This is a genomic window from Pseudomonas anguilliseptica, from assembly GCF_021375795.1.
GTDB lineage: Bacteria > Pseudomonadota > Gammaproteobacteria > Pseudomonadales > Pseudomonadaceae > Aquipseudomonas > Aquipseudomonas anguilliseptica_A.
Window position 1 is genome coordinate 678777 of the sequence record NZ_JAEIOI010000002.1, and the last position, 57671, is coordinate 736447.

General features: G+C 58.7%; 47 protein-coding genes and 1 pseudogene (2 of these 48 cut by a window edge). 18 read left to right on the forward strand and 30 right to left on the reverse strand.

Going from position 1 to position 57671, the window contains the following annotated elements; all coding sequences use genetic code 11:
• Positions 1–718, forward strand: partial view of a nitrate reductase gene (locus IOD17_RS10935; protein WP_233685120.1) — the 3' end only. Its footprint begins 2000 nt before the window's first position; the window shows 718 of its 2718 coding nt (coding positions 2001–2718); its start codon lies off the left edge, out of view; it ends in the stop codon at positions 716–718.
• Positions 719–728: 10 nt separating this feature from the next.
• Positions 729–1466 carry a uroporphyrinogen-III C-methyltransferase gene (gene cobA / locus IOD17_RS10940; protein WP_233685121.1) on the forward strand — a complete coding sequence of 246 codons (738 nt, stop codon included), beginning with the start codon at positions 729–731 and terminating at the stop codon, positions 1464–1466.
• Positions 1467–1606: 140 nt separating this feature from the next.
• Here the strand turns inward: cobA and IOD17_RS10945 are convergent, their stop codons facing one another.
• From IOD17_RS10945 to ppsA, 8 genes are all read right to left on the reverse strand, one after another.
• Positions 1607–2575 carry an OmpA family protein gene (locus IOD17_RS10945; protein WP_233685122.1) on the reverse strand — a complete coding sequence of 323 codons (969 nt, stop codon included), beginning with the start codon at positions 2573–2575 and terminating at the stop codon, positions 1607–1609.
• Positions 2576–2682: 107 nt separating this feature from the next.
• Positions 2683–3273: an RNA polymerase sigma factor SigX gene (gene sigX / locus IOD17_RS10950; RefSeq protein ID WP_233685123.1), complete on the reverse strand. Its 591-nt coding sequence runs from the start codon at positions 3271–3273 to the stop codon at positions 2683–2685.
• An 87-nt stretch (positions 3274–3360) separates the two neighbouring features.
• Positions 3361–4176 (reverse strand): mechanosensitive ion channel family protein, encoded by an 816-nt coding sequence (locus IOD17_RS10955; protein WP_233685124.1) that lies wholly within the window; start codon positions 4174–4176, stop codon positions 3361–3363.
• Positions 4177–4178: 2 nt separating this feature from the next.
• Positions 4179–4424, reverse strand: coding sequence for a CrfX protein (locus IOD17_RS10960; RefSeq protein WP_233685125.1), 246 nt, complete (start codon positions 4422–4424; stop codon positions 4179–4181).
• A gap of 54 nt (positions 4425–4478) precedes the next feature.
• Positions 4479–5474, reverse strand: coding sequence for a zinc transporter ZntB (locus IOD17_RS10965; protein ID WP_233685126.1), 996 nt, complete (start codon positions 5472–5474; stop codon positions 4479–4481).
• Between the two features lie 20 nt (positions 5475–5494).
• Entirely contained in the window at positions 5495–5983 is a 489-nt protein-coding gene (gene rraA / locus IOD17_RS10970) for a ribonuclease E activity regulator RraA (protein ID WP_233685127.1), read from the reverse strand.
• A gap of 135 nt (positions 5984–6118) precedes the next feature.
• Positions 6119–7126, reverse strand: coding sequence for an alpha/beta fold hydrolase (locus tag IOD17_RS10975; protein WP_233685128.1), 1008 nt, complete (start codon positions 7124–7126; stop codon positions 6119–6121).
• Positions 7127–7189: 63 nt separating this feature from the next.
• The gene (ppsA, locus tag IOD17_RS10980) at positions 7190–9565 is read right to left on the reverse strand and encodes a phosphoenolpyruvate synthase (protein ID WP_233685129.1); all 2376 of its coding nucleotides are present in this window, start codon (positions 9563–9565) and stop codon (positions 7190–7192) included.
• A gap of 180 nt (positions 9566–9745) precedes the next feature.
• Between ppsA and IOD17_RS10985 the strand changes: the two genes are divergently transcribed.
• Entirely contained in the window at positions 9746–10564 is an 819-nt protein-coding gene (locus IOD17_RS10985; RefSeq protein WP_233685130.1) for a pyruvate, water dikinase regulatory protein, read from the forward strand.
• Between the two features lie 67 nt (positions 10565–10631).
• Here the strand turns inward: IOD17_RS10985 and prpF are convergent, their stop codons facing one another.
• From prpF to IOD17_RS11010, 5 genes are all read right to left on the reverse strand, one after another.
• A complete protein-coding gene (prpF, locus tag IOD17_RS10990) occupies positions 10632–11819 on the reverse strand; it encodes a 2-methylaconitate cis-trans isomerase PrpF (RefSeq protein ID WP_233685131.1) in 1188 nt (395 codons plus the stop codon).
• Between the two features lie 53 nt (positions 11820–11872).
• Entirely contained in the window at positions 11873–14482 is a 2610-nt protein-coding gene (gene acnD, locus IOD17_RS10995; protein ID WP_233685223.1) for a Fe/S-dependent 2-methylisocitrate dehydratase AcnD, read from the reverse strand.
• 11 nt (positions 14483–14493) lie between these two features.
• On the reverse strand, positions 14494–15657 hold the full coding sequence (gene prpC, locus IOD17_RS11000; protein WP_233685132.1) for a bifunctional 2-methylcitrate synthase/citrate synthase: 1164 nt from the start codon (positions 15655–15657) through the stop codon (positions 14494–14496).
• A 72-nt stretch (positions 15658–15729) separates the two neighbouring features.
• Entirely contained in the window at positions 15730–16617 is an 888-nt protein-coding gene (gene prpB, locus IOD17_RS11005; protein WP_233685133.1) for a methylisocitrate lyase, read from the reverse strand.
• Positions 16614–17345, reverse strand: coding sequence for a GntR family transcriptional regulator (locus IOD17_RS11010; protein WP_233685134.1), 732 nt, complete (start codon positions 17343–17345; stop codon positions 16614–16616). The genes prpB and IOD17_RS11010 overlap by 4 nt, the downstream gene beginning before the upstream one ends.
• Positions 17346–17646: 301 nt before the next feature.
• Between IOD17_RS11010 and IOD17_RS11015 the strand changes: the two genes are divergently transcribed.
• Genes IOD17_RS11015 through IOD17_RS11025 form a run of 3 tightly spaced genes read left to right on the forward strand, consistent with a single transcriptional unit; the run spans position 17647 to position 20706 of the window.
• Positions 17647–18183 carry an ATP-dependent zinc protease gene (locus IOD17_RS11015; protein ID WP_233685224.1) on the forward strand — a complete coding sequence of 179 codons (537 nt, stop codon included), beginning with the start codon at positions 17647–17649 and terminating at the stop codon, positions 18181–18183.
• 5 nt (positions 18184–18188) lie between these two features.
• Complete coding sequence (locus tag IOD17_RS11020; RefSeq protein WP_233685135.1) at positions 18189–19715, forward strand: inactive transglutaminase family protein; 1527 nt, start codon at positions 18189–18191, stop codon at positions 19713–19715.
• Positions 19716–19719: 4 nt separating this feature from the next.
• Positions 19720–20706, forward strand: a complete 987-nt coding sequence (locus IOD17_RS11025) for an alpha-L-glutamate ligase-like protein (protein ID WP_233685136.1) — start codon at positions 19720–19722, stop codon at positions 20704–20706.
• A gap of 64 nt (positions 20707–20770) precedes the next feature.
• Here the strand turns inward: IOD17_RS11025 and IOD17_RS11030 are convergent, their stop codons facing one another.
• From IOD17_RS11030 to IOD17_RS11060, 7 genes are all read right to left on the reverse strand, one after another.
• Positions 20771–21922, reverse strand: coding sequence for a MalM family protein (locus tag IOD17_RS11030; RefSeq protein WP_233685137.1), 1152 nt, complete (start codon positions 21920–21922; stop codon positions 20771–20773).
• 9 nt (positions 21923–21931) lie between these two features.
• Positions 21932–23524, reverse strand: coding sequence for an outer membrane protein transport protein (locus IOD17_RS11035; RefSeq protein ID WP_233685138.1), 1593 nt, complete (start codon positions 23522–23524; stop codon positions 21932–21934).
• A gap of 17 nt (positions 23525–23541) precedes the next feature.
• The gene (locus IOD17_RS11040) at positions 23542–24546 is read right to left on the reverse strand and encodes a transporter (RefSeq protein ID WP_233685139.1); all 1005 of its coding nucleotides are present in this window, start codon (positions 24544–24546) and stop codon (positions 23542–23544) included.
• 38 nt (positions 24547–24584) lie between these two features.
• Positions 24585–25346: a C39 family peptidase gene (locus tag IOD17_RS11045; RefSeq protein ID WP_233685140.1), complete on the reverse strand. Its 762-nt coding sequence runs from the start codon at positions 25344–25346 to the stop codon at positions 24585–24587.
• An 88-nt stretch (positions 25347–25434) separates the two neighbouring features.
• A complete protein-coding gene (locus IOD17_RS11050; protein WP_233685141.1) occupies positions 25435–25869 on the reverse strand; it encodes a DUF6160 family protein in 435 nt (144 codons plus the stop codon).
• Positions 25870–26114: 245 nt separating this feature from the next.
• Complete coding sequence (locus tag IOD17_RS11055) at positions 26115–28838, reverse strand: LuxR C-terminal-related transcriptional regulator (RefSeq protein ID WP_233685142.1); 2724 nt, start codon at positions 28836–28838, stop codon at positions 26115–26117.
• Positions 28835–31549 carry a LuxR C-terminal-related transcriptional regulator gene (locus tag IOD17_RS11060; protein WP_233685143.1) on the reverse strand — a complete coding sequence of 905 codons (2715 nt, stop codon included), beginning with the start codon at positions 31547–31549 and terminating at the stop codon, positions 28835–28837. The genes IOD17_RS11055 and IOD17_RS11060 overlap by 4 nt, the downstream gene beginning before the upstream one ends.
• A 163-nt stretch (positions 31550–31712) precedes the next feature.
• Between IOD17_RS11060 and pabB the strand changes: the two genes are divergently transcribed.
• A complete protein-coding gene (gene pabB, locus IOD17_RS11065; RefSeq protein WP_233685144.1) occupies positions 31713–33062 on the forward strand; it encodes an aminodeoxychorismate synthase component I in 1350 nt (449 codons plus the stop codon).
• A gap of 51 nt (positions 33063–33113) precedes the next feature.
• Here pabB and thrH read toward each other — a convergent pair whose 3' ends face one another.
• The gene (gene thrH / locus IOD17_RS11070) at positions 33114–33731 is read right to left on the reverse strand and encodes a bifunctional phosphoserine phosphatase/homoserine phosphotransferase ThrH (RefSeq protein WP_233685145.1); all 618 of its coding nucleotides are present in this window, start codon (positions 33729–33731) and stop codon (positions 33114–33116) included.
• A 189-nt stretch (positions 33732–33920) separates the two neighbouring features.
• Here thrH and IOD17_RS11075 point away from each other — a divergent pair, with 189 nt between their 5' ends.
• Entirely contained in the window at positions 33921–34655 is a 735-nt protein-coding gene (locus IOD17_RS11075; protein ID WP_233685146.1) for a phosphoadenylyl-sulfate reductase, read from the forward strand.
• 72 nt (positions 34656–34727) lie between these two features.
• Here the strand turns inward: IOD17_RS11075 and IOD17_RS11080 are convergent, their stop codons facing one another.
• The gene (locus IOD17_RS11080) at positions 34728–35009 is read right to left on the reverse strand and encodes a GNAT family N-acetyltransferase (protein WP_233685147.1); all 282 of its coding nucleotides are present in this window, start codon (positions 35007–35009) and stop codon (positions 34728–34730) included.
• Between the two features lie 507 nt (positions 35010–35516).
• Here IOD17_RS11080 and oprI point away from each other — a divergent pair.
• Entirely contained in the window at positions 35517–35768 is a 252-nt protein-coding gene (oprI, locus tag IOD17_RS11085; protein ID WP_108488222.1) for an outer membrane lipoprotei OprI, read from the forward strand.
• Between the two features lie 127 nt (positions 35769–35895).
• On the opposite strand, the gene IOD17_RS11090 is transcribed toward oprI, so the two are convergent.
• The 3 genes from IOD17_RS11090 to IOD17_RS11100 form a co-directional block, all read right to left on the reverse strand.
• The gene (locus IOD17_RS11090; RefSeq protein WP_233685148.1) at positions 35896–36852 is read right to left on the reverse strand and encodes a L,D-transpeptidase family protein; all 957 of its coding nucleotides are present in this window, start codon (positions 36850–36852) and stop codon (positions 35896–35898) included.
• A 75-nt stretch (positions 36853–36927) separates the two neighbouring features.
• Complete coding sequence (locus IOD17_RS11095; protein ID WP_233685149.1) at positions 36928–37209, reverse strand: hypothetical protein; 282 nt, start codon at positions 37207–37209, stop codon at positions 36928–36930.
• A 58-nt stretch (positions 37210–37267) separates the two neighbouring features.
• A complete protein-coding gene (locus IOD17_RS11100; RefSeq protein WP_233685150.1) occupies positions 37268–37873 on the reverse strand; it encodes an arylesterase in 606 nt (201 codons plus the stop codon).
• A gap of 10 nt (positions 37874–37883) precedes the next feature.
• Here IOD17_RS11100 and IOD17_RS11105 point away from each other — a divergent pair, with 10 nt between their 5' ends.
• From IOD17_RS11105 to mnmC, 4 genes are read left to right on the forward strand one after another with little or no spacing between them, the layout of a single operon-like run.
• A complete protein-coding gene (locus IOD17_RS11105) occupies positions 37884–38567 on the forward strand; it encodes an ABC transporter ATP-binding protein (protein ID WP_233685151.1) in 684 nt (227 codons plus the stop codon).
• Complete coding sequence (locus IOD17_RS11110) at positions 38567–41071, forward strand: ABC transporter permease (protein ID WP_233685152.1); 2505 nt, start codon at positions 38567–38569, stop codon at positions 41069–41071. The genes IOD17_RS11105 and IOD17_RS11110 overlap by 1 nt, the downstream gene beginning before the upstream one ends.
• A 33-nt stretch (positions 41072–41104) precedes the next feature.
• The gene (greB, locus tag IOD17_RS11115) at positions 41105–41602 is read left to right on the forward strand and encodes a transcription elongation factor GreB (RefSeq protein WP_160015412.1); all 498 of its coding nucleotides are present in this window, start codon (positions 41105–41107) and stop codon (positions 41600–41602) included.
• Between the two features lie 11 nt (positions 41603–41613).
• Positions 41614–43590 carry a bifunctional tRNA (5-methylaminomethyl-2-thiouridine)(34)-methyltransferase MnmD/FAD-dependent 5-carboxymethylaminomethyl-2-thiouridine(34) oxidoreductase MnmC gene (gene mnmC / locus IOD17_RS11120; RefSeq protein ID WP_233685153.1) on the forward strand — a complete coding sequence of 659 codons (1977 nt, stop codon included), beginning with the start codon at positions 41614–41616 and terminating at the stop codon, positions 43588–43590.
• 33 nt (positions 43591–43623) lie between these two features.
• Here the strand turns inward: mnmC and rlmKL are convergent, their stop codons facing one another.
• Positions 43624–45891: a bifunctional 23S rRNA (guanine(2069)-N(7))-methyltransferase RlmK/23S rRNA (guanine(2445)-N(2))-methyltransferase RlmL gene (rlmKL, locus tag IOD17_RS11125; protein ID WP_233685154.1), complete on the reverse strand. Its 2268-nt coding sequence runs from the start codon at positions 45889–45891 to the stop codon at positions 43624–43626.
• Positions 45892–46317: 426 nt separating this feature from the next.
• Here rlmKL and rmf point away from each other — a divergent pair, with 426 nt between their 5' ends.
• Positions 46318–46533, forward strand: a complete 216-nt coding sequence (gene rmf, locus IOD17_RS11130; protein ID WP_233685155.1) for a ribosome modulation factor — start codon at positions 46318–46320, stop codon at positions 46531–46533.
• An 86-nt stretch (positions 46534–46619) separates the two neighbouring features.
• Here rmf and IOD17_RS11135 read toward each other — a convergent pair whose 3' ends face one another.
• Together IOD17_RS11135 and IOD17_RS11140 are read right to left on the reverse strand one after the other, a co-directional pair.
• Positions 46620–47648, reverse strand: a complete 1029-nt coding sequence (locus IOD17_RS11135) for a quinone-dependent dihydroorotate dehydrogenase (RefSeq protein ID WP_233685156.1) — start codon at positions 47646–47648, stop codon at positions 46620–46622.
• An 80-nt stretch (positions 47649–47728) separates the two neighbouring features.
• Positions 47729–47950 (reverse strand): DUF2835 domain-containing protein, encoded by a 222-nt coding sequence (locus tag IOD17_RS11140; protein ID WP_233685157.1) that lies wholly within the window; start codon positions 47948–47950, stop codon positions 47729–47731.
• Positions 47951–47960: 10 nt separating this feature from the next.
• Here IOD17_RS11140 and IOD17_RS11145 point away from each other — a divergent pair, with 10 nt between their 5' ends.
• Together IOD17_RS11145 and IOD17_RS11150 are read left to right on the forward strand one after the other, a co-directional pair.
• The gene (locus IOD17_RS11145; RefSeq protein ID WP_233685158.1) at positions 47961–48179 is read left to right on the forward strand and encodes a hypothetical protein; all 219 of its coding nucleotides are present in this window, start codon (positions 47961–47963) and stop codon (positions 48177–48179) included.
• Entirely contained in the window at positions 48176–49060 is an 885-nt protein-coding gene (locus IOD17_RS11150) for a DUF6685 family protein (RefSeq protein WP_233685159.1), read from the forward strand. The genes IOD17_RS11145 and IOD17_RS11150 overlap by 4 nt, the downstream gene beginning before the upstream one ends.
• 139 nt (positions 49061–49199) lie before the next feature.
• Here IOD17_RS11150 and IOD17_RS11155 read toward each other — a convergent pair whose 3' ends face one another.
• Positions 49200–53300, reverse strand: a complete 4101-nt coding sequence (locus IOD17_RS11155) for a VWA domain-containing protein (protein ID WP_233685160.1) — start codon at positions 53298–53300, stop codon at positions 49200–49202.
• Between the two features lie 26 nt (positions 53301–53326).
• Positions 53327–54455: pseudogene (locus IOD17_RS19525) on the reverse strand (retention module-containing protein); the annotation flags it as partial.
• Positions 54456–54892: 437 nt separating this feature from the next.
• On the opposite strand from IOD17_RS19525, the gene IOD17_RS11160 reads away from it, so the two are divergent.
• Together IOD17_RS11160 and IOD17_RS11165 are read left to right on the forward strand one after the other, a co-directional pair.
• Positions 54893–56248 carry a TolC family outer membrane protein gene (locus IOD17_RS11160; protein ID WP_233685161.1) on the forward strand — a complete coding sequence of 452 codons (1356 nt, stop codon included), beginning with the start codon at positions 54893–54895 and terminating at the stop codon, positions 56246–56248.
• Positions 56249–56281: 33 nt separating this feature from the next.
• On the forward strand, positions 56282–57671 hold the 5' portion of the coding sequence (locus IOD17_RS11165; protein WP_418904268.1) for a type I secretion system permease/ATPase. The gene runs 761 nt beyond the window's last position; 1390 of the gene's 2151 nt are visible here — the first part of the coding sequence; the start codon lies at positions 56282–56284; its stop codon lies off the right edge, out of view.

The following is a 57671-nucleotide window of genomic DNA, read 5'->3' on the forward strand; positions in this document are numbered from 1 at the left end:
GGGCAATCGCTTTCTCAAGGGCCTGGGCACCAACGTGCTGACCCAGCCGGCGTTCGATCCGCTGTCCAAGCAGCCGGAGCTGAAACATGCCGGCATCGAAGTGGAAAAGGTCGAGCTGCCCTGGAGCTTTTTTGCCCTGGTCGAAGGTGATGTGCAGTCGCGCTTCGAGGCATTGCGCCCGTTGTTCGAAGCGTTTGCCTACGCCAACCTGGCACTCACCGGCCGCGAGCGCCCCGCTCTGCTGATCCGCGCGGCGTGTGCGGTGGCACCCGAGGCCGAGCTGCTGGCACAGATCGACCGCCTGCTCGGCCTGAACAAGGGCCCGGTGCTGGCCTATGACGACCCGCGCAAAGCCGTCGGCAAGCGCGTACGCATCGAGGACGGACGCATCACGGCGATCCGCCTGGCTGGTGAAACCGCAGCTCGCGACTGGCTGAAAACCCTGTGGAACGACGGCCAGGCCGATGCCGATCTGCGCCGCTGGCTGCTCGCCCCGCTGTCAACACCGCCAGGCAGTGCCAACGCTAAAACCGCCAGCAAGACCCTGTGCAACTGCCTGAACGTCAGTGAAGCCTCGGTGTGCGCCGGTATCAAACGCGGCCTCGACCTGAACGGCCTCAAGCAGGAGCTGAAATGCGGCACCAGCTGCGGCTCCTGCGTACCAGAAATCAAACGACTGCTGGCAACACAAGCCGTGCCAGCGGTAGCAAATGCCTGAGGAGATCAACATGAGCGCAAAAGTCTGGCTGGTAGGCGCAGGCCCCGGTGATCCGGAGTTGCTGACCCTCAAAGCAGTAAAGGCCCTGAATCAGGCCGAGATCGTGATGATCGATGATCTGGTCAACCCGGCCGTGCTCGAGCACTGCCCCACCGCGCGGATCATGCCGGTGGGCAAGCGCGGCGGTTGCCGCTCCACGCCACAGGCATTTATCCATCGTCTGATGCTGCGCTACGCGCGCCAAGACAAATGCGTGGTACGCCTGAAAGGTGGTGATCCGTGCATCTTCGGCCGTGGCAGCGAGGAAGCCGACTGGCTGAGCGAGCACGGTATCGAAGTGGAAATGGTCAACGGCATTACCGCAGGTTTAGCTGGGGCGACCAATTGCGGCATCCCCCTGACCCTGCGCGGCGTCGCCCGTGGCGTAACCCTGATCACCGCCCACACTCAGGACGACAGCAGCCTGAACTGGAGTGCTTTGGCGCAGAGCGGCACCACCCTGGTGGTGTATATGGGCGTGGCCAAGTTGCCGGAAATCCGCGAAAGCCTGCTGGCAGCGGGCATGCGCAATGACATGCCGGTGGCCATGATTGAGAACGCCTCATTGCCTGAACAGCGCGAATGCCGCAGCAGCCTGGCAAACATGCAACAAGCCGCACACGACTTCCGCCTGAAAAGCCCCGCCATTCTTGTGATTGGCGACGTGGCCGCACAACCTGACATGCAGCTCGCTGCGATCAGTGCCTGACCACTTCGCGCTCCTGCGAAGTTCCCCTCGCCCGCTACCCGCGGGCTTTTTTATTGCCCACATTTAGATTTGGAGCAGAGCATTTATCGCAGGCATAAAAAAACCCGGCCGAAGCCGGGTTTTCTATGCAGCCAGATCGATTACTGCTTGATCTGAGCTTCTACTTCAGCTTCTACGCGGCGGTTAACAGCACGGCCTGCGTCGGTAGCGTTGTCAGCAACCGGACGGGACTCACCGTAGCCAGCAGCGTTAACGCGGGAAGGTTCTACACCGTACTGGTTGACCAGCACGTCACGAACAGCGCTGGCGCGACGCTCGGACAGTTTCTGGTTGTAGGCGTCGCTGCCTTTGGAGTCAGTGTGACCTTCAACCACGGTGGTGGTCTGCGGGTACTGCTTCATGAAGTCAGCCAGGTTTTTGATGTCGCCATAGCTTTCTGGCTTGACCTGAGCCTTGTCGAAGTCGAACTTCACGTCCAGCTCAACACGAACCAGTTCCAGCGGCTCTTCAGCAGCAGCAACTGGCTCTGGGATCGGCTCAGGAGCCGGTGCCACAACTGGAGCCGGCTTGCTGCCGCCACCGAAGTTCATGCCGATACCGACGCTTGGAGCCCACTCGGTGTCGCCTTGGTCGATGTTGTACTGAGCTTCAACGCCAGCACGGGCATAGAAGTTGTCAGTGAAGTAATACTTGGCGCCGCCGCCAACGTTGGCGAAGGTCGAACCGTTGCGACCGTTACGACCGGACTGACCGATGCTCTGATCGGAGAAGCCAGCGGAAACGTAAGGACGCAGTGCGTCGCCAGCGTAGTTGAAGTGGTACAGCGCATCCAGAGCGGTGTTGGAGCCCTTGATGTTGCGGCCATCTTCACCACGTGCGTTGTGCACTTCGTCGTAGCTCAGGCGCAGTTCAACGTCGTCAGTCAGGTAGTAGCCGATGCTACCGCCGAACAGGTTGCCGTTGTTTTTGAAGTCACGGGCGCTGTCGAAGATTTCCTTCTTGGCGAAACCCTCCACTTCTACAGCGCCTTGGCCTTGAGCGAGAGCGCTCAGGGAAGAGGTGGCCAACAGCGAGCCAATAACAGCGCCTAGAGTGTTTTTCAATTTCATTACGAGAATCCCTATCTTGGTGGTCAGTAAGTTGTCTGACAGACACAAGACAACTCAGCCGGCAATTCTACCAGAATTAACCGCTTACTATGACGTCTTTATTCCAACTAAGTTTCGGGATTGTCAGAAAATTTATCACGCAGCCGATCGAGTGCCCGCTTATAACGCATTTTCGTCGCGCTCAAGCCCATGTGCATGATGTCGGCAATCTCCTGAAACTCCAGCTCTGCGACAAAACGTAGCACCAGAATTTCCCGGTCAATCGGATTGACGTGCACCAGCCAACGGTCAAGACCGCCTTTGTCTTCGGGCTTTGGCGTCTTTTCTTCGGAGGCTTCTTCAAGCGGATCCAAACTTAAGGCGTCAATAAGACGGCGTTTACGCCGTTCTTTGCGATATTGGGTAATACATTCGTTATAGGTAATGCTGTACAGCCAGGTTTTGAACTTCGACTTACCTTCAAAGTTCTTCAGGCCATATAAGACCTTGAGCATTACTTCCTGGCAGACATCATCGGCGTCACGCTCGTTGCCCAAGTAACGCGCGCACACATTGAACAAGGTGCGCTGATAACGACGCATCAGTTCTTCATAGGCACGGGTTATGTGGAATAACTCGTCATGCGCACGCGCCACCAACTCTTCATCCGAGAGCTCGCGGGGGTCGTAGCGTAGAGACGCAGAATGGGCTTTATTCAAAACGAGTCGGGCCGACAGTCAGGACAAAAGCCAGCGCAGCCCTGAATCAGGCTGCGGATTGGCCGCATACAATAACAGGGATTGGCCTTAGCGGCTGCTTACCTGCTGCTCGAGCAAAGTACGGTTGGCCACTGAAACCAGCTCGCCCGCTTCCGTCAGCAGGGTGGTCTTGACCGTTCCGATCTCCTCGATCTGCCCTTCGACCGCACCGATCTGCACTTGTTGCCCAACTTCATACAACTCACGCACATAAATACCCGCCAGAATCTGGCTGGCGATATCGCGGCTCCCCAGCCCCAGGGCCAGCGCCACTGCGAGGCCCACGGAAATCAGCACGATGGCGATCACGTTGTTGAGCAGGTCAGTCTTGACCTCCAACTGGCCGATGGCCACCGAGATGCTGATGATGATCACCAGGCCTTGGGCAATACGCCCCAAACCGTTGGCGTAATCCAGGCCGACACCTTCCGCGGCACCGCGCACCAGGCCACTGACCAGTTGCGCCAGTAATACACCAGCCAGCAGCACCAGAGCCGCACCAAAAACTTTCGGCAGGTACAAGGCCAGCACATCGAGGGTTGCGGAAACCCGCTCCAGGCCCAGGGACTCAGCGGCGGTAACCAGGAAGATCAACAACACGAACCAGTAGACGATCTTGCCGATCAGGGTCGATACCGGTACCTGAATGCCAGCGCGGCTCAGCAACTTGGTCAGGCCAGTGCCCGCCATCAAGCGATCAAGGCCGATCTTGCCGAGCAATTTCGACAACAGGGTGTCGAGGAACTTGGCCACCACGAAACCCAGTAGCACCACCACCATGGCACCGAACAGGCGCGGGATAAAGGCGGCAATCGGGGTCCACACGCTGGCCATCGCATCAACCAGAACTTGAGTAAATTCCATGCTCAGTCAGCCTTATCAGTCGAACGAATTGAGGGTTTGCGGCGTGAAACAGGGGCAACATGCGCTGAGCCGTTATTCAGGGCAATCATCAGCGCACTCAGCCAGTGGCCCATCAGGGCAAACAGGTCACCCGCGCCGACCTGGCGATTGGCGGTCTTCAGCACGCGATGCAGGCAGGCATCATCGTCGTGGCTCGAGGTGGGTGACTTGAGCAAATCGCGCAGTGATTCTTCAAACGGATCGTGCATGGCGCACCTCACAGGATGTGACGGCTAGACGAGGCATAAACAGAGCAAGTCACATCAGATCCAGCGCAAGCGGCGAAACAACAGCCACTGTCCCAGTGCTACAACGGCCATCAGCGAGCAGGCCAACAGAAAACCGTGAGGGCTTTCCGAACCGGGAATACCACCGACGTTGATCCCCAGCAGCCCGGTGAGAAAGCTCATCGGCAGGAATATCCCGGTGATGATGCCGAAGCGGTACATGGTGCGGTTCATCCGCTCATCCATGCGCCGGTTTTCGGCTTCCAGCAGCAGGCTGACGCGCTCGCGGCTGAGCTCCAGCTCTTCCAGATAACGGGTCAGGCGGTTATTTAGCTCATTCCAGTAGCTGCTGTCGCCGCCGACAAACCAGGCCTGGGCACTGGCCGTCAGTTGTCCGTATATATCACGCTGCGGTGCCAGAAAACGCCGCAGGCTGGCTGCACGTCGGCGCATCTGCAGCAACTCGGTGTGATCCAGCGTGCTGGTCTGCTCGTCATCGGCGAGTTCTTCCTGCTCATCGATCTGCTCGGAGAGCTCGCCAATCAACAGTTCGATCTTGTCCGTCAGGTAATGCGCCAGGCGCAGAATCAGCTCTGCCGAGGTTTTCGGCCCACGCCCGGCCAGCAGGTCTTCGATCAGGGCTTCGGTGGCCATCAATGGCCGCAGACGCAGAGAAATTGCACGCTGCGCATCGGCAAAGATACGCACCGACACCATGTCTTCCGGTTCGGCGCCGGGATTGAGGTTCAACCCCCGCAGAAATAGCAGCAACTGCTGCTCGGGCAGCGCCAGCAGCCGTGGCCGGGTGTTTTCCTCCAATAGCAGATTGCAGGCGAACTCGTTCAGCCCGCTTTCAGCCCGCAGCCAGCTGTGCGTATGCGGATGCCCCCGGTCCCAGTGCAGCCACAGGCTTTCCTGCTCACGCAGTTCAAGCCCCTGCAGCTCTTGGCGGGTGATGCTGCGTGCCCCGCCCTGACCATTGAGGACGAAGGCATGCACCAGGCCCCACTGCGCGTTGTCTTCCTCACGCATGACGGTTTCCTGCAAACCCCTTACTCCGGCATTTGCAGAGCAGATGGCGAAATAATCACGCCATTGTTGTCGGCGTAGATGAATTCACCCGGACGGAAGGTCACGCCACCAAACGTCACTGCAACATTCAGATCACCGATGCCACGCTTATCGGTTTTCATCGGGTGACTGGCCAGGGCCTGAATGCCCAGATCAGTCTGCGCCAACACATCAACGTCTCGCACACAGCCGTACACCACAATGCCTTCCCAGCCGTTCTTCGCGGCCTTTTCGGCGAGCATGTCGCCCAGCAGTGCGCGGCGCATGGAGGCACCACCATCCACCACCAGCACCTTGCCCTTGCCAGGCTGATCGACCTGCTCCTTAACCAGCGAGTTGTCCTCGAAACACTTGATGGTGACAATCTCGCCACCAAAGGAATCGCGACCACCAAAATTGCTGAACATCGGCTCAACCACCTGAACCAGCTCAGGGTAGGCGTCACACAGATCCGGGGTGATGTAGTGCATGGCAAAACTCCTTGGATGGAAAAGCGCTGCTGCCGATCACTGACAGCGATACAGAACTGACACCTGCTGCCGTCAGCCCGTTCAGATTCATGTTTACGCCGCAACCGGCACAATGCCGCGATACTAGCCGCAAGCTCACTCTGCGCAAACGCCTTTATCGCCCTCTAGCGCCGCACGTTCAAGCTCGGCAGCCACCTGCGGGCTCTTGCGCAGCCACTGTTCGATCAGGGGCCAGACCTCGCGTTGCGCCTCTTTGCTGACGAGCATTTCAACATGGCCAAAATCGCCACTGAAACCATGCTTCTTGCCCAGACAGAGAAATTCGCTCAGCGGTGAACCGAACTGCTTCAGCAGTTTCTCGCAGGCCCAGGCTGGGTCCTGATGATCACCCAGCGCCGCTACCGCCATGACCGGCACACGCACATCGGCCAGACCCGCCCACCAGTCACGCTCAGCATCACCGAAACGGCCAAACAAACCATGCCAACGCAGGCTCTCGACAGCCAGGCCAATCGGCTCATCCTCGGGGCCTCGCTTGAGACGGGAGCCGGAAATGGCCGAAAACCGCTTGAGCAGAAAACGCCCGCCCCACTCCACTGGCGGAATCTTTAGCGGCCAGTAGATACGGCTGATCTGGCTGCCAAATAACACGCTGGACGCAATTTTCGCCTGATCCAGATAGTGCCCACCCAAACCGCCCGCAAGCGTGATGCCACCCAGGGAATGGCCCAGCCAATGGGCCTTTTGCGGGTTCTGCTCATAGACGAAATCGGCAATCGCCGGCAGGTCATAGCGTACGTAGTCACTAACAGTGTTGCGCTGATAGTCACGGTTGCGCGGCGACAAGCCATGGCCGCGCATCTCGGCAATCCACACATCAAAACCGGCGCGCGCCAGATACGGTCCCAGGCCAATGCACTTGGGCGAATACCAGAAGCGGCGATTGGAAAAACTACCTGGAATCAGGATCACCGGAGCGCCGCGCTCCTGCTCATGCCCAGCCCGTCCGAGACGCGTGAGTGCCAACTCGACACTGCTATCCGGGCTGTTGCCGGGTTTGAGGCGATAGACATCCTCGCTCAGGTCACCGCGGAACTCCGCGCTGATCAAGGCGACGGGGAAAAGCTCACTGCTGCTTTGCATTTTTTCTCTGGCGTAAAAAAGGGCAGGATCAACCCGCCCTTGAATAGAGATTTTAAAGCGCTATCAGGCCGATGTTTGACCTTCGGCCAGGAAGAACCAGGTATCGAGAACCGAATCCGGGTTCAACGACACGCTTTCGATGCCCTGTTCCATCAGCCAGCGCGCCAGATCCGGGTGATCCGAAGGACCCTGACCACAGATGCCGATGTACTTGCCCGCCTTGTTACAGGCCTGGATGGCGTTGCTCAGTAGCTTCTTCACCGCCGGGTTACGCTCATCAAACAGGTGCGCGACGATACCGGAGTCACGATCCAGCCCCAGGGTCAGTTGAGTCAGGTCGTTGGAACCGATGGAGAAACCGTCGAAGAACTCCAGGAATTCCTCAGCCAGAATGGCGTTGGACGGCAGTTCGCACATCATGATGACCTTGAGGCCATCCTGACCGCGCGCCAGGCCATTCTTCGCCAGCAGCTCAACCACTTGCGAGGCTTCGCCGAGGGTACGTACGAACGGCACCATGATCTCGACGTTGGTCAGGCCCATCTCGTTGCGCACTTTTTTCAGTGCGCGGCACTCCAGTTCGAAGCAATCACGGAACGATTCGCTGATGTAACGCGAAGCGCCACGGAAGCCGAGCATCGGGTTCTCTTCTTCCGGCTCGTAGAGCTTGCCGCCGATCAGGTTGGCGTATTCGTTGGACTTGAAGTCCGACAGACGCACGATGACCTTCTTCGGCCAGAACGCGGCGGCCAGGGTGCTGATGCCCTCAACCAGCTTCTCAACGTAGAAATTGACCGGATCGTCGTAACCGGCAATCCGCTTCTCAACGCTGTCCTTGATCTCTGGCGGCAGGCCGGCAAAGTTCAGCAGCGCTTTGGGATGCACACCGATCATACGGTTGATGATGAATTCCAGACGCGCCAGGCCCACGCCTTCGTTCGGCAGTTGCGCGAAGTCGAAGGCACGATCCGGGTTGCCGACGTTCATCATGATCTTGAACGGCAGATCGGGCATGGCGTCGACCGAGTTCTTGCGAATATCGAAACCCAACTCGCCTTCAAAGATAAAACCGGTGTCGCCTTCGGCGCAGGAAACCGTCACACCCATGCCGTCTTTCAGCACCTGGGTGGCGTTGCCGCAACCGACGACGGCAGGAATGCCCAGTTCGCGAGCGATGATCGCGGCGTGACAGGTACGGCCACCACGGTTGGTGACGATAGCGCTGGCGCGCTTCATCACCGGCTCCCAATCCGGATCAGTCATGTCGGAAACCAGTACGTCGCCTGGCTGGACCTTGTCCATCTCGGATACGTCGTGAATCACCCGCACCTTACCGGCGCCGATCTTCTGCCCAATGGCGCGGCCTTCTACCAGCACGGTGCCGGTTTCCTTGAGCAGGTAGCGCTCCATGACATTGACGCTGGCGCGGCTTTTCACGGTTTCCGGGCGGGCCTGGACGATGTAGAGCTTATTGTCATCGCCGTCTTTGGCCCACTCGATGTCCATCGGCCGACCGTAGTGTTTCTCGATGATCATGGCTTGCTTGGCCAGCTCGCTGACTTCGGCATCACTGAGGCAGAAGCGCGCACGTTCGGCACGCTCCACATCCACCACCTTGACCGATTTACCAGCCTTGGCTTCGTCGCCATAGATCATCTTGATGGCTTTGCTGCCCAGGTTGCGGCGCAGGATGGCTGGACGACCAGCTTCCAGCGTCTGCTTGTGTACGTAGAATTCGTCAGGGTTGACTGCGCCCTGCACCACAGTTTCACCGAGACCGTAAGCGCCGGTGATAAACACCACGTCACGGAAGCCCGATTCGGTATCCAGAGTGAACATCACGCCGGCCGTGCCGGTTTCCGAACGCACCATGCGCTGCACGCCAGCAGACAGGGCGACCAGTTTGTGGTCAAAGCCCTGGTGCACGCGGTAGGCAATGGCGCGGTCGTTGAACAGCGAGGCAAATACCTCTTTGGCGGCGCGGATCACGTTGTCCACGCCACGGATATTCAGGAAGGTTTCCTGCTGACCTGCAAACGAGGCGTCCGGCAGGTCTTCGGCGGTAGCGGAGGAACGCACGGCCACAGCCATGTTGTCGTTACTGCCGGCCATTTCGGCAAAGGCGATACGGATCTGCTTGTCCAGCTCAGCCGGGAATGGCGCATCCATCACCCACTGGCGAATCTGCGCGCCGGTCTTGGCCAGAGCATTGACGTCGTCTACATCAAGGGCGTCGAGGGCAGCGTGAATCTGTGCGTTAAGGCCGCTTTGCTCGAGAAAGTCGCGGTAGGCCTGAGCCGTAGTGGCGAAACCACCGGGCACCGATACACCAGCACCAGCCAGGTTGCTGATCATCTCGCCCAGGGAGGCGTTCTTGCCCCCTACGTGCTCAACATCGTGATTGCCGAGCTTATCGAGGGAAACTACGTACTCTACCAAGGTGATCTCTCCACTAAGGTGTTGGAAAAGCTCAAGGGGCTGGGAAAGCTCGGCGGCATACATGCCCGCTCGATTGTGGCCTGGCCCTGGAAAATAAGTAACAATGCCGGCCAGATCGGCCCTGCAAAGGCGGGCCTATGATAGCCAAGATTCGTCCTCAGCTTAAGGCCCACGGCGCAAATGAAACGAACCGCTTTCTTCATCTCCGATGGTACCGGCATTACCGCCGAAACCCTGGGCCAAAGTCTGCTGGCACAGTTTGAAACCATCAACTTCACCAAACTCACACGACCGTACATCGACAGTGTGGAAAAAGCGCGCGCAATGGTACAACAAATCAACAGCGCCGCCGAGAAAGACGGCTCTCGCCCGATCATCTTCGACACCATCGTTAACCAGGACATCCGCGACATCCTGGCCGAGTCCGAAGGTTTCATGATCGATATCTTCTCGACCTTTCTCGCCCCGCTCGAACAAGAGCTGACCTCACACTCTTCCTACTCGGTCGGCAAGTCGCACTCAATCGGCCACAACTCCAACTACATGGAGCGCATCGAGGCGGTCAACTTCGCCCTGGACAACGACGATGGCGCGCGTACTCATTACTACGATAAGGCCGACCTGATCCTCGTCGGCGTATCGCGCTGCGGCAAAACCCCAACTTGCCTGTACATGGCCATGCAGTACGGCATTCGCGCAGCCAATTACCCGCTGACCGAAGACGACATGGAGCGCCTGCAATTGCCAGCCGCGCTGAAGACCTACAAGGACAAGCTGTTCGGCCTGACCATCGACCCCGATCGACTCACCGCCATTCGCAACGAGCGCAAGCCCAACAGCCGTTACGCCAGCTATGCCCAGTGCGAGTTTGAAGTGCGCGAAGTGGAAAACCTGTTCCGCCGCGAGAACATCAACTTCATCAACTCCACACACTTCTCGGTGGAAGAAATCTCCGCGAAGATCCTGGTGGAAAAAGGTGTTGAGCGCCGTCTCAAGTAACCTGTACAACCCATTGAAGCGAAAAGAAAAGGCTCGAACTCTTCGAGCCTTTTCTCATTTATAAAGACTACAAAGCATCGCCCGGCACACGTACCCAGCCTTCCATCAGAATGCGCGCCGAACGCGACATGATCGCCTTGGTGACTGTCCATTGGCCATCGACCAGCTCAGCCTGCGCACCGACGCGCAACGTGCCAGACGGGTGACCGAAACGCACCGCCTCACGCTCGCCGCCACCGGCCGCCAGATTGACCAGGGTGCCGGGAATCGCCGCTGCCGTGCCAATAGCCACCGCACAGGTACCCATCATCGCGTGGTGCAGCTTACCCATGGACAGCGCACGCACCAGCAGATCCACTTCGCCGGCCGCGATGGTCTTGCCGCTGGAGGCCTGGTAGTCCTTAGGCGGGCTGACAAAGGCGATTTTCGGCGTGTGCTGGCGGGTTTGCGCTTCTTCGGCACTCTTGATCAGGCCCATGCGCAGCGCGCCGGCCACGCGAATCTTCTCGAAACGCATCAGTTGCTCAGGGTCACCGTTGATCTGCTCACGCAACTCAGTGCCGCTGTAGCCAATGTCTTCTGCATTAACAAATATGGTCGGGATACCGGCAGTGATCATGGTCGCCTTAAAGGTGCCGACACCCGGCACTTCCAGGTCATCGACCAGATTGCCGGTTGGGAACATAGAGCCACCCTCATCACCGTCATCGGACGGATCGAGGAACTCCAGCACGATCTCCGCCGCCGGGAAGGTTACCCCGTCCAGTTCGAAATCGCCGGTTTCCTGCACCTGACCATTGCTGACTGGCACATGGGCGATGATGGTTTTCTGGATATTCGCCTGCCAGATGCGCACCACACACACGCCGTTTTGCGGGACGCGCGCTGGGTCAAGCAGACCGGCATGAATGGCAAAGGCCCCGGCACCAGTAGACAGGTTGCCGCAGTTGCCGCTCCAGTCGACAAAAGCCTTGTCGATGGACACCTGGCCATAGAGGTAATCCACATCGTGATCCGGTTGGCTGCTTTTCGACAGGATCACGCACTTGGAGGTCGAGGACGTCGCGCCGCCCATGCCGTCGATCTGCGCGGCATAAGGATCGGGACTGCCGATCACCCGCATAAACAGCTTGTCGCGCGCAGCGCCCGGCACCTGACAGCTTGGCGGCAGGTCCTGCAGGCGGAAGAACACGCCCTTGCTGGTGCCGCCACGCATATAGGTGGCGGGAATCTTGATCTGGGCTGCATAAGCCATGAAAAGCTTCTCCTGAAATGAACCGGGGCGACCTGCGTCGCCCCGGTGATGCATCAACCCTTTGACGACTCGAGAAAGTCCTGGGCAAAGCGCTGCAGCACGCCGCCCGCCTTGTACACATGGACTTCAGCGGCAGTGTCCAGACGGCAGGTCACCGGCACTTTGACAACTTCACCATTACGGCGATTGACCACCAGAGTCAGATCGCAGCGCGGCGATACATCGCCCTCGATGTCGTAAGTCTCAGTGCCATCGAGACCAAGGGTCAGACGGGTGGTGCCCGGCTTGAACTCGACCGGCAGCACGCCCATGCCCACCAGGTTGGTGCGGTGGATGCGCTCGAAGCCTTCGGCGGCAATCACTTCCACACCCGCCAGGCGCACGCCTTTGGCCGCCCAGTCACGGGACGAGCCCTGACCATAGTCGGCGCCAGCCACGATGATCAGGTTCTGCTTGCGATTCATGTAGGTTTCGATGGCTTCCCACATGCGCATGACCTGGCCTTCCGGCTCTACACGGGCCAGCGAACCCTTTTTCACCGCACCATCAACCACGGCCATTTCGTTGACCAGCTGCGGGTTGGCGAAGGTGGCGCGTTGCGCGGTCAGATGGTCACCGCGGTGGGTGGCGTAGGAGTTGAAGTCCTCCTCCGGCAGACCCATCTTCGCCAGGTACTCGCCAGCAGCGGAGTCCAGCAGGATGGCGTTGGACGGCGACAGGTGGTCAGTGGTGATGTTGTCCGGCAGGATCGCCAGCGGCAGCATGCCCTTGAGCGTGCGTTCGCCGGCCAACGCGCCTTCCCAGTATGGCGGGCGACGGATGTAGGTGCTCATCGGGCGCCAGTCGTACAGCGGGCTTTCCGCCTCAGTGACCGTGCCCAAATCGAACATCGGGATGTAGATCTGCTTGAACTGTTCAGGCTTCACCGAGGCCGCAACGATGGCGTCGATCTCCTCGTCGCTCGGCCACAGATCCTTCAGGGTGATCGGCTTGCCGTTCGCATCAACGCCCAGTACGTCCTGCTCGATATCGAAGCGCACAGTACCGGCAATGGCGTAAGCCACCACCAGCGGCGGCGAAGCCAGGAACGCCTGCTTGGCATAGGGATGAATGCGCCCGTCGAAGTTGCGGTTACCGGAGAGTACGGCGGTGGCGTACAGGTCGCGGTCGATGATTTCCTGCTGGATCACCGGGTCCAGCGCACCGGACATGCCGTTACAGGTGGTGCAGGCGTAGGCGACGATGCCGAAGCCGAGCTGTTCCAGCTCTCTCAGCAGGCCAGCTTCTTCCAGATACAGCTTGGCGACTTTCGAACCCGGCGCGAAGGAGGTCTTAACCCACGGCTTACGCACCAGGCCCAATGCGTTGGCTTTTTTCGCCAGCAGGCCGGCCGCCACCACGTTGCGCGGGTTGGAGGTGTTGGTACAGCTGGTGATGGCGGCGATGATCACCGCACCATCCGGCATCAGGCCCTCACCCTCTTCCAGCTTGCCGGCGGCCAACTTGGCCTCGTCAGCAATACCACGCTCGTGCAGAGCCGAGGTCGGCAGACGCTTGTGCGGGTTGCTCGGGCCGGCCATGTTGCGTACCACGGTCGACAGATCGAAACTCAGCACGCGCTCGTATTCGGCAGTGGCCAAGGCATCGGCCCACAGACCTGTGGTCTTGGCGTACTGCTCGACCAGCGCCACCTGCTCCGGCTCGCGACCAGTGAGCTTGAGGTAGTCGATGGTCTGCTGATCGATATAGAACATCGCCGCCGTTGCGCCGTATTCCGGGCACATATTGGAAATGGTGGCACGGTCACCAATGGACAGGCTATCCGCGCCCTCGCCAAAGAATTCAACCCAGGCACCGACCACCCGCTCCTTGCGCAGAAACTCGGTCAGGGCCAGGACGATATCGGTGGCGGTAATGCCAGGCTGGCGTTTGCCAGTCAGCTTGACCCCGACGATATCGGGCAGGCGCATCATCGACGGCAAACCGAGCATCACGGTTTCCGCTTCCAGCCCGCCCACGCCGATGGCGATTACGCCCAGGGCATCGACGTGCGGGGTGTGCGAGTCAGTGCCGACACAGGTATCCGGAAAAGCCACGCCGCCGCGCGCCTGGATCACCGGGCTCATTTTCTCCAGGTTGATCTGGTGCATGATGCCGTTACCGGCCGGAATCACGTCGACGTTCTTGAATGCGGTCTTGGTCCACTCGATAAAGTGGAAGCGATCCTCGTTGCGGCGCTCTTCCACCGCACGGTTCTTGTCGAACGCATCCGGATCGAAACCACCGAATTCGACGGCCAGGGAGTGGTCGACGATCAGCTGAGTCGGCACTACCGGGTTGACCTTGGCCGGATCACCGCCCTGTTCAGCGATGGCATCGCGCAGACCAGCCAGATCGACCAGCGCGGTCTGGCCAAGAATGTCGTGGCAGACCACGCGCGCCGGATACCAGGGGAAATCCAGCTCCTGCTTGCGCTCGATCAGCTGCTTGAGGGCATCGGTCAGCAACTCCGGCTCGCAGCGGCGTACCAGCTGCTCGGCCAGCACACGCGAGGTGTACGGCAGCTTGGCGTAAGCGCCCGACGCGATGGCATCGACCGCCTCACGGGTGTCGAAGTAGTCCAGCGCGGTGCCGGCCAGCGGCTTGCGGTATTGGCTGTTCATCGCGCTGCTCATTATTTGCGGTCCTTCAGCGGCACGAACTTAAGGTCCTCAGGGCCGGTATAGTTGGCGCTCGGGCGGATGATCTTGCCGTCGATGCGTTGCTCGATAACGTGGCTGGACCAACCGGAAGTGCGCGCAATCACGAACAGTGGAGTGAACATGGCGGTGGGCACGCCCATCATGTGGTAGCTGACGGCGCTGAACCAATCGAGGTTGGGGAACATCTTTTTGATGTCCCACATGATGGTTTCCAGGCGCTCGGCGATGTCGTACATCTTGGTGTTGGACTGCTCGAGCGACAGCTCGCGCGCCACCTCCTTGATCACCTTGTTGCGCGGGTCCGCCACGGTGTAGACCGGGTGACCGAAGCCGATGACCACTTCCTTGCGCTCGACACGGGCGCGGATGTCGGCCTCGGCCTCGTCCGGGTTGTCGTAGCGTTTCTGGATCTCGAAGGCCACTTCGTTGGCGCCACCATGTTTCGGGCCACGTAATGCGCCGATGCCACCGGCGATGCAGCTGTACATATCCGAGCCGGTACCGGCGATCACCCGCGAGGTGAAAGTCGACGCATTGAACTCGTGCTCAGCGTACAGGTTGAGCGAGGTGTGCATGGCGCGCACCCAGGACTCGCGCGGCTTCTCGCCGTGCAGCAGATGGAGGAAATGCCCGCCGATGGAATCGTCATCGGTTTCCACCTCGATGCGCTTGCCGTTGTGGCTGAAGTGGTACCAGTACAGCAACGCGGAACCCAGCGAAGCCATCAGCTTGTCGGCGATATCACGAGCACCGGGGTGGTTGTGGTCGTCCTTTTCCGGCGACACGCAACCGAGCACCGACACAGCCGTGCGCATCACATCCATCGGATGGGCAGATGGCGGCAGCTGTTCAAGGGATACCTTCAATGCCGCAGGCAAGCCGCGCAGGGCCTTGAGTTTGGCCTTGTAGCCGGCCAGTTCGGCCACATTGGGCAGTTTACCGTGCACCAGCAGGTGAGCGATTTCTTCGAACTCGCAGCGGTTGGCGAAGTCGAGCACGTCATAACCACGGTAGTGCAAGTCGTTGCCGGTGCGCCCCACGGTGCACAGGGCGGTGTTGCCGGCGGCGGTGCCGCTCAAGGCAACGGACTTCTTCGGCTTGAAGCCGGGCGTGGTGGTGTCTACGGAAGCGCTCATCGCGGTCTCCTCAGTCTGAATCCGGTGGTACGGCTTGTTGTTGTGGCAGGCCGCGTGCGACCTGCATCCCGGTCACTTCTTGCCGGCGGCGAACAGGGCGTCGAGCTTCTGCTCGAAGGCGTGGTAGCCGATGCGGTCATACAGCTCGGCACGAGTCTGCATCAGCTCGATGACGTCTTTCTGATGGCCGTTCTGGCGGATCGAGGTGTAGACGGCTTCCGCTGCCTTATTGGCGGCGCGGAAGGCCGACAGCGGGTAGAGCTGAATGGCCACGCCAACCGAGGCCAGTTCGTCACGGCTGAACAACGGCGTGGCACCGAATTCAGTGATATTGGCCAGCACCGGCACATTCAGCGCATCGACGAAGCGCTTGTAGGTCGGCAGGTCATAGGCGGCCTCGGCGAAAATACCGTCGGCACCGGCTTCCACGTAACGCTGGCAGCGCTCGATGGCGGCATCTACGCCCTCAGCTTGAATCGCATCAGTGCGGGCAATCAGGAAGAAGTCAGGATCGGTCTTGGCATCGGCGGCAGCGCGCACGCGATCGACCATTTCCTCGCAGGAGACGATCTCCTTACCCGGACGGTGACCACAACGCTTGGCACCGACCTGATCTTCGATATGCGCGGCGGCTGCGCCGGCCTTGATCAGGTTCTTGATGGTGCGCTCGATATTAAAAGCCGAAGGGCCAAAGCCGGTATCGATGTCGACCAGGAGCGGCAGGTCGCACACGTCGGTGATGCGGCGCACATCAGTGAGCACGTCATCCAGGGTGTTGATGCCCAGATCGGGCAAACCGAGGGAGCCGGCAGCGACCCCGCCACCAGACAGGTAAATGGCCTTAAAGCCCGCGCGCTTGGCCAGCAAGGCGTGGTTGGCGTTGATCGCACCGATTACCTGCAAGGGCGACTCAATGGCAAGCGCCTGACGGAAACGCTGGCCGGGGGAAAGCTGACTCATGACTCACCTCGTGGTTTGGCTGTCTTGGTGTGTGCGCCCGTACTGCTGGAGAAGTGGCGCTCGATATTACGTTTGGACGCACCGATATGGCGGCGCATCAACAACTCGGCCAGTTCGCCGTCTCGGTCGGCGATGGCGTCGAGAATACGGTGGTGTTCGGCAAAGGCCTGGCGAGGACGATTGGGCGTCGCAGAAAACTGCAGGCGGTACATGCGCACCAGTTGATAGAGCTCGCCACAGAGCATCTGGGTCAGGGTCTTGTTACCACTGCCCTGGATGATGCGGTAATGAAAGTCGAAATCGCCTTCCTGCTGGTAGTAGCCAACGCCTGCCTTGAAGGCCGCGTCCTGCTCATGCAGGTTCAGCACCTGGCGTAACTCGTCGATCTCCGCCTGGGTCATACGCTCGGCGGCTAAACGGCAGGCCATGCCTTCAAGCGACTCGCGAATTTCATAGAGTTCGATCAACTCGGCATGATTGAGCGACACCACCCGCGCACCGATATGCGGCACCCGTACCAGCAACTTCTGCCCTTCCAGGCGATGGATCGCCTCACGCAGCGGACCGCGGCTGATGCCATAGGTGCGCGCCAACTCCGGCTCGGAAATCTTGCTGCCAGGAGCAATCTCGCCCTTGACGATAGCCGCCTGGATGCGCCGAAAAACTTGCTCGGAAAGCGTTTCAGAATCTTCCTGAAGCGTTTCAAGTGACTCAGAGACATCCAACATATTGTCGACACTAGACTGATTCAATGCCGAAAAATTACGCCTCAAGCACAGCCATGTCAAACAAACCCACACAACTGTCGACAATATTCGCAATGACTTTAGTCGAGCAACAACGCGACCTTACTTGCACAAACGCCCATAAGCGCCTGTCCGGACTGAAAAACCCCATGTTAGAATGCCGCCCGTTTGGCGCTCGCGGAGGAATTGCAGAGTGCCTGCTAGACTCCAGAAGCAGACCTGCCGGCCACCAGGCAGGCACATGGATGCTTTCTTCTTTATAAACACCATGCCGCCAGGACTTATGACACTAAAGCCCGCCCTCCTGCTGCTATGCCTGCTACTTGCCCCCGGCCTGAGCCTTGCCGCGGAGAAGACAGTCTATGGGCTTAATGAATACGTCCGCCTGTTCGACCTCGACCTGAAGCTGGCCGCCAAACTCGACACCGGCGCCAAGACCGCCTCGCTCAGCGCCCGTGACATCAAACGCTTCAAACGCGACGGGGAAACCTGGGTGCGTTTCTACCTGGCCATCGACGAAGCCCACACCAGCCCGATCGAGCGCCCCCTGGCGCGGATCAGCAAGATCAAACGGCGTGCAGGCGACTATGATCCAGAGGAAGAAAAAACCTACACGGCGCGCCCGGTGATCGAGATGGATGTCTGCATGGGTCACAGCCTGCGCACAATTGAAGTGAACTTGACCGACCGCAGTGCATTCCAATACCCGTTGTTGATAGGCTCAGAAGCACTCAAGCGCTTTTCGGCCCTGGTCGACCCGAGTCTTAAATACGCAGCAGGCAAGCCTGCTTGCACCCCTGACGCAAACCCTGGCGAGTAATTCCCATGCGCTCTCTTACCCTCCATCTGAAAGTCCTGGTCATACTCCTTGTGAGCCTGGGCGTTCTGATTACGGCTTATCAGATCTTTATCCTCGGCATCCCGATGACTGAAGATGAGACTGACGACCTGTGGAACATCGACGCCAAGGTCGAGTTCCAGGCCAACCCACGTGAGCCGGTCAAACTGCAGATGTTTGTACCGCCGCTGGCCCAGGATTACGTCAGCCTCAACGAGAGCTTTATCTCGAACAACTACGGTGTGAGCATCAATCGCGCCGATGGCAACCGCAAAGTCACCTGGTCCGCCCGCCGTGCCAGCGGCAAGCAAACCCTGTACTACCGCCTGGTGCTGACCAAGCGCTACAGCGGTGAGCAGGCCAAGGCCAAGGGCCCGATCTTCCGTGACAGCATCCCGGTCGAGGGGGTTGAGAAAATTGCTGCCGAAGCGCTTCTGGCACCGATCCGCCAGCACTCGGCAGACGTCGAAACCTTCATCAGCGAAACCATCAAACGCGTCAACAACAGCAATGACGACAACGTCAAACTGCTGCTGAGCGGTGATGCCTCGACCCCGAACAAAGCCAAGGTCATCGAACTGTTGCTGTCTATCGCCCACGTGCCGATGGAGCGTGTGCACACCATTCGCCTGGCTTCCGAAATCCAACAGAGCCCAGAATTGTGGCTGCGCAGCTTCAACGGCGAGAAATGGCTGTACTTCAACCCGGAAAGCGGCGAGCAAGGTCTGCCAGTTGATCGCCTGGTGTGGTGGATCGGTGATGACAACCTGGTCAGCCTGGAAGGTGGCAAGCAGGCACAGGTCAGCTTCAGCCTGAACAACAGCGAGATGAACGCCATTCGCCTGGCCAAGCTGACGGATGAAAACACCGACGCCGACTTCCTCGAGTACACCCTGTACGGCCTGCCACTGCAGACCCAACAAACCTTCATGATCATGGTGATGATCCCGATCGGCGTGCTGGTGATCCTGATCCTGCGCAACCTCGGCGGCCTGCAAACCCTAGGTACCTTCACCCCAGTACTGATCGCCCTGGCCTTCCGCGAAACCCAGCTGGGCTTCGGTATCGTGCTGTTTACCGTGATTACCGCACTGGGCCTGTCGCTGCGCTCCTACCTCGAACACCTGAAGCTACAGATGCTGCCGCGATTGTCGGTGGTACTGACGTTCGTGGTGGTGCTGATTGCCGTGATCAGCCTGTTCAGCCATAAACTCGGCCTGGAGCGCGGCCTGTCGGTAGCCCTGTTCCCGATGGTAATTCTGACCATGACCATCGAGCGCCTGTCGATCACCTGGGAAGAGCGCGGCGGTGGCCATGCCTTCAAGGTCGCCATCGGCACCCTGTTCGCCGCTACCTTGGCGCACCTGCTGATGAGCGTGCCGGAGTTGAACTACTTCGTGTTCACCTTCCCGGCCGTACTGATGATTCTGGTGGGCTTTATGTTGGCGATGGGTCGCTACCGTGGCTACCGCCTGACCGAACTGTTCCGCTTCAAAGCCTTCCTCAAGGACTAATGCCATGTTCGGTCTGATCAAGACGTGGAAAGCCCTCGAGGCCAAAGGCATCATGGGCATCAACCGGCGCAATGCGGACTACGTGCTGAAGTACAACAAACGGCACCTGTACCCGATTGTGGATGACAAGATCATCACCAAGATGCGCGCCATCGAAGCAGGTATCGATGTGCCGGAAATGTACGGCATCATCGACACCGAAAAAGGCATCGATAACCTGCGCACGATCATTGGCGATCGCCCGGACTTCGTGGTCAAGCCGGCGCAGGGCGCTGGCGGTGACGGCATCCTAGTGATCGCCGACCGTTTTGAGGACAAGTACAAGACCGTTTCGGGCAAGATCATCAGCCACGAGGAGATCGAGCATCAGATTTCCAGCATCCTCACCGGCCTCTACTCCCTCGGCGGCCACCGGGATCGTGCACTGATCGAATACCGCGTCACTCCGGACCAGATCTTCAAAAGCATCAGCTATGAAGGCGTGCCGGATATTCGCATCATCGTGCTGATGGGCTATCCAGTCATGGCCATGCTGCGTTTGCCGACCCGTCAGTCCGGCGGCAAGGCCAACCTGCACCAGGGCGCTATCGGCGTGGGTGTGGACCTGGCCACTGGCGTGACCCTGCGCGGCACCTGGCTGAACAACAAGATCAGCAAACACCCGGACACCACCAACGCGGTGGACGGTGTGCAACTGCCTAACTGGGACGGCTTTATGAAGCTCGCCGCTGGCTGCTATGAGCTGTGTGGCTTGGGCTATATCGGTGTGGACATGGTGCTGGACCAGGACAAAGGCCCGTTGATTCTCGAGCTCAACGCCCGCCCCGGCCTGAATATCCAGATCGCCAACGACTGCGGCCTGACACATCGCGCCCATGCTGTCGAAGCCCGCCTGGCCGAATTGGCCAAGAAAGGCATCGTGGAAACTGCCGAGGAACGCGTGCGCTTCTCGCAAGAGCTGTTCGGCCACGTATCAATCGCCCAGATATAGAATCTGATGCGCAATAAAAAGCCCGGAGTCATCCGGGCTTTTTATTGGCTACTGTTTGGCTCACTCAACGCACAATGGCCAGCTCAAACGCGCCCTCATCACTGTGAGCATGGCTCTGCATACCCGCCTCATCCAATGCCAAGGCCTGCAAAGGACGCTTGAACGGTTTGTTATCCAGGGTTTGCAGGCTGCGATCCTCATCCGTGGTCAACACTAATACATAGTGCTCACCCGCTGCCGCCCTCACCGGTACCGTGCCCTCGATAAAGGCGTAGCGGTACCAGGTTTCAGCATGCAACTGATACACCGCATCACTGACCAGCCGGGTCGGCTGCTTGGCCTGATCAAGAAACAGCAAGGAGGGATAGGCCACTTTCTTGTTGGCAAAACTGCGGATACGCAGGCCAAAGTCGTACTGCGAGCGCGGCAATTTCAGGGCAGCGTAGTAGCTCTTGCCCATGGGGAAATCCAGGCTGGGGGAAAAGCGATTTAGCTCTTCATAACGTGGTTCATCGGCGCTGAGTGGGGTGAAATCATCCTCGTTCAACTGCCCACAGCAGCGCTCAAGCAGTGCCTGATAACGCCCTTCGCTTTTAGCCTCGGTACCGGCCAGCAGAGCCTGCATGGCCGCCGTAGGTTGCCCATCCAAACCCGGAAGGCTTGGAGGTTTGGCATCAAAGGTCACCTCTCGCCCTTGGGTCAACGGTACATTGTGCAAGGTCGGCGTTGGCGCCTTGGCGCCCTTGGGCGGCACCTTGGAGTTGCGCATGCGGCCTTGTTCATCGACCCAGGTGAAGTAGCGGCCATCCTGCTCATCCCGAGCAAAATCGCGACCTTCAAGCACATCCGAACTGATATAGGCGCTGGAACGTTCACCCGTTCCCAGGAGCACTTCGTTACCTCCAGCCTGAACCTGCTGGCCAGCGTAAAAACTGTTCTGCAGATTGCCACTGGCATCTACCCAGGTGAAATAACGCCGCTTGCTTTCGCCCGTGCCCTTACTGCCCGGCCAACTCCCAGCCCCCGCATCGTCACGCAAGCGAGCCTGATCACTGCGCTGGATCGTAGTGGCCGCCGCACGTTGATGGGCCGCATAACGGTCGCCCACAAAGGTGTTATGCACCCGCCCCTGATCATCAACCCAGGTCAGGTAGCGGCCGTTGGCAGCCGCGTACTGGCAGACTAACAACCCGAACAGAACCCACAGCACGCGCATAGCAGAAACCTAGAAAGTGGTGCGATAGGTCAAGGCCAGCACATAGGCCTTAACACTGGTTTTCACATCAAGATCGGCATAGGGGTTGTACACCATGCTGTCGATGGTCGAACAGTTGATGTTGCAGCTGGAGCGCGCCGGGATGTCCTGCTTGCTGACCAGGTAATTGAAACCCAGGTCAATCACCGTGTCCTTGTCCCACTGGTAACCCAGGCCCAGGCCATAGAGTTTGGCATCACCCAATGGGGCCAATATATCGGCTTTGTTCGCAGGAATTGCCGACGGCCGCGGCTCATAACCCATGCGCAGACTCAGGCGATCATTGACCTGATACTCCACACCAATCGCCCAACTCCATACCGACTCGTAGCCGCGATCGAGAATGATGGTGGTCGAGGTTGCGTTTTTAGGTGAGAACAAACTGGCGATGGTCAAGATATCCAGCTGGCGATCGAACTCCAGCTCAAACTGATCCCAAGCCTCGTAGTCTGTCCACTTCACGTCCAGGTTGATCTGCCAGCGGTCATGCGGTTTGAACTTGATGCCGGTCGCAAAGTGCGCGGGATAGGTCATGTTCAATGACACATTGCCGCGCTCCTTGTCGAATAACCCATCAGGTGTAAGTGTGCTAAATACCTTACCTATGAACGAGCTATCCAGTCCCTGCCAGAAGCCCTCCCAACCGGCCGAGTAGTCGACCACATACTGCCCTTTCAGGCGCATCCGGGCCTCACTCTGATAAACCGCCCCAAGGGCAAACCAGTCGTTCGGCTCCCAGAGGAAACCAACGTTCCAGGTCGGCGAAAGGGTTTGCTGCATATCGATATCGATATTGGCGATATCAGTAAACGGCCCCAGTTCACCGCCGCAGATATTCAGAAAAATTTCGAATGGATTACCGCTGACAGCACATAACGCCTCCTGGGCTACGCCCACAAACCCGGTGAGGATGCCCGGCGCGCGAAAGTCCTGATTGAGAGCCATGGCCTGATGGGAAAAGCCGACGGACAAGCCAACTGACAGCTCATCGTTGACCTGATAAGCCAGCGAGGGTGAGAAATAGGTCAGTCGCTGGAGCACCAACTCCTTGCCCTGATAGCGCCCCGGATCATCATCATCACGGGCAAAGCCGAGCGCCTGCGGGGTGTACATATTGGTTGCAAAGGTGAGTTTCGACCCCGGCGGGTTGATCGACAACCCTGCCAGCGGAGCAAATAGCATGGGCAACTCGGTAGCACCGCCCACACCAGGCAGGTACATCATGGCAGCACCAGCCTGACTGGACGAGTTAGCCACAGGATCATCATTCAAGCCAAGAAAGCTGCTGCCATAACCGGGCGGTGCATCGAACTCGGCACGAATATCCATCATCCCGGTGATGAACTTAACCGTTGTCTGCCGCCCTTTGAGCTTGCTCAACGCGGCCGGGTTGTAGTGCACGGAGTCAATACCGGTAAAGTCGGCCGTTACCGCATTGCCAAGTGCCATGGCTTTGGGGCTGCCAATGGTCAGGTTCTGAGCCAGTTGTGCCTGGGCCAGGCCTGCATAAAGCGTAGAGGTCCAAAATATCGCCTGCGCAAGCAGCGAAATTCGCATGGTCATGAAGTGCTCGCTCGCGTCTATTGGGCCTTCAGGCCTTTGATATCCAAAGGCATGGAGATGCCCAACAGTACATCCGGCGAGTCCTCGGTCATGCCGAAGCCAGCATTGACGTTGACGATATGCTCCGGCGAAGTGCGCAGCCCCAGCGAGAAGTTCATCACGGCGCTGGTTTGGCCTTTGCCCTCAGCCTCACCGTCAGCGAAGGTGAAGGTCGGCCTCAGCGAGTGTGACATCTGGTAGGAGGTAGCCAATGACACGTCATAGGACAAGGCGTAGGCGAAGCCCATGCTCAGCGAGAAGGACGAGCCGGGGTCGACCTCTTCAAGCAAACGACCACCGCGCACCTGACCGATGCCCGTAATAGGCATGTTGTAGGTGTAACCAAGCGAACCGAACAGCACCACAGGGTCAATCACATAAGACAGGTTCGCACCGACACCCAAACTGTAGGTACCACTACCGGTGGACAGGTCAGTCCGAGAGTTGATGTCATAAGGGCTGTTGCCAGTCGGCAGCCCGAGGGTGGCGTATAGGGTGGTAACCGGTTTACCGCGCAGCGAAGTCCAGGGTTGCCAGCGCAGACTGGCGGAAATATCGCCGAGGCTATAGGCATTCAGATCGCGCTCAGTGTCGTATTTGGCCACCATAGGTAGGCGTACACTGAACGTCAGGTTGTCCCAGACGCCGTAGTCAAAGGTGAATGAGTTGGTAAAGGTATGTTGCGCCTCACTCTGCCCGATCACGCTGAAGACATTGTTGCCGGTGCGCACGGTCTCGATCACCGTATCGCGCACCAGGGAGTAATCGAAACCATAGGTCAGGGTTCGCTCACCCTTTTTCAGCAGGGTGTAGCTTTTCTCTGCTGCCTGGAACACCTGCTCCAGCGCTTTGGCGCTGTCAGCATCGTCTTCCTGCTTACTAAGTGCCTCGCGCGCCTGATCAACAGACGCCGGATCGGCATACGCCGCTGAACTGGCAGCACCTGCCAGTATGGCCAGCCACACACAACACAACACTCTCATGGCACAGCCCCCAAATATTATTGTTATGCCGGGCGTTATTACTTACGTCGGATGTACCGAATGTCGCCCCCCGACCCCAGCTCTGTGGCCTGGTTGTCGATGAACTTGGTCATTTGCGGGAACTCACGGAATGCCAACAAGCTGACGGTGCGATCATCAATGATGCGCAAGTCCTGCTCGGTTAAGGCAAGGGCATTAGGTGGTTCATTACCATTGGGAAAAATCACGAACACTACGTTCTGGTCCCAGATTTCCTCAAAACGTGTCCGGGTAAAACTGATATTGCCCAGTGCAGGATCGGCAACAAACACATGGTCGTTGTGCACATCGCGCACCACCACAAAGTGCTTAAAGCCGGCATATTCGATAGGGACGATGGCCGGATGCTCAAGCTCATCGAGATCAGAGAAGGCCGCGCGAAAACCACCGCTTTTGTAACCCAGCGCCGTGACAAAGCGCTTCATATCAAGCAGGGAAAAACCACGCCGCTCAACAATTTTGTCGGCCTCACCAAACTGCAGCAAACCCTCCATCACCTGACGTTCCTGCAGGTTGCGCCCGAGGAAATAATCCAGCAGCGAAGTCAGGGCTGCCGAACCGCAGCTGTAGTCATAGGCCTGTCGAATCACATTGCGAAACTGCAACTGGCTCATTGGCTCAAGCGTCACGGTCTCGCGCAGCGGACCATCCGGCAACAGGTGCTGATTGATATAAACCGTACCCGGTGCGGGTGGTTTGGTGTCCACAGCTTCGGTGAACCCCCACACCCCAATCAGGCTGCCCAGCAAAATCTCGATCATTCGCCCACTGCACTCCTGCCCATCAAGAGAAAAGCCCTACCGGCCGAAGCCGGTAAGACTTTTCATCACACGCGACAACTAAGTGAACTTAGTGGCCCCAGACTTTAACGGTGGTGCCAGCCATGTTCATGTCGTTCACAGCCAGGGAACCGATGCTGGCAGCGCTTGTGCCACCGACTTTGATAGCACCAACGCTCAGTTGGCCAGTGATGGTCGGCAGGCTGATTTGCAGCTGCTGAGTGCCGCTGCCATTCTCGACTACGTCAACTTTGACCGGTGCAGAGTCAGAGATGTTGAAACCAGTGAAAGAAACTGTCTCCAGACGCAGCGAACCACCGCCGGCGTCGGTATCGGTGTATACCAGGCTGCCGATGGTGCCGTTGAAGCTACCGGAGATGCTGATACCGTCTTGACCAGTTACGGTTGCCAGAGCGGTGTCGTCCATGGCTTTGAGTTCAGCCTGAGCCATGAAAGGAACAGCCAGAACAGCGGTAGCCAGAGCCAGTTGTTTGAGGGTTTTCATTGTTATTGTCTCCACAGTTCACTAATGGGTTGTCCCCGGCAGGCTGCTCTGGACTCCTGTCCTTCTCAGCTCCAGCGGCTCACGCCACTTACCAGGTCTGACACTGCTTCCTTATTCGCGTCAGGCTTGGAATCGTGAAGCAACATGCTTCTCGTCCTGACGCTAAAGCTACTGGTGCCTGCCCTGGCTGCCAGCCCATCCAAGGGATGGAGCGCCGATTACCGCCACCAACACCCCAACATTTCTCAGGCCTCGCTCAACAACCCCAGACTTTTGCCCTTCAATACGGCTTGAGTACGGCTACGCACCCCCAACTTGGCAAACAGGTTATGCAGGTGCCATTTGATGGTTGCCTCAGACAGGTGCACCGCCTGGGCAATATCGCGATTCGACAACCCGGCGGCGACAAACCGCAGAATCTCTCGCTCCCTATGGCTAACATCTTGATTTTCATCGAAAGTTTCAAGATCGATAGACAACCGGCGGCATTGCTCACGCAACTGCTCAGCCAGCCCCTGCCAGGCCCCCGCGCGCTTGGGCTCAGCCGCGTGCCAGGCGTCCCAGAGCGGTAGCAACCACAGCGCGTCATCCAGGAAGATGCGTCGGTAACCACTGCCCCAAGCATCCTCCAGGGTCTGTTTGAACAGGGTGAAGGCTTTGTCGCTGTTACCTTTGCGCCAATACGCCACAGAAAGTAACAGAGCCAGACGTAGGCGCCGATCGCGCTGATGTTCAGCCGTCTGTTTGGCCAGGCTGGCCTCAAGCACCGTTTGCGCCTTGTCAGCGCGCCGCTCGGTCAGCGCCAGACGCGCTTCAGAGAGTGCCTGTACGGTTTCTGCATCGGCGTAGCGCCCCGCAGGCAGTACAGCCAGGTGGCGCTGCAGCTGCAGACAAGTGCGTTCAGCCTCATTCGGCCGACGTAACCAGAGCAGGAACTGCACCTTGCAGCTCATGCCCAGAGCGTAGACGCGCTCGTAGCCAGGACCGTGTAAACCGGCCAGCCACTCATCCAGCTCCGCCAGCGCCGACTCGCCCTCACCGGCAAAGAACCGCGCCTTGGCCATTACCAGCTTGCCGCGGCTGATCAGCTCAACCGGGGTCGCCACATCACGCCAGGTCGTGGCCAATGGCAACTCGGCAAGAATCGCCGCATGCCGATCCTGTTCATAAAGCAGATCGGCATAGGCCAGCGCCAACGGCCCGCCGACCCGGCTGCGCCGACCAAACACCTGCTCGACCCGCGCCCGTGCACTTTCGGCCAGTACACGGCCGCGCTCAGGCTGGCCCATTTCCTTGCAAATCAGTGACTCGATCAGACTGACTACCGCATGCAGGTATTCGCTGTCAGCCTGCTGCAGGTTGTCACGCGCCACGGCAATCGATTTGGCCGCATCACCAAACTCGCCAAGCAAAGCGTACGCAGCTGCCTGGATGCACGACAGGCTGGCGCGAAAGATTGGCTGATTATCTGGCACCAAGGCCAGCCAATGACGGGCAACCTTCAGCGCAGCCTCCAGCTTGTCCTGATACAGCAGCACCAGCGCCTTGAGCACCTGAGCCACCGCCAACAACACTGCCAGCCCGAAGTGCATCGGTTTGCCACGCCCTTGCATCAACCGTGTACTGACCTCTTCGATCAGCGCCTCAGCCTCGGCGTATTTCTGCTCGAAGGCCAGCTGCCAGGCATAGAAAATCTGGAACACCGGATGCTCACAGATCACCTCTGCTGGCACATCCTTGAGCACCGCCAAAATGCCGTACACCTGATTGCTGGCAATCAAGCTCGCGCCCTGCCGCTCCAGCAATTCGGCGGCAAAACTGTAATCACGCGCGCGCAGGGCGTATTTGACCGACTTGTCTGCCAGCTCATGGCTCTCGCACCAGCGCGCAGCGGCATGCAGCAAATGCGTGGGGTCGCCATTGCGGCTAAGCCGGCCCTGAAGAAACTCGGCAAACAGGTGGTGGTAGCGAAACCACTCACCCTGCTCATCCAGGGCAATGATGAACAGCTGTGCGGCCTGCAACCGACGCAACATCTGCGCACCATCGCTACGCCCCGTCAGGGCATTGCACAGCTCGGCATTGAATTCATCCAGCACCGAAGTCTGATCAAGAAACAGCTGCTGCTCCTGAGGCAGATGATCCAGCACGTCCTCGGCCAGGTAATCGGCAATATTGCGCTCGGTGCCAGACAGTTTCGTGAGAAAAGCACTGCGTTCAGGCTGCCGGGCCAGCGCCAACGCCACCAGATGCAGCGCCGTGACCCAGCCTTCGGTGCGCCGATGTAACAGGTCCAGTTCGGCACTGCTCAGCTGTATCTGCTTCAACTCACGAAAATACGCCTCGGTCTCCGTCCGGGTCAGGCGCAATTCATCCGCCTTGACCCACAGCGCCCAGGGCACATTGGCCGGCACCTCTCCCAGAAAGCGCGGTTGATGACGAGTGCTGCCGATCATCCGCACATTGGCCGGCACCTGTTTGACGAAGTAATTGATCAGCGGCCCCAGGTCGACATGCCGCACGCGGTGGAAGTCATCGAAGATCAGGTACAGATCACCCTGCACCTTCTTCAGATCAGCAATAAAGGAATCCAGCAGCACCTCGTTGGGCACACTCAAATCATCGCGCAACAGCCGCGCAGTACTGGCCCCAAAACCTGGCAACTGTGCCTCGATGGCCGCGATCAGATAATGCAGCAGGCGTTGTGGCTCACTGTCAGCCTCATCACAGGACAGCCAGGCCACCCGCGCACCACTCTCCAGCAAGCGCAGACGGAACTGGCTGAGCACCGTGCTTTTGCCAAAACCCGCTGGCGCGCTGAGCAGAATCAGCCGCTGCTGGCGGGCCTCGAATAACCGATCAAGCAACGCCGAGCGGGCCAGCATGGGGCGTCCAGCCGAATCGGCGGGAAACAGTTTGGTGCGCAGTAACGGCAACGTGCCTTGACAGGGCGATGATTGGCTGTTCATAGATCCAGAAGACTCAGTTCACGGGCGCGGCGGATGGCTTGTGTGCGGTTACGCACCTTGAGCTTTTCGTAGATGTTGTGCAGGTGCCATTTGACCGTCCCCAGCGCCAGTGACAGCTGCCGGCCGATCTCATCATTGGACATACCCTGAGCCGCCAGGCAGACCACTTCGCGCTCGCGTTCGGTCAGCCCTTCCTCAAGCACTTCCAGCGATTGTCGTGCGCTGTTACCTGGCCAGATGGCCAGCAGGCTGCGGATAAACCCTTGCAGCGCTGGCTGGCGTTCGGCGGCCTCCAGTTGCTGCAGCAACAGGCGAATGGCTTCGCCCTCCTCGACAAACAGGCTGCGCACACCTTCGCGCTCGGCACCGATCAGGCATTGCACCAACAGGCTTTGCGCACGCTCCTGATAACCCAGGCGCTGGTAACTCAGCGCAGCCAACAGATCGAGACGCAAACGCTGCAAGCCATGCCAGTTATCCAGCAGCATGCCGCGCAGCTGAGTGATTTCATGCAGCGCTTCGCTGTAATGCCCGCGCGCCTGCTGCAACCGAATACGGGTCAGGCCACGCACCCACAGCACCGGGTTGAAACGCATGTGCTGGTAATGCTCGGCCAGCTTGTGCCAGTCCACCGTCTTGAGGCGTTGTTCGGCGCGTTTGAGACGGTCAGCCGCTGGCTCCTGAAGAATCTGCACCACCTCATCGGCCACCGCCTGGGCGTAGAAGCGCCATGACTGATTACGCGCGGCGAGGTTCTGCATCAGCACCAGACTGGCGTAGGCATCCTTGGGGTTGTCCTGCATGCGTTGTACGTGGGCCATGCACAACATGCCCTGAGCATAGAGATCGATCGGGTTGATCACGTCGACCGTGGCCAACGCCCAGCGCAGGCGCTCTTCAATGCCATCAAGACGGCCCTGGTTGTAAGCAATCAGGGCCTCGGTAATGGTCGGCAGCGCCAGCGCACGGGAGCGATCGGCGAACCAGGGGATAACCCGCGCGCGCAATTGCGCGAAAAGCAGTTCGGCCTGACGGATTTGCCCCTGCTCCAGACTCAGCAGCACCTCGACGTTGGCCAGCTGCATATCCAGATAACGCCCTTCGAGAAAGTGGTTGCGCTGTTGCGCCAGGGCCAGCAAGCGCTTGGCCTGATCCGGTTGACCAATCATCACATTGGCCAATGCACCGACAATCAGCATCGCCACCTCAAGAAAGGCCGTGTGCTGACCCAGCTGCACTTCGACGCGCCGCGCCAGAGCAATGCAGGTCTGCAAGTCATCTTTCTGCAAGGCGATAACCGACTTGATCGCCAGGGTCGCCAGCAGCTTGTCGCTCAGCGGCCCGCTGACCTTGGCCTCCCCCCAGCGCTCAAGCAGCTCATCAAGCATGCGGTTGGCTTCGACCAGACCCAGTTCGGCCGCACGGGTCCAGACATCCGCCAGCACCAGCACCGGAAAGCGCTCGGCAATCTCATCCGGCACATGCTGACGCCATTTGTAGATCAGGTTGAGCTGCCCACGGTTGATAAGCTCCAGGCCGCAACCATCGACCAGTGCCGCGAGCATTTCCGGGTCTTCCGCCAGGCAGGCATGTTCGATGGCCAAGTTCTGCATATGGTGATTGGTGAACCACAGGCTTGCGTTGAAATGCAGTTGTTTGAAACGTTCCGGGTCACGCTCTTTCAGGCGACCGCGCAGAAACTCGGCAAACAGGTTGTGGAAGCGGTACCACTGACGCTCGCGGTCCAGCGGCAGGAGGAACAGCTGCATGGCCTCCAGCTCTTCCAGCAGATGCTGGCCGTCATGCCGCCCAGTCAGCGCATTGGCCAGATCGCCACTAAGCTGCTGCGCCACCCCGAGGGCCAGCAACAGCTCCTGCTTATCGGCGGGCAATTGCTCAAACACACTGCGCAGCAGGTATGCGCCCACCGCGGCCTGATCGGTGCCCATATCGGCAATCTGTGCTGCAGCCTGAGGCTGATGACGCAACCAGAGGCTGGCCAGGTGCACGCCCACCATCCAGCCTTCGGTCTGGCTATACAGAGCGGAAAACGCCACCGCATCCAGTTGCAGGCCACAGCGCTGCAGGTAATCGCGGGTTTCCGCCTTGCTCAGGCGCAACTCCTGCTCGCCGATCTCCACCAGCAGGTCCTTGGCGCGCAAGGTGGCCAGGTTAAGCGCCGGTTGCGAACGGCTGCCGATGGCCAGGGTAAAACCTTCGGGGGCGAATTTGATCAGGCGGTTGAGGGCACCAAGCAGCTCGGCATCCTGAATCAGGTGCAGGTCATCAAGCACCAGCAACAGCGGAGTGTCCAGCTGCGCCAGGTCCACCAACAGGCTTTCCATGACCGCAGAAACCGGCACCCGCATGGTGTTCTGCAGATAGGCCAGGGCTTCACTGCCAAAACCCGGCAGCAGGCCCGCCAGCGCTTCGATTAGTTGCAGCAGAAAACGCGACGGTTCATCGTCGCCTGGGCCAAGCGAAAGCCAGGCCACGGCCTGACCGCTCTGCGCCCGCGCCTGGGCCAGCGCAACCAGTGCGCTGGTTTTGCCAAAGCCTGCCGGAGCGGCCAGCAGCAATACCCGCGCATGGGGGTTGGCACACAGGGCCGACTCCAGCTGTGGTCTGAGCAGATAATCAGCTGACGCCTGAGGGGGCATCAGCTTGGCACGCAAGAGGCTCCCAGCGGCAGGATCCATTACTTCATCCATGGCCTTGATCCCGTAGTAATTATTGTTTTATGAGTCACATCGAACATCCGGGGACCTACCCATACTAATGAGCCCAAGCATCCCGAGTAAACCCACGCGCAAGCTCTAGGATGAATGTTGGCGACGTTCTACAATCGGTGTCCGCGCACCTTGAACCTGTCATATGCCTACTTGCCTTGTACAGGCTCTGCCTTACCACGCAGACCCTTCGCATTACTTCAACAGCGTCATGCAAGCACCCGGCGCGGTGCTGCTGGATGCCGGGCGCCCGACCGCGCAGCGTGGACGCTATGACCTTATCAGCGCCTGGCCATTGGCAGAGCTGGCACCGACGCCTGACGAAACGGCCAACGCTTTCCTGCAACGCCTGCGCCAGAGCCTTGCCAGCCTCGGAGCATGCCAACCCCCGGCGGATAATCCGCTTCCGTTCGTCGGCGGCTTGATTGGCTACCTGAGTTACGACTTCGGGCGGCGTCTGGAACAGCTTCCAGCCCAGGCCGTCGATGACCTTGACCTGGCAGATGCGCGCTTTGGCCTGTACGCCTGGGCCCTGATCACTGACCACCAGCAGCAGTGCAGCCAGCTGATGTTCCACCCCAGCCTGGCCGCGAGCGAGCGGCAGCGCCTGAGCGAACTGTTTAGCACACCGATAGCCCCCTCATCCCAGGCCTTCCAGTTGCTTGAACCGTTCCGCTCAGACATCAGTGAAGCCGAGTACCAGCAGTGCTTCGCGCGTATCCAGGCTTATATCCAGGCCGGCGACTGCTATCAGGTGAATTTCGCCCAACGCTTTCGGGCGCCCTATCAAGGCTCACCCTGGACGGCTTATCAGGCCTTGCGCCAGGCCTGCCCAACGCCTTTTTCCGGCTATCAGGCACTGCCGCAAGGCGGCGCCATCATCAGCCTGTCACCCGAGCGTTTTCTGCGTATCAGCGCAGGCCAGGTGGAAACCCGGCCGATCAAGGGCACCCGCCCACGGCATACCGACCCGCAGCAGGATCGGGCCCAGGCCGACGCGCTGCTGGGCAGCCGCAAGGATCGCGCAGAGAACCTTATGATTGTTGACCTGCTGCGCAATGATCTGGGGCGCAGTTGCCGCCTGGGTTCGGTACGGGTGCCGGAACTCTTCGCCTTAGAGACCTACCCCAATGTGCATCACCTGGTCAGCGCCGTAACCGGCGAGCTGGCGGCCGACAAGGATGCCCTGGACCTGATCGCCGGCAGTTTCCCTGGCGGCTCGATCACCGGGGCACCAAAGATTCGCGCCATGCAGATCATCGACGAGCTGGAGCCGACCCGCCGCGCACTGTACTGCGGCTCGTTGCTGTACCTGGATGTGCGTGGCGAAATGGACAGTTCGATCGCCATCCGCAGCCTGCTGGCAAAGGATGGACAGATCAGTTGCTGGGGTGGAGGCGGCATCGTCGCCGACTCCAATGGCCCGGCTGAATACCAGGAATCCATCACCAAGGTCAGGGTGCTACTGGAAACACTGGAACAGTTCTGCACCTGAAAACACCGACAAAAAAGCCCGCGAATGCGGGCTTTTTCAATACCGGGCCTATTACAGGCTCAATGGGCGGTTGGACGCCTTGAGGAACTCGCGCTTGAGGTCTTCATAGGTGTGCACCGCCGGGAATTGCGGGAATTCGCGAATCACATTGTCCGGCGCATGGAACAGGATACCGGCATGGGCTTCGCTGAGCATGGTGGTGTCGTTGTATGAGTCGCCCGCCGCAATCACGCGGTAGTAAAGGCTCTTGAAAGCAATCACCGACTGACGCTTGGGGTCCTTCTGGCGCAGCTGGTAATCCACCACACGATCGGTTTCATCGGTGATCAGCTTGTGGCACAGCAACGTGGGGAAACCCAGCTGACGCATCAGCGGCTGGGAGAACTCATAGAAGGTGTCGGAAAGAATCACCACCTGAAAACGCTCGCGCAGCCAATCAACAAACTCCACCGCCCCGTCCAGTGGTTTGAGCGTGGCAATGACTTCCTGAATATCGGACAGCTTCAGGCCGTGCTCATCCAGGATGCGCAAGCGCTGCTTCATCAGCACGTCATAATCCGGAATATCCCGGGTGGTCGCTTTCAGCGATTCGATGCCAGTTTTTTCCGCGAAGGCGATCCAGATTTCCGGGACCAACACGCCTTCCAGGTCGAGACACGCGATTTCCACAGGACACTCCTAGCTTGGATTTATTTGAGAAGGCGGCACTCTAGCGACTCCCCCAGAGCTCTGCAACGCAGAGCCTTATACCCAAATCACAGGCCCACTACGGCACTTGGTTATTTAGCCGCATAACCGGCTTTTGCTACCATCGCCGCACAAGACGCCCGACGTCACCATAACTAGGAATTCAGCCCGATGAGCCACCCCTTCGACGCAGCCGAGCTGGCGGCGAGCTACGCCAACAAGTCGCCCCAGGACATTCTCAAACTCGCCTTCGAACACTTTGGCGATGAGCTGTGGCTGTCCTTCAGCGGCGCAGAAGATGTGGTGCTGGTCGACATGGCCTGGAAGCTCAACAAGAACGTCAAGGTTTTCAGCCTCGACACCGGCCGCCTGCATCCGCAGACCTACCGATTTATCGATCAGGTACGCGAGCACTACGGCATCAGTATCGACGTACTGTCACCAGAGGCGGCTGCATTGGAGGCCCTGGTCAAGGAAAAGGGCCTGTTCAGCTTCTACAAGGATGGCCACGGCGAATGCTGCGGCATTCGCAAGACCGCCCCGCTACGCCGCAAGCTCTCCACGGTAAAAGCCTGGGCCACCGGCCAACGTCGTGACCAGAGCCCCGGCACACGCAGCCAGGTGGCTGTGGTGGAAATCGACAGCGCCTTTTCTACAGCACAGAACACCCTGTACAAATTTAACCCGCTCGCACAAATGAGCAGTGAAGAAATCTGGGCCTATATCCGCATGCTTGAGCTGCCTTACAACAGCCTGCATGAGAGCGGTTTTATAAGCATCGGTTGCGAGCCCTGCACTCGTCCGGTTCTACCAAACCAGCACGAACGCGAAGGCCGTTGGTGGTGGGAGGAAGCCACACAAAAAGAATGTGGCCTGCATGCCGGCAACCTGATCGCCAAGACCTGAAAACAACCCGGGTATTTCAGACGCATAAAAAAGGCCAGTCACTGACTGGCCTTTTTTATGCGTGAAGATTCTTCAGTTCTTACCTGACTGCCGCTGGCGACGCACCATATAACGCTCAACATAGGAGCACGAAGGAATGACCGTGTAGCCCAGACGCTCGGCATATTGCAGCGCATGCTCGGTCAAGGCTGCGGCAATGCCGCGCCCACGCAGCGAGTTGGGTACAAAGGTACGGTAGATATCCAGGGTCTGCTTGCCCAGATCCATATAAGCCAAGTACGCCCGATCACCATCCACTGTGGTTTCGAATTGATGACCCGTCAGGTCATGGTGAATGGACAACGCCTCGCTCATCGCAACTCCTCTGTCTAACTTGCGCAACCCGCTATCGGCTCGTGCCGTACTAGGGGCCAACGCACCCTGCCTCTATTAAGTTGTAGGCAATAATCAGGAGCTTATCAGGCCCAAACCGCTGAGGTCACGTGAATCAATGACTTAGACGGCATAAGTGCGACCTTGCACAAACATCCCTCACGGCGGATTGACCAAACCACTCCGGCAACAGCCTCTGATCGTACATGGAGACATAGAGACGCCTGCTTGCCTTGAGCGTTCAACAATCAATTCAACAATTACAGCCGAAAAGGCTGCGCAAAGAACTGCCACACACCATAGAACTGATTGTTTTTTAACCAAAATATGCCCAATAACAGGGCGATTTCGCAGTAAACAGAAAAAAACCTTTGCGCCTTGCCTTGCCTCCGTTTACTTACTACAAGTTACAGGTAGTATGTACGCCGGCTAATTTCCTACCATCAGGAAATTGCTTTTATGGAAAAACTCCACCTCAAGGGGAACACGATGAACAACGTTCTGAAATTCTCTGCTCTGGCATTGGCCGCAGTTCTGGCTACCGGTTGCAGCAGCATCTCCAAAGAAACTGAAGCTCGTCTGACTGCAACTGAAGATGCAGCTGCTCGCGCTCAAGCCCGTGCCGACGAAGCCTACCGTAAGGCTGATGACGCTCTGGCTGCTGCTCAGAAGGCTCAGCAAACTGCTGACGAAGCCAACGAGCGCGCTCTGCGTATGCTGGAAAAAGCCAGCCGCAAGTAATAGCTCACAAGGCTATGACAAGCCGACCCAGTTTCTGGGTCGGCTTTTTTATTGCCTGCAATTCGGCGGGCAATAAAAAACCCGCCAGCGATAACGCATAGCGGGTCTTGTTAAATGCAGCAGATACTTAGATAGCAGGCTCGCTGACGACCACCGCCTGATCAGGCTGAGCAATCTCGACCGGCAGGCCATCTTCGGCTGCAACTACCTCACGCAGCATTTCCCAATCCAGGCGCAGATCGGCGAATGCATCGTTTTTCAGCAGCGCATTGATCACCGCAGTGTGCTTGTCGACAACCGAAGCACCTGCATCAGAATCATCCAGCGGAGCATGCGCTTCCAGATAAACCTTGCCGCCACTGCGACCAAACTTGTAAGGCTCGTTGATGATGCGCACCGATGTGCCCACAGACACCATCGACGCCAGCTTCAAGACGTTGTGGTTGAGCATACGGAAGCAGCCATGGCTGACGCGCATACCAATACCAAACTTCTTGTTCGAGCCGTGAATCAGATAACCCGGTACCGATAGGCCCATCTTGTACGGACCCAGCGGGTTGTCAGGGCCTGGCGGCACGTAGGCTGGCAATGGATCACCATCAGCAGCATGTTCTTCACGAATCGACTTGGGCGGGGACCAGCCCGGATTCGGCGTCTTGGCGGTAATACGCGCGTTGGCAACCGGCGAACTCCAACCCTCACGACCAATACCCAGCGGGTAGGTGTAAACCACATTGCGGCCTTTCGGGTAGTAATACATGCGGTATTCGGCGAGGTTGATCACGATGCCCTCGCGCGGGCCCGGCGGCAGGATGTAACGAGTCGGCAGGATGATCTCGGTGCCTTCGCCCGGCAGCCATGGATCAACACCCGGATTGGCCACAACCATTTCCAGATAACCCAGATCATTGGCCACGCCCAAGTCAGCGAAGGTGTCTTCATACTTGGCCTTGACTACCCGAATCTCGCCAACCACATCGTCACCCGGCGGTGGCAATGGCAGCTCAAGGGCATTGGCAGACGCTACCGCGAAGACAGCAGCGAGTGGCAGGCAGCGGGTGACGGCAAAGGCACGCGACAACATCCGGTAATTCCTGACGAAAATGGTTGGTAAAAGTGAGTGGCGATTGTACACCGATTGATCAGTCGCTTGGAAAGCTCAGCGCCCCGGCAATGCCTGACGCTCACCGCGCTTCTGCGCCTCGAATATGGTCTTGCAGGCCGGACACAGGCGTTTATCACGCAACATGACCTTATCCAGATCGCGCCACACCGGCTGCGCAGGCAACAATCCACCACAAAGCGTGCGGTCTGCGAACTCGCCCAATTCAAGCTGTCGCGCCAGCAGGTGCACACGCACTTCACGGCAAGCGAACAGGTCAAGCTGCTCGTCAGGCTCGATCAGTTGATAGGCGTGCAAAGACCAGGCAGGACGCGGCATTGAGGGCTCCAGTGCGAGGCCGCCACATTAGCCGAAAGGCACGTTACAGAAAAGCCTGTCAGAGCAAAGGTTTCAGGGTCGGCCAGACGTTTTCCAAGAGTTTGGGCTGCGCCTCGGCCGTGGGGTGAATGCCATCGTTCTGCATCAGCGAAGGCACGCCACCGACGCCCTCCAGCACGAAAGGCACCAGGGCGGCATCATGCGCCTGCGCCACTTTGGGGAACACCTCAGCGAACGCCGTGGTATAGCGCACGCCATAATTAGGCGGTAGCTGCATGCCAAGGAGCAGCACCTTGGCCCCCTTCTGCTGCGATGCCTGCACCATGGCCGCAAGGTTTTGTTGCAATTGCGCAGGGGGCTGACCACGCAGGCCATCGTTACCACCCAGCTCGATAATCACCAGCTCTGGCTGGTGCTCTGCAAGCAGCGCAGGCAGCCGTGCGGCACCGCCTGCACTGGTATCGCCACTGATCGAAGCATTGACCACCTGATGGTCAAAACCCTCCTCGGCCAGACGTTTTTCCAACAAGGCGACCCAGCCCTGGCGGGTATCCAGGCCAAAAGCCGCGCTGATACTATCGCCGACGACCAGTACGGTACCCGCGAACGCCGCCGGCCCCCACAGCAGTAGGCTCAGGGCAGTACCGATCAACCACGCACGCATTGGATTCTCCATGAGCTCAAGTATTCTCACCGCGCGAAACCTTAGCAAAGTGGTCCCCAGCACGGAAGGCGAACTCACCATACTCCATGATCTGTCGCTGGAGCTGGTTTCCGGTGCCAGCCTGGCGATTGTTGGCAGCTCCGGCTCGGGCAAATCCACCCTGCTCGGCCTGCTGGCCGGGCTCGACCTGCCCAGTAGCGGCAGCGTGGTACTGGCCGGCAACAACCTGGCCTGTCTCGATGAAGATCAGCGCGCGCGCGTGCGCGCCGAGCACGTCGGTTTCGTCTTTCAGTCTTTCCAGTTGCTCGACAGCCTGAACGCCCTGGAAAACGTCATGCTGCCACTTGAGCTAGAAGGCCACGCCGATGCCCGCCAGCGCGCCAGCGCCCTGCTCGAGCGCGTCGGCCTTGGGCAACGCCTGACTCACTACCCACGTCAGCTCTCCGGTGGCGAACAACAGCGTGTGGCGATAGCCCGAGCCTTTGCTGCCGAACCTGCTGTGCTGTTTGCCGACGAGCCCACCGGCAACCTCGACAGTCATACCGGCGAGCGCATCAGCGATCTGCTGTTCGAACTGAACCAGGAGCGCGGCGCGACCCTGGTACTGGTCACCCATGACGAGCGCCTGGCGCACCGCTGCCAACGCCTTATCCGCCTGGAAGGCGGCCACCTGGTCGACCACGTGGAACCCTGATGAAACAGCTGCCGTTTACCCGCCTGCTCTCCCTGGCAAGCCGTCAGTTGCTGCGTGATGCCCGCGCGGGCGAGTTGCGCGTGCTGTTTTTTGCGCTGCTGATCGCGGTCGCTGCCAGCACGGCCATCGGATATTTCAGCGCACGCCTGAACGACGGCATGCTGCTGCGCGCCACCGAATTTCTCGCCGCCGACCTGCGCCTGACCGGCAGTTCGCCCAGCGCACCCGAGCAGATCAACACAGGTAAACAGCTGGGATTGGAACACGCGCAGCTGGTCGAATTCTCCAGCGTCGTGGCCAGCGATGCCGGCATTCAACTGGCCAGTATCAAAGCAGCGGACAGCGCTTACCCGTTGCGCGGCGAGCTGAAGAGCGCCGCCGAGCTGTATGACGTTGAACAGACTGGTAATGGCCCACAGCCCGGCGAAGCCTGGGCCGAGGCCCGTCTGTTTGTCGCCCTCAACCTCAAACCCGGCGACAGCGTTGAGGTCGGCGCCAAAACCCTGCGACTGACCCGCGTACTGACCTTTCTGCCAGATGAAGCCGGTGACTTTTACAGCCTGACCCCACACCTGCTAATGCACCTGGATGACCTCGCCGCCACCGGTGTGGTGCAACCAGGCAGCCGCGTGCGCTATCAGGAGCTGTGGCGCGGCGAAGCAGATGCTCTGGCTCAGTATCGTCAGAACATCACTCCGACGCTCGCGCCTAACCAGCGCCTGGAAGATGCCAAAGACGGCAACCGTCAGGTCGGCAGCGCCCTGGGCCGTGCCGAACGCTATTTAAACCTCGCCAGCCTGGCCGCCGTGCTGCTCGCTGGCGTTGCCGTGGCGTTGTCGGCGGCGCGCTTTGCCGCTCGCCGTTTTGATGCCAGCGCACTGCTGCGCTGCCTGGGATTATCACGCAATCAGGCGCTCGGCCTGTTCAGCCTGCAACTGGTGCTGCTAGGCATTACCGCCAGCCTGATCGGCGCACTGCTCGGCTGGCTGGCGCAACTGGCATTGTTCAATCTGCTACAAGACCTGCTGCCGGCACAGATTCCACCTGGCAGTCTGTGGCCAGCGCTGGCCGGCATGGCTACAGGACTGGTCGCTCTCGCCGGCTTTGCCTTGCCGCCGCTGGCGGCACTGGGCCGCGTGCCGCCGCTGCGAGTATTGCGTCGCGATCTACTGCCGGTGCCGGCCAGTTCCTGGCTGGTATATGGCGCAGCACTGTTGGCGTTGGGCCTGATCATGTGGCGCTTGAGCCTCGATCTACAGCTGACCTTTGCCCTGCTCGGTGGTGGTCTGGTCACTGCATTGTTGCTCGGAGGCCTGTTGCTGCTCGGCCTGCAAAGCCTGCGTCGCCTGCTGGCCGGCGCATCGCTGCCCTGGCGCTTGGGGCTCGGCCAATTGCTGCGTCATCCACTGGCCGCTGCCGGGCAGTCACTGGCATTTGGACTGATCATCCTGGCCATGGCGCTGATCGCCCTGCTGCGTGGCGAACTGCTCGACACCTGGCAGGATCAGCTACCCGAAAATGCGCCCAATCACTTCGCCCTGAATATCCTGCCAGCAGACAAGGACGCCTTCGCCGCTCGCCTTAATGAACTATCACCACATCCCGCGCCACTGTTCCCCGTGGTACCCGGGCGCCTGGTGATGATCAATGGCGAACCGGTGCGGCAGATTGTCAGCAAGGAATCTCAGGGTGAACGGGCAATTCGCCGTGACCTGAGCCTGACCTGGGCTGCGGACCTGCCCGCGGATAACAACCTTATTGCTGGTAGCTGGTGGACGGATACCAGCAGCAGCGAATTGCCGGGCGTATCGGTGGAATCCGAACTGGCCGAAAGCCTGAAACTGAAACTCGGTGACCGCCTGAGCTTCAGCGTTGGCGGCCTTAACCGCGATGCGGTGGTCAGCAGCCTGCGTGAAGTGGACTGGAATAACTTTCAACCGAACTTCTACATGATCTTCCAGCCCGGCACCCTGCAGGATCTGCCGGTCACCTACCTGACCAGCTTCTACCTGCCACCCAAGCAGGAGCAGCAACTGGTTGAGCTATCACGCGCCTTCCCGGCCGTGACCCTGCTGCAGGTCGAAGCCTTGCTCGCGCAACTGCGCAGCATCCTCGCCCAGGTCACCCTGGCCATCGAGTTTGTTCTGCTCTTCGTGCTGGCTGCGGGCCTTGCCGTGCTGTTCGCCGGGCTGCAATCCACCCTTGATGAACGTATCCGTCAGGGTGCACTGCTGCGTGCCCTGGGGGCTGAACGCAAACTGCTGATCAAAGCGCGTCGCGCCGAATTCGGTCTGCTTGGCGCAGCCAGCGGCCTGCTGGCGGCCTTTGGTTGTGAGCTGATCAGCTTTCTGCTTTATCGCTTTGCCTTTGACCTAGTCTGGCAACCGCATCCCTGGCTGCTTCTGCTGCCGCTGATTGGCGCACTGCTGGTGGGCACAGCAGGTGTTCTCGGCACCCGCCGCGCCCTGAATATCAGCCCGCTGACGGTACTGCGCGAGGGCTGATAAACTCGCGCACCACCCTCAGCAAGCTGAACCATGAGCCGTTATCGCCCACCCCGCTCTGCCGGCACGCCCTTGATCACCCCCGAGGGCGAGGCGCGCATGCGTGCCGAGCTGCATGAGCTCTGGCATGTACGCCGCCCCCAGGTTACCCAGTCGGTCAGTGAAGCCGCCGCCCAGGGCGATCGCTCGGAGAACGCCGAATACACCTACGGCAAGAAGATGCTGCGCGAAATCGACAGCCGCGTACGCTTTTTGACCAAGCGCCTGGAAAACCTCAAAGTCGTCAGCAGCCGCCCCAGCGATCCGGACAAGGTCTATTTCAGCGCCTGGGTCACCCTGGAAGACGAAGATGGGGTTGAAGCGCGCTACCGCATCGTCGGCCCGGATGAGCTGGATCTGAAAAACAATCTGATCAGCATCGACTCCCCCCTAGCCCGCGCCCTGGTGGGGAAGAGCCTGGACGCCGAAGTGCGAGTACAGACGCCAACCGGTGAGAAGACCTGGTACATCGTCGCCATCGACTACCCCTGACCGAGCCCAGCATGCCCACTCCAGAAGCCCCCACCCAGCACGCCAGCCTCGACTGGGATGAGCAGGGCCAACCGCTGTCCAGTCAGTTCGCCGATGTGTATTTCTCCAACGAGAACGCGCTGGCGGAAACCCGCTATGTGTTTCTCGCCAACAACCAACTGCCGGAACGCTTTGCCGCGCTGACGGCCGATCAGCAACTGGTGATCGGTGAAACCGGCTTCGGCACCGGGCTGAACTTTCTCTGTGCCTGGCAACTGTTCGAGCAGCACGCAGCACGCGCGGCCCGCCTGCACTTTGTCAGCGTGGAAAAATACCCACTGAGCAAGGCCGACCTGCAGCGTGCCCTGGCCTTATGGCCAGAGCTGGCACCCTACGCCGAACAGCTGCTGGCGCAGTATGTGGCCCTGCACCCGGGCTTTCAGCGCCTGGTATTCGCCGGCGGACGTATCGTCCTGACCCTGTTGATTGGCGATGCACTGGCGCTATTCAGCCAACTGGATGCTCAGGTCGATGCCTGGTTTCTCGATGGCTTTGCTCCGGCGAAAAACCCGGACATGTGGACGCCGGAGCTGTTCGCCGAGCTGGCCAGGCTGTCCCATGCCGGCACCACGATAGGCACCTTTACCAGTACCGGTTATGTGCGCCGCAGGCTGAATGATGCCGGCTTCAAGATGAAGCGCGTGCCGGGCCTGGGCAAAAAGTGGGAAGTGCTCAAGGGCAGTTTTATCGGCGAGCCGAAGGCGGCAGAAAAACCCTGGTTTGCCCGCCCACCTCAACCTGCTGGCACCCGTACTGCACTGGTGATCGGCGCCGGCCTGGCCGGTTGCGCCACGGCCGCCAGCCTGGCCCAACGCGGCTGGCAGGTCACGCTATTGGAGCGGCACGCCGCCATCGCCCAGGAAGCCTCGGGTAACCCACAAGGCGTGCTGTATCTCAAGCTCTCGGCCCATCACACCACGCTGTCACGCCTGATCGTCAGCGGCTATGGCCATAGCCGCCGGCTGCTGGAACAACTGGATAAAGGCGCTAACTGGGATAACTGCGGCGTGCTGCAACTGGCTTTCGACGCCAAGGAAACGCAGCGGCAAGCGCAACTTGCAGCGGCCTTCCCGGCTGACTTGCTAACGAACCTGAACAAAAGCGCTGCCGAGGCCAAGGCAGGCATCCCACTGCCAGCAGGTGGTTTGTTCTACCCCGATGCGGGTTGGGTGCATCCACCGGCGCTCTGCGCCCTGCTGAGTCAGCAGCCGAATATCCAGCTGCAACTGCATCAGGAAGCGCTGGAGCTGCGCCGTGACGGTGATCGCTGGCAGGCCTGGAATGGCGAACAACTGCTGGCCAGCGCCAGTGTGGCGGTGTTGGCCAGTGCTGCCGAGATCAAGGGGTTTACCCAGAGCGCAGACTTGCCGCTTAAACGCATCCGCGGGCAGATCAGTCGCTTGCCTGCCACAGCAGCCAGTCGCGCCTTGAACACCGTGGTATGCGCCGAAGGCTATGTCGCGCCGGCACGCCAGGATGAACACACTTTAGGCGCGAGTTTTGACTTCAACAGCGATGACTTATCGCTGAACAGCGCCGATCACGCGAGCAATCTGCAGCTACTGGAAGACATCTCACCTGAGCTTTCCAGCGCACTGAATGCGGCGGCACTCGACCCCGAACACCTGCAGGGCCGCGCCGCGTTTCGCTGTACCAGCCCGGACTATCTGCCAATTGTTGGCCCGCTGGCCGACGCAATCGCCTTTGCAGAGGCTTATAGCGTGCTAAGCAAGGATGCCCGCCAGGTGCCGGATACCCCATGCCCCTGGCTGGATGGCCTGTATATCAACAGCGGCCACGGCTCACGCGGGCTGATTACCGCCCCGCTGTCGGGCGAGCTGATCGCCGCCTGGCTCAACGACGAACCGCTGCCGGTGCCCGCTGATGTGGCACAAGCCTGCCATCCAAACCGCTTCGCCTTGCGCGCGCTGATCCGAAACAAGGCTTAATGCAGCACGCCTACCAACAGGCGCGCGCAAAGCTCAACCACGCAGACTGAAACGCCAGGCACGGTGGATTTTTGCATTGCGGGCGAAGTCCGGATCGAGGGTCGAGGCGCTGATTTCTTCAACCTGATAACGCGCGGCCAGGCTCTCATCGAGCTCAAACTTGCGAAAGTTGTTGGAGAAATACAGGACGCCACCCTTGGCCAGGCGCGCCATGGCCAGGTCGAGCAGCTGCACATGGTCGCGCTGCACGTCGAAGATGCCTTCCATGCGTTTGGAGTTGGAGAAGGTCGGCGGATCGATAAAGATCAGCTCGTATTCGCCACGATCCTCGGCCAGCCAGGCCATCACATCACCCTGCTCCAGGCGGTTCTTGTCAGAGAAGCCATTGAGCGACAGATTACGCCGCGCCCAGTCCAGATAGGTCTTCGACAGATCGACACTGGTGGTGCTACGCGCGCCGCCCTTGGCCGCATGCACAGTGGCCGTGGCGGTGTAGCAGAACAGGTTGAGGAAGCGTTTACCGGCGGCCTCTTTCTGAATACGCAGGCGCAGCGGGCGGTGATCGAGGAACAACCCGGTGTCCAGGTAATCGGTGAGGTTGACCAGCAACTTCACCCCGCCCTCGCTGACTTCGAGGAACTGCCCCTGGGTCGCCTGACGCTGGTACTGCTTGGTGCCGCTCTGGCGTTCACGGCGCTTGATCACCACCTTGCTCTTGTCGACACCCAGCGCCTGCGGAATCGCAGCGATGGCGTCAAACATACGGGCTTTGGCTTTCTCAGGGTCAATCGACTTGGGCGCAGCGTATTCCTGCACATGCACCCAATCGCCATACAGATCCACCGCCATGGAGTATTCCGGCATATCGGCGTCGTACAGCCGGTAGCACTCAACGCCTTCCTTGCGCGCCCACTTGCCCAGCTGCTTGAGGTTCTTCTGCAGGCGGTTGGCAAACATCTGCCCGCCTTCACTCAGGCGCGCCTGCTCGACCACCGGCGCAGGCGCGGGTTTGATCGGATTGCCGTTCTTGTTGTACTGACGCTCTTGCGGCTCAAGCGGCGCCTTATCGGCCTCAGCCTGTTCCCGCTCGCGTTCACGCTGCTCGGGCGTGCGCCGCTCACCGGTAACGAACTGCTCGGGCTGCACCTTGATCAGCAGCAACTTGCACGGCAACGCGCCGTTCCAGAAGGCGTACTGCTTATGGCTGCGGATGCCCATGCGTTTGCCCAGGTCTGGCGCGCCGGTAAACACCGCCGCCTCCCAACCCATGCAAGCCTGACGCAGACGCTCGCCAAGGTTCTGGTAGAGATACAGCAGGCTGGCTTCATCGCCCAGGCGCTCGCCGTAGGGTGGGTTGCAGATAACCAGGCCTTTCTGGTTCTGGTCCGGACGCGGCTCGAAGGTCGCCACTTCACCCTGGTAGACCTTGACCCAGTCGCCCATGCCAGCGCGCTCAATGTTGTTACGCGCCGGCTGGATCAGCCGTGGATCGGCTTCATAGCCGCGAATCCACAGCGGTGGCTTGGCCATGCCGGCTGCCGCACGCTCTTCGGCCTCGGCGTGCACCTTCTTCCACAAGGCCGGCACGTGGCCCAGCCATTTACTGAAGCCCCATTGCTCACGGGTCATATTCGGCGCGATATCGGCGGCGATCATCGCCGCCTCGACCAGGAAGGTTCCTACACCGCACATCGGGTCGGCCAATGCACCGCCCTCGGCAGCGATGCGTGGCCAGCCGGCGCGGATCAATACGGCGGCTGCGAGGTTTTCCTTCAGTGGTGCGGCACCCTGCTGCAAGCGGTAACCGCGCTGGTGCAGGCTATGGCCGGAGAGGTCGATAGACAGAATCGCCTCGCCACGATCCAGACGCAGGTGCACGCGCAGGTCCGGGTTGAGCTTGTCCACCGATGGTCGCGTGCCGTCTTTCAGGCGCAACTTGTCGACGATGGCATCCTTGACCTTCAGCGCGCCGAAATGGGTGTTATCGATGCCCGAGCCATTGCCGCTGAACTCAACCGCCAGACTGCCGCTGGACTCCAGGTGTTCGAACCAGTCAACCTCGAGTACGCCTTCGTAAAGGCTCTGAGCATCCTGCACGCTGTAGCGCTTGAGCACCAACAGCACACGGTTGGCCAGACGCGACCACAGGCACAGGCGGTAGGCGGTTTCCATGTCGGCCATGCCACGAATGGCCGAGGTGTGCTCACGCGCCTCTTCAAGCCCAAGCGCGCTGGCTTCTTCGAGCAGCAGGCCTTCAAGGCCCTTGGGGCAGGTGAGGAAGAGTTCGTAACGATCCGACATGGGAGTTTCCAGTGCCTAAGGCAATCAACGGCGCGCAGACAAATCAGCACGGCCAAAATAAGTGACAAAGTGTCGCTGTGCGACCCTTCGTCGGAATAAACAACAGTCTCAATCGCAATACATTCGCGATAGCAAAACACCAGCACACCCGACGCATACGCCCACAGCATAGGCGCTACAGCAAAAAATCCGGGCGTTGGTCATGGCGGCTTATGGCCTGACCAGCAAAAAGGTTACGGCCTTATGACGAAACGGTCATTCACAGGCCCCCACGCATTCGTTAGAAATCTACCTAGGCCAGCACTGCAACGGTGCTGGCAAGGAGGCTCGCGACGCCGGCAGCGGACTCCGCAAGGCAGATCATTTCTGCCTGACCTTGCTACAAGGTCTAAGGGACATAACAGTCAACATTGAGGGCTACACCCTATGAGAAGACTTAAGCGTGATCCGTTAGAAAGAGCTTTTTTGCGCGGCTATCAATACGGCATCAATGGTAAATCCCGCGAACTCTGCCCCTTCACCCTTCCCTCTGTCCGCCAAGCCTGGTTGAACGGCTGGCGCGAAGGCCGCGGTGACAACTGGGACGGCATGACCGGCACCGCCGGTATTCATCGACTCAACGAACTCCACGCTGTCGGCTGATTCAGGAACCTACCGACTCACCATGCGCGCTCCATCCGAGCGGCGGGCGCGAGCCCAGGGGCTCCTTTAGGGAGCCCTTTTTAGTTTCAGGCCTTGTGCGGCAGCGCCGCGATTGCATCCACCGCTTCACGGATCAATGCCGGGCCCTTGTAGATAAAGCCTGAGTAGATCTGTACCAGGCTCGCGCCGGCGGCGATTTTCTCAGCCGCGTGCTTACCCTCGGTAATCCCCCCCACGGCGATGATAGGCAGACGGCCTTTCAGCTCACCCGCCAGCACCTCAACAATATGTGTGCTCTTCTCGCGCACTGGCGCACCGGACAGTCCACCTGCCTCATCGGCACACTCAAGACCATGCACACCTTCACGACCCAACGTGGTGTTGGTGGCAATCACCGCATCCATACCAGCTTCAACCAGTGCATTGGCCACTTCGATGGTTTCCTCATCGCTCATGTCCGGGGCAATCTTGATCGCCAGCGGTACACGCTTGCCATACTGTGCAGCCAGATCTTCCTGACGCTTGCGCAGGGCCTCAAGCAATTGCTTGAGCGAATCACCAAACTGCAGGCTGCGCAGCCCAGGGGTGTTGGGCGAGCTGACGTTAACAGTGACGTAACTGGCGTGCTGATAAACCTTGTCCAGGCACAGCAGGTAATCATCCACGGCGTTTTCGACCGGAGTATCGAAGTTCTTGCCGATATTGATGCCCAGCACACCCTTGTATTTGGCCGCCTGAACGCGAGCCAGCAAGTGGTCAACGCCGTGGTTGTTGAAGCCCATGCGATTGATGATCGCCTCCGCCTCCGGCAAGCGAAACAAGCGCGGCTTGGGATTACCCGGCTGCGGGCGCGGCGTCACGGTACCGATTTCAACAAAGCCAAAGCCCAGTTGGGCAAAACCATCGATGGCATCGCCGTTCTTGTCCAAACCCGCTGCCAGGCCGACTGGGTTGGAGAACTCCAACCCCATCACCTTGACCGGCAGAGCGGCTGGGCTCTTGGTCAGCAAACCGTTCAAGCCAAGACGACCGCCCGCACCGACAAGATCGATTGACAGTTCATGGGAGGTTTCAGGGGAGAGTTTGAACAGCAGCTCGCGGGCCAGGGTATACATGGGCAGGCTTAGCTCGATAAAGTTACAAAGGTCGCGATTATAGCCGGCTGCGCGCCTGATAGGCGAGGCGCACAGCGGCGTCAGCCTAAACGGCGTAGGCTTAGCAGCTCGCCGCTGACGCTGAACTCAAGCTCGAAGGAACCATAAACACCGTCATGGGTCAGAAAGGGCCGAAAATGGTGGGCCGGCACACTGACACTCCGTCCATCACGACTTTGCACTAATATCCGGTTGGCACGCCCTTGATAGACAACACGCAAGCGCTCGGCCGATAACGCAATATCAAACACCAGACTGGGCATGGAGGCACCTTTGCAACTGATTGCAGCAATCTTGCCATACGCCGCGCATATGCCCGGCAAAAAATGGCCACCCTTGCTTCCTGATGGCAACCCAAACGGCCTGCCGACTCAACGGGCCTGGCATATCAGCCATAAAAAACCTGCCCAAACAGCCGATAAAGCCTGTGCAGTGCCTTACGGGCTCTGCCAAACTGGCAATGGTGATTTTGGAGTTCGTACCTGGCCATGAGTCTGTCTGAGCAGCCCTCCACCCTCAGCTCACGCCTTGGTGCTTTGGCGCAACGGCTAGGTCTTATTGGCCGTGGCCAACGCCAGATACTGGAACGCGCCAGTCACCTGCGCCTGCCCTTTAGCCAGCTGCCCCAATTGCGTGAAAGCATCTGCTGGCAAGACGGCCCACAGTTACAGCGCCTGATCGACCTGCCACGCAGCGCCCTATCCGGCCCGGTCCAGGAAGACAAAGCACAAGCCCACGCGATGCTGGTTAGAGTCGTCGAGGCCCAGGTGCAGCAGCTCAGTACCTACGACTTGCGCCTAATTGATGGTCTCTCCACCTGCAGCCCACCACAAGCTGACCAGAAAAATTTCGAAGCCTTCGCTGCCAGCGAAAGCTGTCGCCAGATTCGCATCATCAGCTACAAGGATTTCGTCAAAACCATCAGCCTGGCGTTACCACGCTTTCTGGCCGGTGAAGGCATCAGCCTGCGCCAGGCCAGTTGGCGCGGTGAACGAGTATTCTGGGCTGGCGAGCATCACAGCGAAGCCTTTGCCTGCGCCATTGCCTATGCCCGTAGACGCGAGCTGGAAGTCAGCCTGCCCGCAGAGCTCAGCCAGTACCGCCTGAGCGAACAAGGCCTGAACAACCTGCAGCAGCGCTACCACGTACTGGCAATGCCCAATGCCGCCTGGAGCGAGCCTGCTTTTATGGCCCTGTTGCTAGACAGCGGCCTGCCTTACGCGCGCCTCTCACAACTCGGCGGCCCCGGCTCACCGGAATTCCTTCTGCTACCCAAACATTCAGCTGAGGCAACGGCCCTAGGCGAAGGTCTGCGTCTGGCGGGTGCGCCGGATGTGGTGGGGTATTTACAGAAACTCAGCACCCCAGGTTAATAGTCTTTCAACACCGCGCCCCTCCTCCTCGGACAAAACACCCCAGACGATCAGCACTCATAAAAAACCCGCTACCAGTAAAGGTAACGGGCTGATTATTAAAGAGTATCAAGTTGTCGAAGCTAGTTATATATTCAAGTCAAGCCACTTTCAAGGCATTGTCATCAAGCATGCCATTGATCACATCCGCGGCATTGCTGCCGTAATAGGTGGACAAATCAACATTATCTAGAACAATGGTTTGATCGGAAGAGCCGCCACCATCAGCACCATTCTTATCAACAGTAATGACTGTAGAACCTGCCGTTGTTGTGAAGTCAAACGTCAGATAATCATCCAACTCATTACCATCCGGAGTTCCGGAAAGTCCAGTCAGCAACTGCGACAGATCCAACATATCAGAGCTGATTCCGTTAGTGTCGACAAAGAAGCCCACAACGGTATCGACACCAGCATCCTCATCTCCAGCGCGCCAAACATAGGCATCCTTGTCAGCGCCGCCCGTCATGATGTCCGAGCCTAACCCACCAATCAGGATGTCGCTGCCAGCATCCCCTATCAAGGTGTCATTCCCCACCCCACCTAGCAATGCATCATTGCCTGTACCGCCGTAGAGTTGGTCATTACCCAGACCACCTTCAAGGATGTCATTGTTATCATTGCCGTAAAGAATATCGTCACCTGAACCACCTATCAGATGATCACTACCCGTATTGCCATTAAGGGTGTCGTTCCCGGCACCGCCGTAAACAATATCATTGCCGCCCCGTCCGCTCAGGGTGTTATTGGCGTCTTCACCGCCAACAAAATCATTGCCGCTACTGGAGGTCGAACTGTAGTTGTGGTCAGTGAGATTAATTGTCAGCACCGCACTGGATGGGCTGCCGTCAGCATCAACAATGCTGTAGGCAAAACTATCCGAAGCACCGGCCTGAAAGTCCTGCTGGTGCTGGGTATAGGTGTACTGACCATTGGACTCGATATGTAATGTGCCGTAGTCACCAACAAGCTCAACACTGCCACCTGCTGCTACTGCCGCGCCATCCACCAGCGTGACCCTTAAGCCGCCGTCGCTGCCTGGGTCATCATTGCCGAGCACATTGCCACTCAAAAGTGCCGCTACCCAGAGTACCCCTGGAGCCGAGACATTGACCTGCTGTGTGGAAGGCGCGGTGTAACTGTAACTACGGTAGAAGAAATCGCTAATAGTCAGATCCGCACGACTACTATTACCACTACCGATATCAGTGTTGTCGAAAACCGTAAATCTCACATAATAAGTACCGGACTCGGTAATTCCGCCAATAACCTTATTAGCGAGGCTACCAGTCTGCCCTGTCAACTCGGCAACAGGCGTAAGAGTTCCCTCTTTGAAAATCTGAGCCTGCCAGCGATCTCCACCACTACCAGTACCAATGAAGTTACTGACTGCAGCATCGAAACTAATCTCAACAGGGTGTGCAGCATCAGCGACCACAGTAAACGATGATGAGTCGCTGGACTTTGACGTACCGTAAAAAGTATTGGAAACACTTACACCCGTCAGATTCGTTGTCGAAGCGACAGAGCTCCAGCTCTCGGCCACATGAAACTGAGCAGAATAAGTGTCGTTGCTACCACTTGCAGCCCAACGTCCCTCAGCCAGTGTGCGCACATCATCAACTGCTATCGGCACGCCGTCTGTGACATTAATGATCAGATCCGCACTGGATGGATCGCCGTCACTATCTGCGATGGTATAGGTAACAATTTCCGGCACACCGGGTACTGCATTACTTGGTGAGCTGTAGTGGTAAGAACCCGTCTTATCAATGGTCAGTTTCCCGCCAAGCGGAGTATCAATTACCAGATCACTACCATTAGTCGGCACATTAAACGTAACCGTCGTGGTGGTTGAACCAGCCACCAGCGTAGCGCCCTGCCCCAAGTACTGCGTCAACAGAGTCGTTTCGCTGTTATCGACGACAACACTTATCTGGATGAGCGTCACTGGCAAGTCATTACCGAGCACATCTTTTCCAGCCACGCTGTCCACATCCAGAATAACGTTGCCGTTTATGGTTCCCGGCACCGTACCGCCCAAAGTTGCCGATAGCTGCGCCGGATTCTGAACCAGAAAAGCCTCTTCTCCAGCATTTGCGACTTCTTTCAGTTCATTCTCGGCGGCGGAGCCGTCAGGAATCTGGATGCCGACTGCAATTACATCAATACCGTTGCCATCGACGAATGCTTGCCAATCGTCCGGCGCATCAGCACTGCTCGGATTCGGCTCTCCATCGGAGAGGAAATAGACTTTATGCTGGTAACCTGGCAAATGCTCACTACCAGAGCTACTGCTCATTTCATCCTCAATCTCGCCCCGAGCCATGTTCAGCGCTGCAGCGTAGTTGGTGCTGCCAGTAGCATTGAGCGAACCGCTCAATATGGCATTCTTCGCCGCCGTCAAATCAGTACCTTCGTAACGCAAAGAAGCGTTATCACCAAAGGCAATGAAGTTGATATTGAGCAAACCAGCCGCCCCCAATGCAGCATAGCTATCGATCAAATTCACCAATGCCTGCTTAGCCACCTGCAGCCGGGTAGTATTTTCAAGGTCACCATCGCCATCAAGATCAGCCTGAATGGTGTCGTCGTCCATGCTACCCGAACGATCAAGGATCAGCGTCAGGCTATAGGGCTGCCGACCACTTTCTTCAACACTAACTGTATTGTTGCGCGCGACTGGTGCACCGTCCTCTATGCAGATATTCAGATTGGCTTGAGACGTGCTGCCATCAACGTCCTCAATGGTGTAGATGAACACCTCTGTGGTATCACCCGATACATTAGCGGGCGCAGTGTAGGTGTAAGTACCGTTCCCCGAAACGGTTAAAGCACCGCCCTCGGGAGTCCCTATTACTCCGGTAGTTCCGCCCTCTACCTCGTAAGTGACGCGGAACTGACCACCACCAATATCGACCACGCTGTCAGCGTCGTTGCCATTGCCATCCTGATAGGCCGAAGCATCTGTAACCAAGAAACTAACCTGGGTCACAACAACAGGCCCGTCGGCACCCGCTATATCAACACCATCTAGAGCATCGACATCAGTAATCAGGTTGCCAGTGGCTGAACTTGGCACTGTACCGGTCAAGGCTGCAGACAATTCGTCTGGGTTCTGCACCAACACAGCCTCTTCTGTACCGTTGGCTACTTCCTTGAGCTCGCCTTCTGCGGCAGAGCCATCAGGAATCTGAATACCCACAGCAATTACATCAATGCCATTAGAGTCTACAAAGGGTTTCCAACTGGCCGGCGCATCATTGCTGCTAGGGTTGGGTTGGCCATCGGAAAGGAAATAGACCTTTTGTGCATACCCTGGAAGGTACTCTCCACCCACGCTCAGCTCGTCTTCCAGATCGGCCTTAGCCAGATTCAAGGCGGCTTCGTAATTGGTAACACCGCTCGCATTCAGGCCTGGATTAAGGATCGCCGCCTTGGCCGCCGCAACACTATTGCCCTCATAAACCATGTTGGCACCATCGCCGAAAGCAATGAGATTAATGTTAAGCGGCACGCCCAACGCCTCATAACTATCAAGTAAATTAACCAAAGCCTGCTTAGCCACGGCTAAACGCGAAACAGTATCGAGGTCTCCATCTCCGTCTATATCAGCTTGAACCTGGGAGTCCATGCTGCCAGAGCGGTCGAGGACTAGAGTTAGACTGAAAGGTGGCAGACCACTTTCTGGTACGCAGACTGAGTTGTCCTTGGCGACCGGCGCATCATCAACGATCTCAATGGTGATCGTCGCCGGCGCAGAGTTCACGCTGCCATCCGAAACAACTAGGCTGAACACATCCGTTTCAGCCACACCATCCACATCCATGGTCGCGTCAGTCAGCGTATAGCTGTAAGTGCCCAGACCAGTCGCAGCGTCATAGCTGGTGACCAGCAAGGTGCCGTGCGCACCCGCAGCAGTCGCACCTACCAAGCCGGCAATCAGGATCGGGGTACCACCGTTTATGGACACAGACACCAGATCGTCCAAGCCATCTGCATCGCTTAGGCTGAAGTTGCCCACCGCAACAATGCTGTTAGGCGATACCTGGCTTCCGTTTGGCAGACCCGACTCGTAAACGATGCCGTCACTGCCTTGCGCTTCTGGGTCACCCGTGACCGTTATCACCGGCACATCGTTGCTGCCTTGAATAGTGATCGTCAGGATCGCAGTGTCCTGATCACCATCGGCATCCTGCATGGTGTAGGTGAAAGTTTCGGTCAGCNTGGTGACCAGCAAGGTGCCGTGCGCACCCGCAGCAGTCGCACCTACCAAGCCGGCAATCAGGATCGGGGTACCACCGTTTATGGACACAGACACCAGATCGTCCAGGCCATCTGCATCACTTAGGCTGAAGTTGCCCACCGCGACAATGCTGTTAGGCGATGCCTGGCTTCCGTTTGGCAGACCCGACTCGTAAACGATGCCGTCACTGCCTTGCGCTTCTGGGTCACCCGTGACCGTTATCACCGGCACATCGTTGCTGCCTTGAATAGTGATCGTCAGGATCGCAGTGTCCTGATCACCATCGGCATCCTGCATGGTGTAGGTGAAGGTTTCAGTCAGCGTTTCACCATCATCCAGGGCCTGAACCCTCGGGTCGGCGTTGTTCAGCGTATAGCTGTAGGTGCCCGCTCCGGTGTCCGTGAAAGTACCGTAGGTGGCACTGGTGTTCGCCCAAGAGACGAAGCTGGGAGGCAAATCGGGACCCGGATCGTCATTCGATAGAACATTGCCCACCACAGCCTCAATTGCATCTTCCGTGATGCTATTAGTGTCGTCGAATGCCTCTGGCAAACCATTGAGTGGCACAGGGGGTGGCACTACATCATCAACAACCACAGGCTCAGGATCAGGGAACTCCGGCCCGGTGTTCAATCCCTCGGTTGGGAAGCCGATGATCGGGTCAAGCGCTCCACCGGTTTCGCCCAACAGTACAAAGGAATGTCCGCCACCCGCGCCACCGGCACCGCCTGCACCACCGGCACCCGGGCCAGCAGCAGTGGCTTCGCCTTCAAGCGTCGGGTCGACGCCAGCCTCGATCGCGGCCTGCAGTTTCTCGACATCAGTCAGGTCGCTGTCACTAGGTGCTGTCGGTGGTGTTTCTGCGGTGGGAGTCTGCTGATCGGAACTGCCTGCGAGCATCTGCTCGGTGAGGTTAAGGCTGCTGTCACGCCCTAACGTCAATTGCTGACCGTTGCTCATGGCAACGGCAATGGAACCTGCGGCCCCGGTAACGATTTGTTCCCCTGTAAAAACCCGATCGCCTTCACTGAGCGGCCGACGCGTTCCGTCGCCAGCTACTGCATAGACTTCGCCGATAACCTGGCTGACGACACCAATCAAAGTAGCCATGATTCCATCCTCACTACAACTGCCGACCACCGCCGACACGTATGCCAAAAAAGGTCGAACTACCTTTCAAGGAGAGAACAAAACCACTGGCTGATTAAAACGACGTCACACTCAAAAACAAAAACGACAAAAAACTGTCACCCTGACCCACGTCGCGCACCGCACCAGAAAGATCCCGCCCCTATTTGCATCCGACCGTCTCATATAGCCGCGCACGCCACTGAAGAGCACGAAATGCACGACTTCTGGTTGAAAACAATGTGCTGGTTTTCGCAGTCTGCATAAGATTTTTTTCTTATAGGGCTTGTAACAATTTTTTCTTAGCTACGCTGAAAAGTGTTCTTAGCTGTGATGTTACAGACTGAGAGTAATCCAGCAGGCAAATAAGCCATTTTTTTGGCGACGGATTTAGAAAATCTTATAAGGAGAGTTACCAGATGCGCGCACTCAACCCTTTATGGAGCAGTATCGTGCTGGCCGCGTTCTGTACCCAGGCACAAGGCATCACCTTGTCGGAGGCTATCCAGAGCACCTTGGATAACCACCCTGAGATTCATGCCGGGGTAAACAGTCGCCTTTCATCGGATGAAGAGGTCAAGATTGCTAAAGGTGGCTACCTGCCAACCGTCGACCTGCTGGTGGGCTATGGCCGTGAACATACCGACAGTCCGAGCACCCGAGCCATCGGCAATCACAATACTGAAACGCTGAACTACGGCACCTCCGAGCTGCGCCTGCGGCAGATGCTGTTTGATGGCTTCAACACGCCCAATGAAGTGGAGCGCACCAAAGCCGTGGTCAACTCCCGCGCCTATCGCCTGCTTGGCACCTCGGAGAGCCTGGCCCTGCGCACGGTCGAGGTGTACCTGGATCTGCTGATGCGCCGTGAGATGGTCGAACTGGCTCGCAATAACCTGCAAGCCCACCAACGCATCAATGACCAGATCAGCCTGCGCAGCCAGCAAGGCGTAGGCAGCACGGCAGACCTTGATCAGTCCGAAGCGCGTCTGGCCCTGGCGGAAAACAACCTCTACACCGAGCAGGTCAACCTGGCCGATGCCGAAGCCAACTTCTTCAGTGCTGTTGGTCGTATGCCCGATGAGCTGGACTCACCAGCCTCGCTGAAAGGCTCACTCCCCGCCACCCTTGGCGAAGCACGGCAGACGGTAATCGACAACAACCCCTTCCTTAAGTCCGCCCAGGCGGACGTGCATGCGGCCGAGAAACAGTATGAAGTCGCCAAATCGACGTTCTACCCACGCGTAGACCTCGAACTGGCCACCAATGCTGACAACGACACCCAGGGTGACGAAGGCCACACCAAGGGTTGGCGTGCCGCCGTGGTGATGAATTACAACCTGTTCAACGGCATGCGCGACAAGGCACGCCTGCAATCGACTGCGCATCAGATCAACGAATCGATGGACATCCGCAATAACGCCCTGCGCGTACTCAACGAGAACCTCTCTCTGGCCTGGAACGCCATGGAGAACGCGCAACTGCAAACCCCCAAGGCTCGCGAATATGCCGACTATACCCAGCGCGTTCGTGAGGCCTATCAACAACAGTTCAGCCTTGGCCAACGCACCCTGCTCGACCTGCTCGACAGTGAAAACGAACTGTTCACCGCCAACCGCCGCTACAGCGAAGTGCGCTTTCTCGAAGAATTCTCGATGTACCGCGTAACCGCAGCGATGGGTGACTTGTTGCGCCAGCAGCAAGTGGTAGTACCGGCAGAAGCGGTAGCCCTCACTGAAGTGAAGAGCGAGGCGCGTCTGCCGGAAATGAAGTAAAACCGGCATAAGGAGTAGTAGACCTTGACCACCATGGAACGGCCGGGGTCATCCAGCGACCCGCGTCTGAATCACGACGATCCGCTGCTGGATGGCTTGTTGATTCTCTGCAAACTCCACGGCTGTTCCGCCAGCCGTGGCAGCTTGAGTGCAGGCCTGCCATTACCTGAGCAGCGCCTGACCACCGAGTTGCTACCACGCGCTGCCGCCCGCGCCGGTTTGCAGGGGCGCCTGCTGCAGCGCGAGCTGACCAGTATTTCCGCACTCAACCTGCCGGTGTTGCTGCTGTTGAAAAACGGCCGCAGTGCAGTTCTGCGTCAATGGGGGCCGAAAAATCAGGCGCAGATTCTGCCGTGTGAAGCTGACGGTGGTGAGCAATGGGTCAACCGCGAACAACTGGCTGCGGAATACAGCGGCCAGGCCTTTTTCGCCCGTCCACGGCATGAGCTGGAAGAAGCTCGCAACCCGCTGGTGCCGCGCATCGAGGCATGGTTTCGCGACACCCTGAAACTTTCGCGCTGGCTATACACCGACGCCGTGCTGGCCAGCCTGCTGATCAACCTGCTCGGCCTGATGGTGCCGTTGTTTGTCATGCAGACCTACGACCGCGTGGTGCCCAACCAGGCGACTTCGACGCTGTGGGTGCTGAGCATCGGCCTGTTGATCGGTATGGGCTTTGAATTACTGCTGAAGATCCTGCGCTCACATCTGCTCGACACCGCCGGCAAGAAAACCGATGTAGTGCTCTCAGCCACCCTGTTCGAGCGCATCACCGGCATGTCGATGACAGCCCGCCCAGCCACCATCGGTGGCTTTGCCCAAAGCATTCACGACTTCCAGGGCCTGCGCGAATTCCTTACCGCAGTCACCCTGACCAGCCTGATTGACCTGCCCTTCTCGTTCCTGATGATTGCTGTGATCTGGTTGATCGGCGGCTGGCTGGTCGTCATACCTCTGCTGGCGTTCCCCATCACCGCCCTGTTCGCGTTCATCATCCAGGCACGCCTGCGCGATACCGTGGAAAAAAGCCTGCAACTTGCCTCGCAACGTCAGGCCCTGCTGATTGAAACACTCGGTGGCCTGGAAACCCTGAAAGCCTGCAGCGCTGAAAGCGAGCGCCAGCACCAGTGGGAGAAAACCCATGGTGCCCTCACCCGCCTGGATATCCACGCCCGCTCGCTGGCAGCTATCGCCACCAACGGCACACTGTTTCTGCAACAGTTTGCCGGCATGGCCACCATTGTCTGCGGGGTGTACATCATCATTGCCGGCAAGCTCAGCGTCGGCGCACTGGTGGCCTGCTACATGCTGGGTAGCCGTATTCTTGCGCCACTGGGCCAGATCGCCGGGCTGATCACCCGCTACCAGCAAGCACGCCTGACCATGACCAGCACGGACGCGCTGATGGCCCTGCCACAGGAAC

Coding starts and splice junctions, on each gene's coding strand:
- mnmC (WP_233685153.1), top strand. CDS start 41,614: ATGCCCACTCCAGAAGCCCCCACCCAGCACGCCAGCCTCGACTGGGAT.
- IOD17_RS11155 (WP_233685160.1), bottom strand. CDS start 53,300: ATGCAGGATGCCGATGGTGATCAGGACACTGCGATCCTGACGATCACT.
- IOD17_RS11080 (WP_233685147.1), bottom strand. CDS start 35,009: ATGAGCGAGGCGTTGTCCATTCACCATGACCTGACGGGTCATCAATTC.
- prpB (WP_233685133.1), bottom strand. CDS start 16,617: ATGAGTCAGCTTTCCCCCGGCCAGCGTTTCCGTCAGGCGCTTGCCATT.
- IOD17_RS11105 (WP_233685151.1), top strand. CDS start 37,884: ATGAGCTCAAGTATTCTCACCGCGCGAAACCTTAGCAAAGTGGTCCCC.
- IOD17_RS10960 (WP_233685125.1), bottom strand. CDS start 4,424: ATGCACGATCCGTTTGAAGAATCACTGCGCGATTTGCTCAAGTCACCC.
- IOD17_RS11025 (WP_233685136.1), top strand. CDS start 19,720: ATGTTCGGTCTGATCAAGACGTGGAAAGCCCTCGAGGCCAAAGGCATC.
- IOD17_RS11110 (WP_233685152.1), top strand. CDS start 38,567: ATGAAACAGCTGCCGTTTACCCGCCTGCTCTCCCTGGCAAGCCGTCAG.
- IOD17_RS11035 (WP_233685138.1), bottom strand. CDS start 23,524: ATGACCATGCGAATTTCGCTGCTTGCGCAGGCGATATTTTGGACCTCT.
- IOD17_RS11160 (WP_233685161.1), top strand. CDS start 54,893: ATGCGCGCACTCAACCCTTTATGGAGCAGTATCGTGCTGGCCGCGTTC.
- rlmKL (WP_233685154.1), bottom strand. CDS start 45,891: ATGTCGGATCGTTACGAACTCTTCCTCACCTGCCCCAAGGGCCTTGAA.
- IOD17_RS11015 (WP_233685224.1), top strand. CDS start 17,647: ATGACACTAAAGCCCGCCCTCCTGCTGCTATGCCTGCTACTTGCCCCC.
- IOD17_RS11020 (WP_233685135.1), top strand. CDS start 18,189: ATGCGCTCTCTTACCCTCCATCTGAAAGTCCTGGTCATACTCCTTGTG.
- oprI (WP_108488222.1), top strand. CDS start 35,517: ATGAACAACGTTCTGAAATTCTCTGCTCTGGCATTGGCCGCAGTTCTG.
- IOD17_RS11100 (WP_233685150.1), bottom strand. CDS start 37,873: ATGCGTGCGTGGTTGATCGGTACTGCCCTGAGCCTACTGCTGTGGGGG.
- prpF (WP_233685131.1), bottom strand. CDS start 11,819: ATGGCTTATGCAGCCCAGATCAAGATTCCCGCCACCTATATGCGTGGC.
- IOD17_RS11045 (WP_233685140.1), bottom strand. CDS start 25,346: ATGATCGAGATTTTGCTGGGCAGCCTGATTGGGGTGTGGGGGTTCACC.
- IOD17_RS11150 (WP_233685159.1), top strand. CDS start 48,176: ATGAGTCTGTCTGAGCAGCCCTCCACCCTCAGCTCACGCCTTGGTGCT.
- cobA (WP_233685121.1), top strand. CDS start 729: ATGAGCGCAAAAGTCTGGCTGGTAGGCGCAGGCCCCGGTGATCCGGAG.
- pabB (WP_233685144.1), top strand. CDS start 31,713: ATGCCTACTTGCCTTGTACAGGCTCTGCCTTACCACGCAGACCCTTCG.
- IOD17_RS11010 (WP_233685134.1), bottom strand. CDS start 17,345: ATGTTGGATGTCTCTGAGTCACTTGAAACGCTTCAGGAAGATTCTGAA.
- rmf (WP_233685155.1), top strand. CDS start 46,318: ATGAGAAGACTTAAGCGTGATCCGTTAGAAAGAGCTTTTTTGCGCGGC.
- IOD17_RS11140 (WP_233685157.1), bottom strand. CDS start 47,950: ATGCCCAGTCTGGTGTTTGATATTGCGTTATCGGCCGAGCGCTTGCGT.
- IOD17_RS11060 (WP_233685143.1), bottom strand. CDS start 31,549: ATGGATGAAGTAATGGATCCTGCCGCTGGGAGCCTCTTGCGTGCCAAG.
- IOD17_RS11095 (WP_233685149.1), bottom strand. CDS start 37,209: ATGCCGCGTCCTGCCTGGTCTTTGCACGCCTATCAACTGATCGAGCCT.
- IOD17_RS10975 (WP_233685128.1), bottom strand. CDS start 7,126: ATGCAAAGCAGCAGTGAGCTTTTCCCCGTCGCCTTGATCAGCGCGGAG.
- IOD17_RS10945 (WP_233685122.1), bottom strand. CDS start 2,575: ATGAAATTGAAAAACACTCTAGGCGCTGTTATTGGCTCGCTGTTGGCC.
- rraA (WP_233685127.1), bottom strand. CDS start 5,983: ATGCACTACATCACCCCGGATCTGTGTGACGCCTACCCTGAGCTGGTT.
- IOD17_RS11055 (WP_233685142.1), bottom strand. CDS start 28,838: ATGAACAGCCAATCATCGCCCTGTCAAGGCACGTTGCCGTTACTGCGC.
- IOD17_RS10985 (WP_233685130.1), top strand. CDS start 9,746: ATGAAACGAACCGCTTTCTTCATCTCCGATGGTACCGGCATTACCGCC.
- IOD17_RS10955 (WP_233685124.1), bottom strand. CDS start 4,176: ATGGAATTTACTCAAGTTCTGGTTGATGCGATGGCCAGCGTGTGGACC.
- IOD17_RS11030 (WP_233685137.1), bottom strand. CDS start 21,922: ATGCGCGTGCTGTGGGTTCTGTTCGGGTTGTTAGTCTGCCAGTACGCG.
- IOD17_RS11050 (WP_233685141.1), bottom strand. CDS start 25,869: ATGAAAACCCTCAAACAACTGGCTCTGGCTACCGCTGTTCTGGCTGTT.
- IOD17_RS11075 (WP_233685146.1), top strand. CDS start 33,921: ATGAGCCACCCCTTCGACGCAGCCGAGCTGGCGGCGAGCTACGCCAAC.
- prpC (WP_233685132.1), bottom strand. CDS start 15,657: ATGAGCGCTTCCGTAGACACCACCACGCCCGGCTTCAAGCCGAAGAAG.
- IOD17_RS11040 (WP_233685139.1), bottom strand. CDS start 24,546: ATGAGAGTGTTGTGTTGTGTGTGGCTGGCCATACTGGCAGGTGCTGCC.
- greB (WP_160015412.1), top strand. CDS start 41,105: ATGAGCCGTTATCGCCCACCCCGCTCTGCCGGCACGCCCTTGATCACC.
- IOD17_RS10965 (WP_233685126.1), bottom strand. CDS start 5,474: ATGCGTGAGGAAGACAACGCGCAGTGGGGCCTGGTGCATGCCTTCGTC.
- IOD17_RS11090 (WP_233685148.1), bottom strand. CDS start 36,852: ATGTTGTCGCGTGCCTTTGCCGTCACCCGCTGCCTGCCACTCGCTGCT.
- IOD17_RS11135 (WP_233685156.1), bottom strand. CDS start 47,648: ATGTATACCCTGGCCCGCGAGCTGCTGTTCAAACTCTCCCCTGAAACC.
- acnD (WP_233685223.1), bottom strand. CDS start 14,482: ATGAACAGCCAATACCGCAAGCCGCTGGCCGGCACCGCGCTGGACTAC.